At 68.7% G+C, this 55,558-nt stretch carries 50 protein-coding genes (2 of these 50 cut by a window edge); 17 read left to right on the top strand and 33 right to left on the bottom strand.

Annotation, left to right across the window (positions count from 1 at the left end; translation table 11 throughout):
* The 10 genes from glnE to NFU04_RS02555 form a co-directional block, all read right to left on the bottom strand.
* On the bottom strand, nt 1-2,806 hold the 5' portion of the coding sequence (glnE, locus tag NFU04_RS02510; RefSeq protein WP_251307960.1) for a bifunctional [glutamate--ammonia ligase]-adenylyl-L-tyrosine phosphorylase/[glutamate--ammonia-ligase] adenylyltransferase. The gene continues 191 nt to the left of window position 1, outside the view; only the first 2,806 of its 2,997 coding nucleotides appear in the window; its start codon is at nt 2,804-2,806; its stop codon lies off the left edge, out of view.
* A 46-nt stretch (nt 2,807-2,852) separates the two neighbouring features.
* On the bottom strand, nt 2,853-3,224 hold the full coding sequence (locus NFU04_RS02515) for a diacylglycerol kinase (protein ID WP_251307961.1): 372 nt from the start codon (nt 3,222-3,224) through the stop codon (nt 2,853-2,855).
* Between the two features lie 123 nt (nt 3,225-3,347).
* Nucleotides 3,348-4,238, bottom strand: a complete 891-nt coding sequence (locus NFU04_RS02520) for a SphA family protein (protein WP_251307962.1) — start codon at nt 4,236-4,238, stop codon at nt 3,348-3,350.
* A gap of 74 nt (nt 4,239-4,312) precedes the next feature.
* Nucleotides 4,313-5,254 (bottom strand): catechol 1,2-dioxygenase, encoded by a 942-nt coding sequence (gene catA, locus NFU04_RS02525; RefSeq protein ID WP_251307963.1) that lies wholly within the window; start codon nt 5,252-5,254, stop codon nt 4,313-4,315.
* Between the two features lie 49 nt (nt 5,255-5,303).
* Nucleotides 5,304-6,371, bottom strand: coding sequence for an NADH:ubiquinone reductase (Na(+)-transporting) subunit F (locus NFU04_RS02530; protein ID WP_251307964.1), 1,068 nt, complete (start codon nt 6,369-6,371; stop codon nt 5,304-5,306).
* A gap of 14 nt (nt 6,372-6,385) precedes the next feature.
* Nucleotides 6,386-6,748 carry a phenol hydroxylase subunit P4 gene (locus NFU04_RS02535; RefSeq protein ID WP_251307965.1) on the bottom strand — a complete coding sequence of 121 codons (363 nt, stop codon included), beginning with the start codon at nt 6,746-6,748 and terminating at the stop codon, nt 6,386-6,388.
* Between the two features lie 12 nt (nt 6,749-6,760).
* Nucleotides 6,761-8,272: an aromatic/alkene/methane monooxygenase hydroxylase/oxygenase subunit alpha gene (locus NFU04_RS02540; RefSeq protein WP_146803546.1), complete on the bottom strand. Its 1,512-nt coding sequence runs from the start codon at nt 8,270-8,272 to the stop codon at nt 6,761-6,763.
* Between the two features lie 55 nt (nt 8,273-8,327).
* On the bottom strand, nt 8,328-8,597 hold the full coding sequence (locus NFU04_RS02545) for an MmoB/DmpM family protein (protein ID WP_251307966.1): 270 nt from the start codon (nt 8,595-8,597) through the stop codon (nt 8,328-8,330).
* Between the two features lie 28 nt (nt 8,598-8,625).
* Nucleotides 8,626-9,612 carry an aromatic/alkene monooxygenase hydroxylase subunit beta gene (locus NFU04_RS02550; RefSeq protein ID WP_251307967.1) on the bottom strand — a complete coding sequence of 329 codons (987 nt, stop codon included), beginning with the start codon at nt 9,610-9,612 and terminating at the stop codon, nt 8,626-8,628.
* 50 nt (nt 9,613-9,662) lie between these two features.
* Complete coding sequence (locus NFU04_RS02555; protein WP_251307968.1) at nt 9,663-9,902, bottom strand: phenol hydroxylase subunit; 240 nt, start codon at nt 9,900-9,902, stop codon at nt 9,663-9,665.
* Between the two features lie 338 nt (nt 9,903-10,240).
* Between NFU04_RS02555 and NFU04_RS02560 the strand changes: the two genes are divergently transcribed.
* Nucleotides 10,241-11,956, top strand: coding sequence for a sigma-54-dependent Fis family transcriptional regulator (locus tag NFU04_RS02560; RefSeq protein WP_251307969.1), 1,716 nt, complete (start codon nt 10,241-10,243; stop codon nt 11,954-11,956).
* Nucleotides 11,957-12,031: 75 nt separating this feature from the next.
* Here the strand turns inward: NFU04_RS02560 and catC are convergent, their stop codons facing one another.
* Complete coding sequence (gene catC / locus NFU04_RS02565; protein WP_146802965.1) at nt 12,032-12,322, bottom strand: muconolactone Delta-isomerase; 291 nt, start codon at nt 12,320-12,322, stop codon at nt 12,032-12,034.
* Between the two features lie 57 nt (nt 12,323-12,379).
* Nucleotides 12,380-13,498, bottom strand: coding sequence for a muconate/chloromuconate family cycloisomerase (locus NFU04_RS02570; protein WP_251307970.1), 1,119 nt, complete (start codon nt 13,496-13,498; stop codon nt 12,380-12,382).
* 103 nt (nt 13,499-13,601) lie between these two features.
* Between NFU04_RS02570 and NFU04_RS02575 the strand changes: the two genes are divergently transcribed.
* Nucleotides 13,602-14,477, top strand: coding sequence for a LysR family transcriptional regulator (locus NFU04_RS02575; protein ID WP_251307971.1), 876 nt, complete (start codon nt 13,602-13,604; stop codon nt 14,475-14,477).
* Between the two features lie 29 nt (nt 14,478-14,506).
* Here the strand turns inward: NFU04_RS02575 and NFU04_RS02580 are convergent, their stop codons facing one another.
* Genes NFU04_RS02580 through NFU04_RS02590 form a run of 3 tightly spaced genes read right to left on the bottom strand, consistent with a single transcriptional unit; the run spans nt 14,507 to nt 17,478 of the window.
* Complete coding sequence (locus NFU04_RS02580; RefSeq protein WP_251307972.1) at nt 14,507-15,799, bottom strand: amidohydrolase; 1,293 nt, start codon at nt 15,797-15,799, stop codon at nt 14,507-14,509.
* Nucleotides 15,800-15,815: 16 nt separating this feature from the next.
* Nucleotides 15,816-17,273 carry a sodium:solute symporter family protein gene (locus NFU04_RS02585; protein ID WP_251307973.1) on the bottom strand — a complete coding sequence of 486 codons (1,458 nt, stop codon included), beginning with the start codon at nt 17,271-17,273 and terminating at the stop codon, nt 15,816-15,818.
* On the bottom strand, nt 17,266-17,478 hold the full coding sequence (locus NFU04_RS02590; protein ID WP_251307974.1) for a hypothetical protein: 213 nt from the start codon (nt 17,476-17,478) through the stop codon (nt 17,266-17,268). Before NFU04_RS02590 ends, NFU04_RS02585 begins: the two co-directional genes overlap by 8 nt.
* Nucleotides 17,479-17,613: 135 nt before the next feature.
* Between NFU04_RS02590 and NFU04_RS02595 the strand changes: the two genes are divergently transcribed.
* A complete protein-coding gene (locus NFU04_RS02595; protein ID WP_251307975.1) occupies nt 17,614-18,501 on the top strand; it encodes a LysR family transcriptional regulator in 888 nt (295 codons plus the stop codon).
* Here the strand turns inward: NFU04_RS02595 and dacB are convergent.
* The 3 genes from dacB to trmB all read right to left on the bottom strand — a co-directional run bounded on the left by dacB (nt 18,489) and on the right by trmB (nt 21,044).
* A complete protein-coding gene (dacB, locus tag NFU04_RS02600; protein ID WP_251307976.1) occupies nt 18,489-19,925 on the bottom strand; it encodes a D-alanyl-D-alanine carboxypeptidase/D-alanyl-D-alanine endopeptidase in 1,437 nt (478 codons plus the stop codon). The genes NFU04_RS02595 and dacB overlap by 13 nt on opposite strands.
* Before the next feature lie 34 nt (nt 19,926-19,959).
* The gene (locus tag NFU04_RS02605; RefSeq protein ID WP_251307977.1) at nt 19,960-20,289 is read right to left on the bottom strand and encodes a DMT family transporter; all 330 of its coding nucleotides are present in this window, start codon (nt 20,287-20,289) and stop codon (nt 19,960-19,962) included.
* Between the two features lie 65 nt (nt 20,290-20,354).
* The gene (gene trmB, locus NFU04_RS02610; protein WP_251307978.1) at nt 20,355-21,044 is read right to left on the bottom strand and encodes a tRNA (guanine(46)-N(7))-methyltransferase TrmB; all 690 of its coding nucleotides are present in this window, start codon (nt 21,042-21,044) and stop codon (nt 20,355-20,357) included.
* Nucleotides 21,045-21,347: 303 nt separating this feature from the next.
* Between trmB and NFU04_RS02615 the strand changes: the two genes are divergently transcribed.
* The 3 genes from NFU04_RS02615 to NFU04_RS02625 all read left to right on the top strand — a co-directional run bounded on the left by NFU04_RS02615 (nt 21,348) and on the right by NFU04_RS02625 (nt 24,129).
* On the top strand, nt 21,348-23,225 hold the full coding sequence (locus NFU04_RS02615; RefSeq protein WP_285835106.1) for a beta-ketoacyl synthase: 1,878 nt from the start codon (nt 21,348-21,350) through the stop codon (nt 23,223-23,225).
* A gap of 128 nt (nt 23,226-23,353) precedes the next feature.
* Nucleotides 23,354-23,833: a pantetheine-phosphate adenylyltransferase gene (gene coaD, locus NFU04_RS02620; protein WP_251307980.1), complete on the top strand. Its 480-nt coding sequence runs from the start codon at nt 23,354-23,356 to the stop codon at nt 23,831-23,833.
* A 47-nt stretch (nt 23,834-23,880) separates the two neighbouring features.
* Nucleotides 23,881-24,129, top strand: coding sequence for a YfhL family 4Fe-4S dicluster ferredoxin (locus NFU04_RS02625; protein WP_146802976.1), 249 nt, complete (start codon nt 23,881-23,883; stop codon nt 24,127-24,129).
* A 255-nt stretch (nt 24,130-24,384) separates the two neighbouring features.
* Here NFU04_RS02625 and NFU04_RS02630 read toward each other — a convergent pair whose 3' ends face one another.
* Complete coding sequence (locus NFU04_RS02630) at nt 24,385-24,711, bottom strand: hypothetical protein (protein WP_251307981.1); 327 nt, start codon at nt 24,709-24,711, stop codon at nt 24,385-24,387.
* Between the two features lie 101 nt (nt 24,712-24,812).
* Here NFU04_RS02630 and NFU04_RS02635 point away from each other — a divergent pair, with 101 nt between their 5' ends.
* The 3 genes from NFU04_RS02635 to NFU04_RS02645 all read left to right on the top strand — a co-directional run bounded on the left by NFU04_RS02635 (nt 24,813) and on the right by NFU04_RS02645 (nt 28,172).
* Complete coding sequence (locus tag NFU04_RS02635; RefSeq protein WP_251307982.1) at nt 24,813-26,153, top strand: MATE family efflux transporter; 1,341 nt, start codon at nt 24,813-24,815, stop codon at nt 26,151-26,153.
* A gap of 74 nt (nt 26,154-26,227) precedes the next feature.
* Nucleotides 26,228-27,538 (top strand): short-chain fatty acid transporter, encoded by a 1,311-nt coding sequence (locus tag NFU04_RS02640; protein ID WP_251307983.1) that lies wholly within the window; start codon nt 26,228-26,230, stop codon nt 27,536-27,538.
* A gap of 121 nt (nt 27,539-27,659) precedes the next feature.
* Entirely contained in the window at nt 27,660-28,172 is a 513-nt protein-coding gene (locus tag NFU04_RS02645) for an acyl-CoA thioesterase (protein ID WP_146803026.1), read from the top strand.
* A gap of 301 nt (nt 28,173-28,473) precedes the next feature.
* On the opposite strand, the gene NFU04_RS02650 is transcribed toward NFU04_RS02645, so the two are convergent.
* The 5 genes from NFU04_RS02650 to NFU04_RS02670 all read right to left on the bottom strand — a co-directional run bounded on the left by NFU04_RS02650 (nt 28,474) and on the right by NFU04_RS02670 (nt 33,293).
* Nucleotides 28,474-28,818, bottom strand: a complete 345-nt coding sequence (locus NFU04_RS02650) for an I78 family peptidase inhibitor (protein ID WP_251307984.1) — start codon at nt 28,816-28,818, stop codon at nt 28,474-28,476.
* A 97-nt stretch (nt 28,819-28,915) separates the two neighbouring features.
* A complete protein-coding gene (locus tag NFU04_RS02655) occupies nt 28,916-29,047 on the bottom strand; it encodes an entericidin A/B family lipoprotein (protein ID WP_146802979.1) in 132 nt (43 codons plus the stop codon).
* Nucleotides 29,048-29,119: 72 nt separating this feature from the next.
* Entirely contained in the window at nt 29,120-29,866 is a 747-nt protein-coding gene (locus NFU04_RS02660; RefSeq protein ID WP_251307985.1) for a sulfite exporter TauE/SafE family protein, read from the bottom strand.
* Nucleotides 29,863-31,995: a TRAP transporter permease gene (locus tag NFU04_RS02665; RefSeq protein ID WP_251307986.1), complete on the bottom strand. Its 2,133-nt coding sequence runs from the start codon at nt 31,993-31,995 to the stop codon at nt 29,863-29,865. Before NFU04_RS02665 ends, NFU04_RS02660 begins: the two co-directional genes overlap by 4 nt.
* A gap of 278 nt (nt 31,996-32,273) precedes the next feature.
* Nucleotides 32,274-33,293: a TAXI family TRAP transporter solute-binding subunit gene (locus tag NFU04_RS02670; protein ID WP_251307987.1), complete on the bottom strand. Its 1,020-nt coding sequence runs from the start codon at nt 33,291-33,293 to the stop codon at nt 32,274-32,276.
* A 204-nt stretch (nt 33,294-33,497) separates the two neighbouring features.
* Here NFU04_RS02670 and NFU04_RS02675 point away from each other — a divergent pair, with 204 nt between their 5' ends.
* On the top strand, nt 33,498-33,926 hold the full coding sequence (locus tag NFU04_RS02675; protein WP_146802983.1) for an HIT domain-containing protein: 429 nt from the start codon (nt 33,498-33,500) through the stop codon (nt 33,924-33,926).
* Between the two features lie 12 nt (nt 33,927-33,938).
* Here NFU04_RS02675 and NFU04_RS02680 read toward each other — a convergent pair whose 3' ends face one another.
* Genes NFU04_RS02680 through NFU04_RS02695 form a run of 4 tightly spaced genes read right to left on the bottom strand, consistent with a single transcriptional unit; the run spans nt 33,939 to nt 38,889 of the window.
* Nucleotides 33,939-35,018 (bottom strand): nickel/cobalt transporter, encoded by a 1,080-nt coding sequence (locus NFU04_RS02680; RefSeq protein ID WP_251307988.1) that lies wholly within the window; start codon nt 35,016-35,018, stop codon nt 33,939-33,941.
* A 34-nt stretch (nt 35,019-35,052) separates the two neighbouring features.
* Nucleotides 35,053-35,721 carry a DUF1007 family protein gene (locus NFU04_RS02685; protein WP_251307989.1) on the bottom strand — a complete coding sequence of 223 codons (669 nt, stop codon included), beginning with the start codon at nt 35,719-35,721 and terminating at the stop codon, nt 35,053-35,055.
* Nucleotides 35,722-35,753: 32 nt separating this feature from the next.
* Nucleotides 35,754-37,124 carry a sigma-54-dependent transcriptional regulator gene (locus tag NFU04_RS02690; protein ID WP_251307990.1) on the bottom strand — a complete coding sequence of 457 codons (1,371 nt, stop codon included), beginning with the start codon at nt 37,122-37,124 and terminating at the stop codon, nt 35,754-35,756.
* Nucleotides 37,117-38,889, bottom strand: a complete 1,773-nt coding sequence (locus NFU04_RS02695) for a sensor histidine kinase (protein ID WP_251307991.1) — start codon at nt 38,887-38,889, stop codon at nt 37,117-37,119. Before NFU04_RS02695 ends, NFU04_RS02690 begins: the two co-directional genes overlap by 8 nt.
* Before the next feature lie 329 nt (nt 38,890-39,218).
* Here NFU04_RS02695 and NFU04_RS02700 point away from each other — a divergent pair, with 329 nt between their 5' ends.
* The gene (locus tag NFU04_RS02700) at nt 39,219-40,370 is read left to right on the top strand and encodes a glycerate kinase (RefSeq protein WP_251307992.1); all 1,152 of its coding nucleotides are present in this window, start codon (nt 39,219-39,221) and stop codon (nt 40,368-40,370) included.
* 100 nt (nt 40,371-40,470) lie between these two features.
* Complete coding sequence (locus NFU04_RS02705; RefSeq protein ID WP_251307993.1) at nt 40,471-40,944, top strand: Dps family protein; 474 nt, start codon at nt 40,471-40,473, stop codon at nt 40,942-40,944.
* Between the two features lie 143 nt (nt 40,945-41,087).
* Here the strand turns inward: NFU04_RS02705 and NFU04_RS02710 are convergent, their stop codons facing one another.
* Together NFU04_RS02710 and NFU04_RS02715 are read right to left on the bottom strand one after the other, a co-directional pair.
* The gene (locus NFU04_RS02710; protein ID WP_251307994.1) at nt 41,088-42,548 is read right to left on the bottom strand and encodes an aminoacyl-histidine dipeptidase; all 1,461 of its coding nucleotides are present in this window, start codon (nt 42,546-42,548) and stop codon (nt 41,088-41,090) included.
* 137 nt (nt 42,549-42,685) lie between these two features.
* Nucleotides 42,686-44,908: a tRNA(Met) cytidine acetyltransferase TmcA gene (locus tag NFU04_RS02715; protein WP_251308019.1), complete on the bottom strand. Its 2,223-nt coding sequence runs from the start codon at nt 44,906-44,908 to the stop codon at nt 42,686-42,688.
* A gap of 224 nt (nt 44,909-45,132) precedes the next feature.
* Here NFU04_RS02715 and NFU04_RS02720 point away from each other — a divergent pair, with 224 nt between their 5' ends.
* Nucleotides 45,133-46,788: an ABC transporter permease gene (locus NFU04_RS02720; protein WP_459382061.1), complete on the top strand. Its 1,656-nt coding sequence runs from the start codon at nt 45,133-45,135 to the stop codon at nt 46,786-46,788.
* On the opposite strand, the gene NFU04_RS02725 is transcribed toward NFU04_RS02720, so the two are convergent.
* A complete protein-coding gene (locus tag NFU04_RS02725) occupies nt 46,747-47,865 on the bottom strand; it encodes an ABC transporter ATP-binding protein (protein ID WP_251307996.1) in 1,119 nt (372 codons plus the stop codon). The two genes, NFU04_RS02720 and NFU04_RS02725, sit on opposite strands and share 42 nt — an antisense overlap.
* A 213-nt stretch (nt 47,866-48,078) precedes the next feature.
* Between NFU04_RS02725 and NFU04_RS02730 the strand changes: the two genes are divergently transcribed.
* On the top strand, nt 48,079-49,107 hold the full coding sequence (locus NFU04_RS02730) for a Fe(3+) ABC transporter substrate-binding protein (protein WP_251307997.1): 1,029 nt from the start codon (nt 48,079-48,081) through the stop codon (nt 49,105-49,107).
* 119 nt (nt 49,108-49,226) lie between these two features.
* On the opposite strand, the gene polA is transcribed toward NFU04_RS02730, so the two are convergent.
* Complete coding sequence (polA, locus tag NFU04_RS02735; RefSeq protein WP_251307998.1) at nt 49,227-51,989, bottom strand: DNA polymerase I; 2,763 nt, start codon at nt 51,987-51,989, stop codon at nt 49,227-49,229.
* Nucleotides 51,990-52,142: 153 nt separating this feature from the next.
* Here polA and NFU04_RS02740 point away from each other — a divergent pair, with 153 nt between their 5' ends.
* The 3 genes from NFU04_RS02740 to speA all read left to right on the top strand — a co-directional run bounded on the left by NFU04_RS02740 (nt 52,143) and on the right by speA (nt 55,345).
* On the top strand, nt 52,143-52,409 hold the full coding sequence (locus NFU04_RS02740) for a DUF2782 domain-containing protein (protein WP_251307999.1): 267 nt from the start codon (nt 52,143-52,145) through the stop codon (nt 52,407-52,409).
* A 75-nt stretch (nt 52,410-52,484) separates the two neighbouring features.
* Nucleotides 52,485-53,447, top strand: a complete 963-nt coding sequence (locus NFU04_RS02745; RefSeq protein WP_251308000.1) for a homoserine kinase — start codon at nt 52,485-52,487, stop codon at nt 53,445-53,447.
* The gene (gene speA / locus NFU04_RS02750; protein ID WP_251308001.1) at nt 53,444-55,345 is read left to right on the top strand and encodes a biosynthetic arginine decarboxylase; all 1,902 of its coding nucleotides are present in this window, start codon (nt 53,444-53,446) and stop codon (nt 55,343-55,345) included. Before NFU04_RS02745 ends, speA begins: the two co-directional genes overlap by 4 nt.
* Before the next feature lie 85 nt (nt 55,346-55,430).
* On the opposite strand, the gene NFU04_RS02755 is transcribed toward speA, so the two are convergent.
* Nucleotides 55,431-55,558: the final stretch of a fumarylacetoacetate hydrolase family protein gene (locus tag NFU04_RS02755; RefSeq protein ID WP_251308002.1), read on the bottom strand. It continues 538 nt past the right edge of the window; 128 of the gene's 666 nt are visible here — the last part of the coding sequence; the start codon falls outside the window, past its right edge; it ends in the stop codon at nt 55,431-55,433.

Here is a 55,558-nt window from a genome sequence, read left to right on the forward strand (position 1 = left end):
TGCCGGCCTCCAGGGTCTCGAGCAGGCGCATGTTGTCGCTCCACTCCAGCAACCGGGGGGCGTAATGGGCCATGGAGAGCACCGCGTACTGGCAGAGGAACTCGATATCCACCATGCCGCCGGGGTCCTGCTTGAGATCGAACTGGTCGTCGCCGGGGCGGCTGGCCAGGTGATCGCGCATCTTGTGGCGCATCTTCACCACCTCCTCGCGCAGCACCGCGAGGTCGCGCTTCTCGCCCAGCACCTCGTGGCGCACCGCCGCGAAGCGCTCGCCCAGGGCCGGGTCGCCGGCCACCACCCGGGCCCGCACCAGGGCCTGGTGCTCCCAGGTCCAGGCCTCGCGGCGCTGGTAGTCGGCGAAGGCCTCCAGGGTGGTGACCAAGAGCCCCGAGTTGCCGGAGGGGCGCAGGCGCATGTCCACCTCATAGAGGGCGCCGGCGGGGGTCACCGCGGTGAGCAGGTGGATGATGCGCTGACCCAGGCGGGTGAAGAAGACCGGATTGTCGAGGGGCCTGGGGCCATCGGTGCTGCCCTGGGAGGCGGCGTCGTGGATAAACACCAGGTCGAGGTCCGAGCCGTAGCCCAGTTCGATGCCGCCCAGCTTGCCGTAGCCGACGATGATGAAGTCGCTCTCCCCGTCCACGCCGTCACGGCGCTGGGGGCGGCCATGCTTGCGCACCAAGTGCTTCCAGGCCATGGCCAGCACCTGCTCCAGCACCACCTCGGCGATAAAGGTGAGGTAGTCGCTGACCTTCATCAGCGCCCGGGTGCCGGCGATATCCGAGGCCGCCACGTGCAGCACCTGGGCGTGCTTGAAGATGCGCAGCGCCTCCAGCTGGGCCTCCTCGTCCTCCTCGGGAATCCGCGCCAGGGTCTGGCGCAGCTCGTCGGCGAGGCGTTCCTTGTCCGCCGGGGTATAGAGGGTGCCGGGGGTGAGCAGCTCGTCGAGCAGAATGGGGTGACGGGCCAGCTGGTCGGCCACCCAGGGGCTGGCCCCCACCAGGCGCATCAGGTGATCCAGGGCCTCGGGATTCTCGCGCAGCAGCGCCAGATAGGCGGTGCGCCGCAGCACCGATTCGATCAGCGGCAAAGTGCGCTCCAGGGCGCGATCCGGCAGCTCGCTGCCGGCGGCGGCATCCAGCATCAGCGGCATCAGGGCATCCAGGCGCTCGAAACCGATGCGCTGCATGCCCTTGACCGCCCGGGAGTGGCGCAGGCCCTCCAGGCGCCGGGCGGCGGTAGCGGCCTCGACGAAGCCGGCCCGTCCCAGCAGCTCAGAGGCCTCCTCGGCGTTCAGCTCGCCGCGCCACAGGGCGCGCCATTCGTCCAGGCCCACCTCGGCGCCCTCCCGATGGGGGGTGGCGATCTCCTCGCGTTCCTCCTCCGGGTCGGCGATCACCGCATCGAAATGCTGGCGCACCCGGCCGCGCACCTCGTCGAGGCGCGCCATCAGCGCCGGCCAGTCGGCCATGTCGAGGGCCAGGGCGACACGCTCCCGGTCCGTGTCGTTGTCGGGCAGGGCCTGGGTCTGGCGATCCTCCAGCCCCTGGAGGGCGTGCTCCAGGTCGCGGAGGAAGACGTAGTCCGGGAGCAGCTCATCGACCACCGCCTGGGGCAGCAGTCCCAGGTCCGGCAGCCGCGCCAGGGCGCTCTTCAGCGAGGTCACCTGGAGCTCGGTGTCGCGGCCGCCGCGAATCAGCTGGAAGGCCTGGACCACGAACTCCACCTCGCGGATGCCGCCGCTGCCCAGCTTGATGTTGTCGTCCATGCCGCGGCGCTTGACCTCGCGGTTGATCATCGCCTTCATCTCGCGCAGCGACTCGATGGCGCCGAAGTCCAGGTACTTGCGGTAGACGAAGGGACGCAGGCCGGCCAGCAGCTCGTCGCCGGCCTCCCGGTCGCCGGCCACCGGGCGCGCCTTGAGCATGGCGTAGCGCTCCCATTCGCGGCCCTGGTCCTGGTAGTAGCTGGCCAGCATGGCGAAGCTGCCCACCAGGGGGCCCCCGTCGCCCAGGGGGCGCAGGCGCATATCGACGCGGAAGGCGAAGCCGTCGCCGGTCACCGCGTCCAGGGCGCCGATCAGCTTCTGGCCCAGCTTGGTGAAGTACTCCTGATGGTCCAGCTCCCGGCGCCCGCCCCGGGTGACGCCCTTCTCCGGGAAGGCGAAGATCAGGTCGATATCCGAGGAGAGGTTGAGCTCGCCGGCACCCAGCTTGCCCATGCCCAGCACCACCAGGCGCTGGGGAGATTCCTCACCGGGACGCGGCGCCGGGTGCCCCCAGCGCGGCGCATAGTGGGCCTCCAGCCAGCCCAGGGCGCCCTCCAGGCAGACCTCCGCCAGCCGCGACACCGCCGCCGCCGTGGCCCACATGTCGGTGCCCGGGGGGCGGGTCAGGTCGCGCCAGACGATGCCCAGCATGCGCGCCCGGCGAAAGCGCCGCAGCGCCCCCTGCATGGCCGACTCGTCCTCGGCGGCCTCCAGGGCCTCGTCCAGCCAGGCCTCCAGCAGGGCCGGCTCCGGGGCGTTCTCCAGCTCGCCGTTGGCCTCCAGGTGCAGCAACCACTGGGGGTAACGCACCAGGGTCTCCAGGGCGAAGTCGGAGATCGCCACCACCCGAGCCAGTTGCTGGCGGCACGCCTCGGGCAGCGCCAGCCAATCCTCCAGGGGCGAGTCGCGGCCGGTCATCTCGGCCAGGCTATCGGCCTGGGCCAGGGCCTCGTCCAGGCGCTGCTGGGCCTGGCCCAGGGGGCCACGCAGGGGCTCGGGAATCTCGGTCAGGGGCAGGAAACCAGTCGGCAGCGCCATGGGCCTCTCCTCGGGGTCATTGGCTTCAGCATAGCGAAGGGAGCACTCAGGCGAAGAAGCGCTGCCAGGCGATCAGCGCCCAGGTCAGGCCGGCCAGCAGCAGCGCCAGCATCACCGCCGCCGAGCCGATGTCCTTGGCGCGCCCGGAGAGCTCATGACGCTCGGGCCCGATGCGGTCCACCACGCTCTCGATGGCGCTGTTGAGCAGCTCGACGATCAGCACCAGCAGGCAGCTGCCCACCAGCAGGACCCACTCCACCGGGCCCTGGCCGAGCCACAGCGCCAGCGGCAGCAGCACCAGGCAGAGCCCCAGCTCCTGGCGGAAGGCCGCCTCGTTGCGAAAGGCGGCCCTGAGGCCCTTGAGGGAGTAGTGGGTGGAGTGGATCAGGTGGCGCCAGCCGCGGTGTCCCGGTTTCATCTGCCGTCTTCCATCGATGAGCGATCGCTGTTTGAGGCCGATGGTAGCAGAGCGGGGGCGCGGCCGCGCCCCGGGGGTGACGCCGGGTCATCCCGGGGCGAGGCAGGCGGAGAGAATGGCAGGTTAAAAGGCCTGGGTCAGGGTCAGGCGCAGCAGATCCCCCTGGGGCGCCGCCCGGTTGTCATACTCGTGGTAGAGGGCGGCGTTGAGGCCCAGCCCCAGGGCCGGCCAGAAAACCCCCGCCTCGACGCCGATGGCGTGCTGCTCGGCCTTGTCGCCGGGAGCCACCCCGCTGTCATCTTCCAGTTGCCAGGCGTCGTAGCCGACCAGCCCCAGGGTCAGGCCGCTGTCGAGGCGATGGCCCAGTCCCCACTCCACCACCAGGCTATCGCCGGGGGTGACGCCGGTGTCGTCCTGGCGGCCGTGGGTCTCGTAACGACTCAGCGCCGAGACCGTCCAGCGCCGTGCCTCATCGAAGTGCCAGGCGCCGCCTAGAGTCAGCATGGTGCTGTCGAAGCCCTTGCCCGGCGAAGCCGGACGATCGGCGGCGTGGTCGCCGGTATCCAGCCACTGGCCGGCGGCGAAGACCGCATCCCAGCGTTCGCCGTGCCAGCCCAGCACCAGCGGGCTGAGGAAGAGATCGCCCAGGCCGCTGTCGCCGTCGTTCAGGCCCACCCCGCCGAAGCGTAGCGAGGTATCCACCACCGGCAAGATCGCCTCGACGCCATAGTCGGCGCCGAGGACCTGCCGATCGGTGATCCACACCAGGCGATTGACCAGGGCGGTGACCTCGCCGCGGTTGCGCCCCGGGGCGGCGTCGCCGCCGCCATCGCGCAGGCTATCGATCTCGTAGCGGGCCAGGTAGCCCCGATAGTAGAGCCCGGGGGGCGGCACCACCGGGCCATTGAGGCCCTCGACGCCGGGCACATAGTGACCGTTGGCCGCCGAGGCCGGGGACGCGAGGGCGGCGCCCCCCAGGGCAAGGCCCAGGGCCAGCCAGTTGAGATGTCGCATGGGGAATTCCTTATTGTCGTTATCGGAGGAAGGGCCGGCGCCCGGGAGCGCCGGCGAGCGATCGCGGCGGCGCCTTAGTCGGAGGCCTCTTCCAGGGCACGGGGGCGCTTGTGGCGGCTCTGCAGCTCCGGGGCCTCGGTCCGGCTCAGCTCGATATCGAAGACCACCTCGGTGAAGGGGCCCTCCAGGCCACGCGCCTCGGCCTCGGCGGCATCATCGATTAGCCGTCCCTCGACCAGGAGTTCCTCGCGAGTGGCGAAGGCGAAATCGTCCCAGGTGTAGGGGTCGCCGGCCAGGTTGATCTGGGTGGTCAGATGCTTGTGGCCCGGCGCCGAGATGAAGTAGTGGATATGCGCCGGGCGCTGGCCGTGGCGCCCCAGGGCCTTGAGCACCTGGTCGGTGGGGCTGCCTTCCGGCACCCCGTAGCCTGAAGGTATGATGCTGCGCGCGGCGTAGCGCCCCTCGTCATCGGTGACGATGGTGCGGCGCAGGTTGTACTCGGACTGGGACGGGTCGAAGTGGGAGTAGCCGCCCTTGGCGTTGGCGTGCCAGATTTCGACCCGGGCGCCGGCGACCGGCCGGCCGTCGGTGTCGCGCACCTGGCCGGTCAGCCACATAGTCTCGCCATCCGGGTCCCGGCCATCGTCCATACGGGCGACGCCTTCGGCCTGCGGGGCACCGGCCACGTAGAGGGGCCCCTCGATGGTGCGCGGGGTGCCGCCGGCCAGGCCGCGCGCCTCGTCCTCGGCATCCATGCGCATATCCAGGTAGTGATCGAAGCCCAGACCGGGGGCCAACAGGCCGAACTGGCTGCCCTTGCCGAGCTCGTTCATCAGGCCGATCGTCGCCCAAAACTCCTCCGGGGTGATGTCGAAGTCATCGATCAGCCGGTAGAGGTCGGCGAGCAGGCGATGGACGATCCGCTTGGCGCGGTCGCTGCCGCCGGCCTGCTCGAAGCCGGCGACGGTGTTGAGGAAATCCTGCACCTCGGGGGTATCGAAAATCTTCACGGTCATGGCGTCTTGCTCCTTGTGGTTCTTGTCGTGAAACGGCCAATGGGTGGCATTAGATCCGCTTGAAGAGGGCCGAGCGCTGGCCGCCCTCAGCACCGTCGGCGGCGGTCAGGAAGCGCTCCATATGGATATCGCGCTCAAACAGTCGCCCCCGCATTAGGGCGGTGATGGCCGCATCGATCATCGGCGGCGGTCCGCACAGGTAGGCCTTGTGCTCGCTGAAGCGGCCCTCGAAGTGGGCGTTAGCGGCGTCGTGCACGAAGCCCACGAAGCCGTCCCAAGCGTCGTCGTCCAGGGGCGCGCTGAGCGCCGGCACATAGCTGAAGCGCTCGTGCTCGGCGGCGAGCCGCTCGAAGCGCTCCCGGTGGTAGAGCTCGGCGAGGTTGCGCGCGCCCTGGAACAGGGTGATGCGCCGGGTATCCTCGGGGTCGGCCAGCAGGTCGAGAATCATCGACTCGGGACTGGATAGCCCGGAGCCGCCGGCGATGAAGATCACGTCCTTGGGGTCGGACTTGCGCACGAAGAACTGGCCATAGGGCCCGCTCAGTTCCAGACGCTGCCCCACCTCCAGCGCCTCGTGGAGCCAGGTGGTGGCCGCGCCGCCCTCGACCTTGCGCACATGCAGCGCGATCTCGTTGGGCTCGCCCGGCACCGTGGCGATGGAGAAGGCCCGGGTGCCCTCCACGCCGGGCACCTGGAGGTTGATGTACTGGCCGGCCTGGAAGGCCATGCCCTCGCCGTCCAGGCGCAGGCGGATCTCGCGAATGGTCGGTGTCAGGTCCTCGATGGCGCCGACGGTGGCGCACCAGTCCTGCACCGGATGGCCGGCGAAGTCGGGGTCCTCGTCGACGTCCGCCTCGATCACCAGATCGCTCTCCGGATGACAGCAGCAGGCCAAGCGGTAGCCTTCGTCACGCTCCATGTCGAGCAGGGCGAAGGGCGAAGCGTCGCCCACCTCGGCCTCGCCCTCCAGCACCTGCACCTTGCAGGTGCCGCAGGTGCCGTGGCCGCAGGCGAAGGGCAGCCAGACGCCCTGGCGCAGGGCCGCGTCCAACAGGGTCTGGCCCTCTTCCACCTCGACGACCTCGCCGGTGGGTTCGATGGTCACTTCATAGCTCATGACGCGTCCTCCCCTCAGATGGCGGCGTCGGCCAGGTCCGACAGCCGTGGGGTGGTCAGGCGCAGCTGTGACTTGTGGCCGATGCCGTTGTCGGCCAGCGAGGCCTCGCCGCGCGGAGCGAAGTCCTCGCCGTCGAGGCGCCACTGAGCCTCGGCGAAGTCGAGTGCCTCGCTCTCGGGATGCGGCGCCAGCGCCGGCGTGAGTACATCGGCGAGGAAGGCATCGAAGGTCATCGCCGGGTCGGCGAGGAAGGTCAGGGGGGCGCAGAACAGCAGGTGGCGCTCCCACATCACGTACACCAGCTGGTTGCCGTGGAAGTTCTCGACGCGGTCGCGCACCGGGCCCCGGTAGTTGGCATAGTTGGCTCTAACGCTCATGGTCTCTCCTCCTCAGACGGCCTGTTTCCACGCCGCCCAGCGGCGCTGTTCGGCGGAGCCCTCGAAGTCGAGGTTGTCTTCGCCCATTTCGATGCGGTAGTAGTCGCCGATCACCTTCTCCATGTCGGCGCCGCCGCAGTTGCCCTGCAAGATCTGGTGCACCGGCAGCCAGGCCTGGACGTACTTCTCCGGCTCGTGGTGGAAGATGTCGCGGCAGCCGTCGGAGCAGAAGTGATAGCGCTCGCCGTCGTGCACGGTGTCCCGGTGGCTGAGCAGGGTGTCGTCGTCCGGCTCGGTGATCGCCAGCGGGATCTGGCAGACCTGGCAGAGCTGCGGCAGGGCGTCGTTGTAGAAGCGCTCGCCGCGGGCGGCCTTCTCGGCCAGCAGCTCGAAGCGCGGTCGGTAGAGGCGATCGAAGGTGTCCGGGTACTTCTCGGAGAGCCAGTCCATCTCCTGGGCGGTGGGCACCCAGGTGTTGAAGGCGGTGGCGTGACCGTACTGGTAGAAGATGAACCAGGCCTGGTGGCTGACGTGATCCTTGCCGATCACGGTCTGGTCGGCGTACTTGGGCGGGCGAATGCCGTAACGCTCGAGCTCCTTGAACAGGGCGCCGCCGGCCTCCTCGTAGTACATCGTCCAGGCCTCGGCCCAGGACATCACCTTGTTGGGCAGCATGTAGTCCATCATCATGCCGACGATGGAGAGCAGCCGGTAACCACGCCACAGCCACTTGTCGAGCCACTGCTGGACGATCGGCACGTTGTCCTCGTGCTGCTCGAGGATGAACTTGATGATCTCGAGCCCCAGGGTCATGTGCCGCGCCTCGTCGGACTGGGCCGAGAAGCCGAAGGTCACGGTGTTCATGTCGCCGTTGTAGGCGGCGCCGGACATGAACGGCAGGAACAGCAGGTTGGTCAGCACGTACTCGAAGGAGAAGGAGATCGCGGTCAGGAACTCGAAGGGGCCCGCGGTGGAGGCGTCCTCGAAGAACGACTTGGGCACCGACAGGTACCAGACCCGATCGAACATGTGCGGGAAGTCATGCATGCCACCGAAGTACTTGTTGTAGTGGCTCATGGCATGGATCTGGGTCTGGGTATGGCGCAGCTCGTCGATCGACTGCATCTGGCAGGCGATGCGCGCCCCCACCCCGCCGAACTGGCGACCGACCCGGGCATAGCCCTTGTAGGCGTTGTACTCGAGCGGCGTGACTGCGGTGATGAACAGCTTGACCGCGTTCAGGTAGCGCGGGTCGGAGATCTTCATCTGGCCGTTGTTCTGAGACACCGCATCGAAGATCGCGTAGAGCTTGCGCTCCTTCTCCGCCTGGAATTTCCAGTAGTTGTCCATGGTCAGGCGGAAGGGATCTTCCCACTGATCCCAGTCGGTGATCTTGATGCCCTCGAAGCCCTCCTGGGGGAAGATGTCCTCGTAGCGCTGATAGCTGGGCTCCCAGCCCAGGTCCCGGGTCATGATCCGGTAGCGCTCCTTCATATTGAGTCGCTTGCTGGTCTTGGCATTCATGGCTAACTCTCCTGCGCCATTATTGTTGGCTGGCGTGTGATGGCGTCGTCGGGACTCAGCTGTTCCAGTAGAGGGTGAAGCTGTCGTCGTCCTCATCGACATTGCCGCCGATGCTGATCATGTCCACCTGGAGCTCCTGGGTATCCCAGTCGCGGCCCAGCTTCTCCTCCACCGTCTCGCGGCGAATGACCAGGCGGTCGTCGGCCTCGACGCGGATCATGGCCGGGCTGTGCTTGACCTCGGCGTCGGGGTTGTCCTCGCCGATGGCCTCGACGATAAAGCGGGCGTTCTCGTTGTCCTGCAGGGCGATAAAGACGCGTGACATGGGGCTAACTCCGTAATCAGGGAAAGGCTCAGTGGGTCTCGAGCAGGCCGAGCTTGGCGAGGCGCTTATCCAGCACCGCCAGGGCGGCGTCGAGCTCGATGTCGGCGTCGATGGCCACCGGGGTCAGCGCCTCGATGGCACGGCTGCGCCAGTGGGCGACCCAGCGGGTCAACTGCGCCCGATTGGCCTCGCTCTCGCCGGCCAGGGTCTTGAACAGTGCATCGATAAAGCGGCTGCCATCCTTGAACCAGTCGCCCATGAAGTCGGTGAGGATGGCGATATCGCCGCCACCGATCTCCATCAGGCGCGCGTCCAGGGACTCCAGCAGAAAGGGGTAGAGCAGGCCGTCGAAGATCAGGTTCTGGGCCAGGGAGAGCTCGGCCCAGTCCTCCACCACCAGGCTGTCTTCGACGTAGCGGCGCACGCCCTGCCATGCGGCCTCCTCCATCCACAGGGTCTTGGCCTCGGCCAGCAGGGCGCCGGGCGACTCGTCGAGCAGCAGGCCGATGCGCGACAGGTACTGGGCCACGGCGAGGCGGTCCATGCCATGGTACATATGCGCCTGGCTCAGGGTGGTACCGTAGGCATTGGCGGCGATGCCCACGTTATTCATGTTGGCGCCCATCTCGGCATGCCGCAGCGGCAGCAGACAGCGGGTCAACAGGCGGCGCACGTCGTCGTTCAGGCGAGCGCCCAGGCCGCGCTTCTCGAAGAAGGCGAAGCTGGACTCGGTGTTCTCCTGGAGCTTGGCGCGGGCCGCCACCCAGGCGCCATAATAGAACTGGCGGGGGTCGCTAAAGGCGTACCAGTCTTCCATCACCAGCGCCGTGTAGCCGGTGTCGTAAAGTTCGTGGTGCTCATCGAACATCGGCCGATAATGGAAGTTGGTGGTCGGCTGAATATCGAAGCTGGCTTCCTGATAACGGGTCGCCGGCTTGTCGCCGAAGCGCCGCTTGGTATGGCCATAGGTCTGACGAATCGGCGTAATCTCCGCCGTCTTGATCTCGACACTCATAGGGGACTCCTCGTTTCTTATTGTGCGATGGTGGCCGTTGTTTTCTGGCGTTATTGGCTGACGCTGTAGCGCCACTTTTCCATCTGGGCATCGACGGCCTCGGCCTGCTCATCGCTCATAAATGTCACATTATTTCGAGCACAGAACGCTTCGAAGGCCACGGGCGGCATGATCAGCTCGACGAACAGCTCCGGGTTCTCGATGGCGAAATCGAATTCGACGAAGCGTGCGCTTCTCTCCCTCACTCGGACATAGCGTTTCAGGGTGCGGGGGATGGCCGATTGGGACATGGGTTCACCTCCGGGTGAGTTTCCTCCATACCTTTACAAGGCACATGCCAGCTCGGCCAAAAAACAAAAAACTCAAGAAAAAACAGTGATATAAAAATTCACCCCACCGCTTAACGAGCTCCTAAGGAGCACCGCTAATCGTGAAAATCATCAATTGCTGCGCAGCAGCTTGTCTAAATGATGAAAACCACCGGCCGGCGACAGGGAGTGCAATGAAAGGAGACTGGAAGGGGCGACCTCGAGCGGCTTATGCTGTCGGAGTCGATAATCGATAGTCGTGTTGAAAAAAACCGACAAAAGTCCAATACACAAGACCAAAATAACGACCCTATGACGCCATGAAAACGAGCACGCCTAGCGATGGGGTGACGCCGCGTTACCCGGATAGCCGAGATATTCTCGAGAAATTGCGCTTCCTCCCCGAAGAGGGTCAGATATGGCTGGGTGAGCAACGCATGCTGCTGATGCAGCTACAGACCATGGCCACCTTCCGTCATGAGATCATCCGTACCCTGGGGCTGAAGCGTGCCAAGAGCTTCTTCCTGCGCCTGGGCTACCACTCGGGCCTGAAGGATGCCGAGCTGGCCCAGGCCGTACGTGGCCAGGAGATGTCGATAGAGGATGGCTTCCTGACCGGCCCCCAGCTCCACTCCCTGAGGGGACTGGTCAAGGTGATCCCCCTGGCGCTGGAGATCGACCCGAGCCGAGGGCACTTCTACGGCGAGTTCGAATGGCAGGACTCCTATGAGGTGGCGATCAACGAGCAGCTGGACTCCTCCCTGGACGAGCCGGTGTGCTGGATGCAGCTGGGTTACGCCTGCGCCTACTCCAGCCAGTTCCTCGGCCAGGAGATCCAGTATCGAGAGGTGGAGTGTCGCGGCCGCGGCGACGAGCGCTGCCGCATCATCGGCCGTCCCGCCGCCGAGTGGGAAGATCATGGCGCCTTCGCCGAGCATTTCCGCGAAGACCCGCTGATCGACGAACTCTACGAGCTGCAGTCACGCATCGCCTACCTGGAAGACGATATCGCCCGCCACAAGGGCGACGAGCACTACCGCCCCATCGGCAAGGCCCCGGCCTTCCTCGGGGCGCTGGACCTGATCGACCGCGCCGCGCGCTCGGAGGTGCCGATCCTGCTGCTGGGCGAGACCGGCACCGGCAAGGAGATCATGGCCCACCGGGCCCATCAGCAGAGCGGGCGGGCCGCAGGGCCCTTCGTGGCGGTCAACTGTGCGGCCATTCCCCCGGACCTGATCGAGTCGGAGCTTTTCGGCGTCGAGAAAGGTGCCTATACCGGCGCCGTCCAGTCCCGGGCCGGGCGATTCGAGCGCGCCCACGGCGGCACCCTCTTCCTGGACGAGCTGGCCGAGCTCTCACCGCGGGCCCAGGCCTCACTACTACGGGTGCTGCAGGAAAAACAGATCGAGCGGGTCGGTGGCCAGCAGAGCTATGCCATCGATGTGCGTATCGTCGCCGCCACCCATGGCGACCTGATGGAGCGGGTACAGGACGGTCGCTTCCGCGCCGACCTCTTCTACCGGCTCAATGCCTACCCGGTGGTCATCCCGCCCCTGCGCGATCGCCGCGACGATATTCGGCTACTGGCCGAGCACTTCCTGGAACGTTTCGAGTGCCACTACCACGTCAAGACGCTGGGCTTCACCGATCAGGCCATGGTGCTGCTGCGGGCCCATGCCTGGCCGGGCAATATCCGCGAACTGCAGAATATTATCGAGCGGGGGGTGATCCTCGCCGGCGACGGCACCTCCATCGATGAGCAGGCGCTGTTTGGCCAGCATCCCGGCCAGAAGCCGGGGCAGACCCTGAGCCAAAGCGGCCATATCGCGCAGGCCACGGAGGCCGAGTGCGGGGATGCTCTGGAGTCACTCTGTAACCGGGTGCTCGAGGCGGGGGTATCGCTGGAGGCCCTGGAGACGGCCCTGCTGGAGAAAGCCTATCGGGAGTCGGGCAAGAATGTCTCGGCGGCAGCCCGGCGTCTGGGCATGAGCCGGGCGGCGCTGGACTATCGCCTTAAGAAGGGGGGAATGCTGTAGTACGGGCATCCAGACAGAACGCGGCCCGCCGATTGGCGGGCCGCGTCATATGGAGCATCGTCCGTCAGCCGGCGATCAGCTATCGTCGTCGCGGATCGAGGACGGATGGCGGCACAGCGGCTTGACGCTGATTTCCATATAGGGGAAGAGCGGCAGGTTGGAGATGATCTCCTGGAGCTCGGCGTTGTCCTCCACGTCGAAGATGCTGACGTTGGCGTAGCTGCCGGCCACCCGCCACAGGTGACGCCACTTGCCGCGGCGCTGCAGCTCCTGGGCGTAGGCCTTCTCGGTGGCCTTGATCTCGGCGGCCCGCTCGGCGGGCATCTCGGGGGGCAGCTTGACGGTCATTTCCACCTGAAACAGCATGGCGCTCTCCTGATTGAGTGTGTGTTGCGAAACGCTGATGGGTCGCCCACGGGCGCCTTACTGGCGCGAATAGTGGGCCAGCTTGTCTTCGTCGAGGGTGACGCCGAGGCCGGGGCCGGACGGCAGCTCGACCCCGAAGTCGTGGAAGTCGAGCGGTTCGGCGACGATATCGTCCTTGAGCAGCAGCGGGCCGAACATCTCGGTGCCCCAGGCCATCTCGCCCAGGGTCGCCCAGGCGTGCAGGGAGGCCGCGGTGCCGATGGTGCCCTCCAGCAGGGTGCCGCCGTAGAGGCCGATACCGGCGGTCTGGGCCAGTCGGCCCAGCTCGATGGCCCCCAATGGGCCGCCGGCCTTGGCGATCTTCAGGGCGAAGGCGCCACCGAAGCCGGCGCCGATCAGGTCGAGGCCGTCCCGGGCATCCTGCACCGCCTCGTCGGCCAGCATGGGCACCCGGAAACGGTTGGCCAGGCGCACCAGGCCGGCATGCTCCCGGGCCGGGATGGGCTGCTCGATCAGTTCGATCCCGGCCTCCTGCAGGGCATGGATGCCGCGCACTGCGCTGGTCTCGTCCCAGGCCTGGTTGACGTCGACCCGCACGCTGGCGCGATCGCCGAGGGCCGCCTTGATGGCCGCCACATGGGCCACGTCCTCGGCGACGCTACGGGCGCCGATCTTGAGCTTGAAGTCGCAGTGGCGGCGCTGCTCCAGGCGCAGCTCGGCCTCGTCGATATCCTTCTGGGTATCGCCGCTGGCCAGGGTCCAGAGCACCGGCAGGTGGGTCTGGCGGGCGCCGCCCAGCAGCTCGGCCACCGACAGCCCCAGGCGCTTGCCCTGGGCGTCCAGCAGCGCCGTCTCCAGCGCCGACTTGGCGATCATATTGCCCCGGGCATGACGCGCCAGACGGGCACGCAGGGCATTGATATTGTCGGCTTCCTGCCCGATCAACAGGGGTGCCAGGTAGGTGTCGATATTGCGCTTGATGCTCTCCGGGCTCTCCGGCCCATAGGCCAGGCCGCCGATGGTGGTGCCTTCCCCCAGGCCCTCGATGCCATCGCTGTCGCGCAGGCGCACGATGACCAGGGTCTGGCAGGCCATGGTGGTCATGGAGAGCTGATGGGGGCGAATGGTCGGCAGATCGACCAGCAGGGTGTCGATGGACTGGATAACGGCGGACATGGCGGGGAGCACCTCAGGGAAGCAGTGAACGCCTCCAGTGTGATTGCCTTTCGGGCCTCGGACCAATATCGTTTGGAAACCCTGCCATACCTCAGGAAGTATGATGGAACTGCGTCATCTGCGTCTCTTCTGCCTGGTGGCCGAAGAGCTCAACCTCACCCGGGCGGCCCAGCGGCTGCATATGACCCAGCCGCCGCTCTCCCGGCAGATCAAGGCCCTGGAGGAGGAGCTGGGCAGCCGACTGTTCCGGCGCGGCCCCCAGGGGCTGGCCCTGACCGCCACCGGTCAGGTCTTCTACGAGCATGCCCGGCAGATCCTCGACAAGGTGGAGACCAGCACCGCCACCATCCGCCGCATGGAGCGCAGCCAGCGGCCGCTGTTCAGCATCGGCTTCGTGCCCTCGGTGTTCTATGGTCAACTGCCCCTGCTGGCCCGGGAACTACGACAAAAGGATAAGGCGGAGCTGAGCCTGGTGGAGCTGACCACGGTGCAGCAGATCCAGGCCCTCAAGGCGGGACGCATCGATATCGGCTTCGGCCGCCTGCGGGTGGACGACCCGGACGTGGAGCAGCGGGTGCTGTTCGACGAGCCGCTGCTGGCGGCGCTGCCCACGGGCCACCCCCTGGAGGGCACCCGGCCCAGCCTGGAGGAGCTGGCCCGCTACCCCTTGATCCTCTTCCCGGCGCGGCCCCGCCCCAGCCTGGCGGACATGGTGCAGGGGCTCTTCCACCGCCGCGGCCTCAAGATCCAGGTGGTGCAGGAGACCAACGAGCTGCAGACGGCCCTGGGGCTGGTGGCCTCCAACCTGGGCATCACCCTGGTGCCGGAGCAGGTGCGCAACGTGCAGCGCCAGGGCATCGACTATGTGCCCCTGGCCGATACCAGCCTGACCACGCCGGTGATCTGCAGCCGCCGCCGGGGCGAGGCGGACACCCCGCTGATGCGCGAGGTGGACGCCATCCTGGCGCGGGTGCAATAGGCCCGCCGCGATACTGAGGAAGTCGTCCCTTAGGTGCCCAGATAGGCCAGAGCGCCGCTGGCCAGGGCCGCCATCCCGGTCTTGAGGGTCGCCGCCTGCCCCGGGGCATAGTAGGGGGAGTGAGGCATCTCCAGGTGGCGCATCTTCTCGGCCACACCCTCCCCCGGAGTCTCGTGCCAGCGCGCCTCGGGGGTGGCGCCGATAAACCAGTAGACACAGGGGATCGCCTCGCCACTGAAGCCCCCCGCCTCGGCATCGCCGAAGTAGGGGAAATCCTCGCTGCCGTTGAGCCGCGGCATGGGAAAGAGACGGTCCTCGCCGAACTGCTCGGCGTGGGCCCGGCGCACCCGAGCCACCGCCTCCGGGTCGTTATGCAGGGCGATGGTCTCGGAGAGCACCCGGAACTCCGGGGCCCGGGGGGCGCGCCCCGCCTCGCACTCGCAGCGCACGATACGGCGGATCGACTCCAGCACCCGGGCGTGCAGGGCATTGTCGAAGCCACGCACATTGATCTCCAGCTCCGCCGTATGCGGGATGATATTGCCCTGGGTACCGGCGTGAAGCTTGCCCACGGTGACCACCACCGTCTCCTCCGGCGGCACCTCACGGGCGACGATGCTCTGCAGCCGGGTCACCACATGGGCGGCGATCACCACCGGGTCGATGGCCTGAGCCGGCATGGAGCCATGGCCTCCGGCGCCGTGGATGGTCACCCCCAGGGTGGTGGCGGCGGCCATGGCACTGCCGGCGATATGCCCGACGGTGCCCTCCCGGGCGGGCATATTATGCTGGCCCAGCACCACATCGGGCCGGGCGAAGCGCGTATAAAGGCCATCCTCGAGCATCGCCCGGGCGCCGCCGAAGACCTCCTCGGCGGGCTGGCAGACCAGCATCAGGGTGCCCCACCAACGCTGGCGCAGGCCGGCCAGCACCGCCCCGGCGCCCACCAGGCAACTGCTGTGCAGGTCATGACCACAGGCGTGCATCACCGGCACCGTCCCGCCCTCCGTCTCCGCGGTGCTTGTGCTGGCGAAATCGAGACCGGTCTGCTCCGCGATGGGCAAGGCGTCCATATCGCCGCGCAGCATCACCGTGGGTCCCTCGCCGTTGCGCAACAGAGCCACTACCCCGGTGCCCCCCACCCCGCGGGTCACCTCGAAGCCCAGACCCTCCAGGGACTCGGCGAGCCGGGCGGCGGTCTCGTGCTCCTGGAAGGGCAGCTCCGGATGCTGATGAAGCTGGCGGTAGAGGGCCTGGACCTGGGCGAAGGCGTCTTCTACCCGAGCCTCCAGGGCCTCCTTGAGATCGGTTGGCGTGGTCATTATGGCCTCCATGGGGTCAAGAGTGTTGGGTACGAGAGAGGGCGGCATCACCGGCGCGGGTCGCCCCCTGCCAGACGGCCACCACCAGCACATTGAGCAGCATGGCCCAGACGCCGGCGTGCCAGCCCAGCGGCGAACTCCAGACGAAGTCCATCAGCAGGTAGGCCAGGCTGCCGACCAGGGCACCGGCCATCACGCTGGCGCGGCGCAGCCGCGGCATAAAGAGCGCGCCGATGACCATCGGGAAGAGCTGGACGATCAGTCCGTAGGCACCGAGCAGCAGCAATACCAGAGAGGCGGGATTGGCCAGGGCGAACAGGTAGGCGATCAGCGACAACCCCAACACGCTCCAGCGGGTGGCGCTGACCACGGTCTGCTCGCTGGCCCCTTTCATCAGAGTGGGGCCGGCCACGTCGCGCACCAGCACGATGGCCGCGGTATGCGCCAGGTTGGCGCCGGTGGACATGGCCGCGGCCAGGGCCCCCGAGAGCATCAGGCCGATCACCCAGGGCGAGAAGTCGGCCACCTCCATGACCATGCGCAGCAGCACGGTATCGGCGCGTTCCAGGGGGGTGTCGGCGAAGACCAGGATGCCGGCGAAGCCGATAAACAGCAGCGGCACCAGCAGGTAGGCATAGAGTGGATAGAAGACGCTGACCTTGCGCAGGGTCTTGCCGCTGTCGGCGGAGTAGAACTTCATGAACAGGTGCGGCCACATGGCGCCACCGAAGGCGCTGACCAGTACCGCGGTGCTGAAGTAGCCCCAGTTCATGCCGGTGGCCCCGGGCAGGGTCAGGTACTCCGGCGCCGCCTGCTGGATCTGGACGAACATCTCGCCGACGCCGCCATAGAGGCGCTCGGAGATGGATAGTCCCAGGAACCAGGCGATGGCGATCATCATGATGCCCTGCACCAGGTTGGTCCAGCCGATGCCGCTCAGGCCACTGCAGAACACGTAGGCGGCCACCACCAGGAAGGCCAGCAGGGCGCCCAGCCAGAAGGGCACCAGGCCATCGGTGGCGGCCTGGAAGAGCAGGCCGGCGCCGGCGATCTGGATGGTCAGGTAGGGCACCAGGGCCAGCACGCCGATCACTCCGGCGAGGAACCCCAGCGGCTTGCTGCGGTAGTGATCGGCGATCATGTCGCCCTGGGTCAGGTAGCCCCGTTCGCGGCCCAGGGCCGCCACCCGCGGCCCCAGGGACCAGATGGTGATCGGCACTAGCGACAGATAGGCGAGAATATAGAAGGCCGGCGCGCCGTGCTGATAGGCCCAGCCCGGGGCCCCCAGGAAGGCGAAGGCGGAGAAGATCTCGGCGCCGAGGATAAAGAACAGGATCACCACGCCCACGTGACGGCCGCCGGCCACATAGCCCTCCAGGCTGGAATTCTGCTGGCCGCGGGCGCGCAGCCCCACCCAGAGCACGCCGGCGAGATAGGTCAGGGTGATGCCGACGATGATCAGCGAATCAATCATGGCGGCGCCCTCCGTGACGGACCACGAAGGCCACCCACATGCCGGCGAAGAGCACCAGCATCCACAGGATGTACCAGAAGAACAGGAAGGGCAGGCCGAGCAGCATGGGCTCGATACGGTTGGCGATCAGCGCGCCTGGCCAGATCATCGCCAGGGTGCACAGGGTGAAGTGCAGCCCCACCAGCCAGTGATAGGTCTTGTTCATCGAGGGTCGTCCCGCTCGCCGTGGCGAGTCTTGTTATGGATTGTCCCTTGACTATGACGCAGGCCGAGAGATAGAAAAAATATCTATATTGGATACCACCCATGCCAATTGGATATGGGTTTCTCGAGGGGGCTCATGGAGTTTCGCCAATTGCACTACTTTGTCGCCGTGGTAGAGGCCGGCTCGGTCTCGGCGGCCGGCCGCCGAGTCCACGTGGCCCAGCCGGCGCTGACCCGGCAGATTCGCCTGCTGGAGGAGGACCTGGAGACACGGCTCTTCGAACGCCATGCCCGCGGCATGCGACTGACGGTGGCGGGCCAGGCGCTCTTCGAGGAAGCCCAGGCGCTGCTCGATCGGCGTACCCGGCTCAGGGCGCGACTCACGGCCCTGGGTCAGGGGCTGGAGGGCAAGGTCAGCCTGGGGGTGACGGTGACCCACCTCTGGATGCCGGAGGTGGCGGGACTGCTGCGGCGCTATCGGGATCGCTATCCGCGGGTCGCCTTCGAGGTCTTCCCGCTGCTCTCGGGACCGCAGCTGGAACGCCTCGGGGAGGGTCGCCTGGATGCCGGTATCCTCTACTTGGACGATGGCGACCACCCTGGGTTGGAGGCCCGGCGACTGGAGGAGGATCACCTGATCCTGGCGGTGCCGGAGGGCTCTTCCTGGGCCGAGGTGCCACCGACGCGCCTGAGCGATCTCGCCGAGGCGGACTTCGTGTGGGGCTTCCGCAGCGCCTCGCCGGTCTACTACGACCGCATGCAGGCCCACTTCCAGCGCCTCGACTTTCATCCCCGGGTGGTGCAGTACGGCGCCGACAATATCGCCATCCTCAGCATGGTGGCGGCGGGGCTGGGCATCGCCATCCTGCCCGCCGCCAGCCGCTGTCACCCCATGCCTGGCATCCGCTTCGTGGAGCTCCCCGAGTTACGCGCCTGCGAGATGCCGCTGTGGTTCGTCTGGCGCGCCGACAACGACGCCCCGGCCCTGCGCAACCTGGTGGAACTGGTGGCTCAGCGCGACTGAATCATCGCCTCGAGATCCCGGGCCAGCGGGTCGAGCACCTCGGGCCAGCTCAGGTAGGGGGTGGTGCCGTTGCCGTTGACCAGCACCGAGAAGACGCCCCAGCGGCCGCTGGCGGTGCGGAAGTAGCCGGCGGCGGCGCGCACCGCGAAGGGCTGATTGAGGGTCCCGGTCTTGAGCATCACATGGTGCTGGAAGGTGTCGCCGCCGCGGCGAATAAAGCGCATCACCCCGGTGGCCGGCGACTGCAGGCCGGCGACGAAGGCGGGAAAGAGTGCCGGCCGACGGTACATGTGCTCGAGCAGCACATTGACCCCGGCGGCCGTGGTGCGGTTGGTGGTGGTCAGGCCGCTGCCGCTGTCCAGGGTCAGGGGGCCGTGGTTGGGCAGTGCCTCGGCGAAGCCGGCCAGGGCGCCGCCGGCCGCCGGCAGGTCCTGGCTGCCCTCGGCGAGCCCCAGGGTCAGCACATCGGCCATGTAGTTATTGGAGTAGTGCATCACCCCCAGCAGCAGCTCCTGCAGGGAGCGCCCCTCCACCGCGCTCAGGGTAGCGACCTCGACCGGCGGGGGCTCCCGGGTCACCCGCGGCGCGCCGTCGACGGTGATGCCCGCCTGGGCCAGCAGGGCGCCCAGGGTCTGGGCGGTCTGCCAGGCGGGGTCGGCGCTGGCCCGATGCACGTTGCGGGGCGCGGCATCGGCGGCGATGCGCCCGCGCAGGATCAGTTGCTCGCTGCCCGCCTCCCCGGCCCGCTCGACGCTGAACTCGGTGCCGCCACCGGCGGCCACGGTGTCGATGCGATTATCCAGGGGCAGCAGGGGCTCGGCGGTATCACAGCTCAGCGCCCGGGCCGGCTCGCCCACCGCCCCCGGGCGAATCGACAGACACCAGCTGCCGTGATTGACCCCCGCCGCGGAGAGCTGCGCACTGTAGGCATTGGCGGCACGCCGGCGGGACTGGCAGCGGTCGGTGGTGACGCACGCCACGGGGCCGAAGCGCCACTGGCTGACGAGGAGATCGCCGCGGATCGCGGTGACGCCACGTTGACGCAGGCCCTGCACCAGCTTCCACAGGTCCTCGGCCACCAGGCCCGGGTCGCCGCTGCCCTCGAGGATCAGATCGCCGTCGAGCACGCCCTCTCGATCCACGCGGCCGGGCGTCACCAGGCGCGTCGTGAAGCGGTGCTGGGGGCCCCATTCGCTGAGTGCCGCCGCCGCGAGGTAGGCCTTGGAGACCGAGGCCGGCGATAGCTGGCGACGCGGCTCGATCGCCCCGAGCGACTCGCCGGGGGCGGCGCCATCGCCCAGCAGCCGTGCCTCGGCGCCCACGGCGAAGCCCCGCTCCACCAGGCCGGCCAGATGGGTAAAGCCGTCCGCCAGGGCCGGCAGGGGCAGCAACAGGGCACAAAACAGCACGAGAGAACGCAACATGGGGAATTCCGAGGGGCTCGACGTAGGGAAGGGCTCAGTGGGGCGACATCTGCGAGAAGGCCTGGATCACCACCACCCCGGCGACGATCAGCAGGATCCCCAGGATGGCGGGCAGGTCGGGCTTCTGGCCGTAGACCAGCATGGCCACCAGGGTGACCAGGACGATGCCCAGGCCGGCCCAGAAGGCATAGGCGATGCCCACCGGCAGGGTGCGCAGCACCAGGGTCAGCAGATAGAAGGCGGTGGCATAGCCGCCCATCACGATCAGGCTCGGCCCCAGGCGAGTGAACTCCTGGGACGACTTGAGGGCGCTGGTGGCGGCCACTTCGGCGATGATCGCCAGGGCCAGGTAGAGGTAGGCCATGAAATGCTCCTTGTCACGGCGGTGCCCGGATCGGCGAGCCATTCTAGCCGGCTTGGGCGGCGGCGTCAGGGGCGGGGCATCAGGTCGGGAGCATGCGGCAGCCGGGCCACCAGCCGCCACAGGGCCTGGCCGCTCAGGTGGTACTTGCGCTCGAAGGGCGTCAGATAGGCCTCCCCCTCGGGCCGGTAGGCCTCGACCTCGGCGGTGATGCCGGTGGCCTGGGTCAGGGCCAGGGCAAACTCCTCCACGTAGAGCCGCCAGTTGGAGCGCAATTCCAGGCGCCCCCCCAGCCCCAGCAGGGCCGGCAGCACCGGATGCCCCTGCCAGCGCAGCTTGAGGTGGGCCGCCTTGGGATAGGGGTTGGGGTAGAGCAGGTAGTGGCGCTCGGGGCGCCAGCCCGCGTCCAGGGCCAGGCGCCAGAAATCCACCAGGTCGGCGCGCACCAGCCGGGCATTGGCGGGAAGCTCGCCATGCTCCCGGGTCAGCCGGCTCTCGCTGCGGTCGACGCCGATCAGTGCATGGTCGGGGAAGCGTCGCGCCAGCTCGCGGGTGGAGAGCCCCACGCCGCAGCCCGAGTCGAGGATCAGCGGCTTGTGCTGGTCGGCGAGCCAGGCCTGGGCCGCGGCGAAGGCGGCCCGGGTATGCTCGGCCACCGGCTTGCGCAGCGGGTGCGTCAGGGCCCGCGCCACCCGGCGTGCCAGGTCGTCGTGGGGACCCGTCTGATTGGAGAGGATCACGCGGGAGTTGGCATCCATGACAGCAGGCCAGAGCAAGAGTGAACGCCTATTCTAGCAATGCGGGCCGATAAAAAAATGGCGCATCCGCAGGAAGGGACGCGCCAACACCAACTCGTATGACTCAAACAGCCGTTTCATGATAGCCCGAAGAAGAGGAGGGTTCAAACATTCGTTTCAACCTTTTTCCGGTGCCGGCCCATGAGCCCCGCATGACGGGGGCGAAGCCGGGGTGCTATCATCCGGCTCCTACTCGAATATGACTCCACGATCAATCAGCACAACGAGGAATCCGGCTTGTCACACTTACCGGTGATCGTCGGCATGGGGGGCGTCAATGCCGCCGGCAGAACCTCGGGGCATCAGGCCTATCGCCGCTCCATCCTCGAGGCCCTGCCCGAATCCGCCCAAGCCGAGACGCTGCTCGGCCTGGCCGCCCTGATGCGCCTGGCCGGCGCCGCCGATGGCCAGTGGCACGACGCGGGCGACCAGCCCCTCGCCGCCGCCGAGGTCGTCGAGCGGTACCGTCAGCGCATTCTCGACCACACCCTGATCCGGCGCATCGAGGATCCCCGCTTCGGCGCCGACGGCCTTCCCGCCAATCGCCAGGCGCGTCTCGATATCGAGGCGCCGCTGGTGTTTCGGCTGCGCCGCCGTCAGCTTCCCGAGGCACTTCCGGAGACCTGGCAGGTGCGCGAGCTCGACCGTCGCCAGGTGGAGGTCACCGTCCCCGCCGGCCATCTCGATGTGCTGCTGCCGGAACGCCGCGCCGCCCAGGTACGGGCCGCCGGCCAGTTGCCCAGCGGCTTCGAGCCGGAGCGTCTCTACCGCAGCGTGCACCACCCCCGGGGCCTCTCCATGGCGGTGTTCGGCGCCTCCGACTGCCTGGGCGACAGCGGCCTGGCCTGGGAAGAACTGCGCGACCGCCTCGACCCGGATGCCATCGCCGTCTATGCCGGCAACTCCATCGGCCAACTGGATGACGCCGGCTGGGGCGGCCTGCTGAAGAGCTTCGTCTCCGGCAATCGCGCCACCTCCAAGCAGATGCCCCTGGGTTACGGGCAGATGCCCGCCGACTTCCTCAATGCCTATGTGCTGGGCAGCGTGGGGGCCACCGGCGCCATCCAGGGCGCCTGCGCCAGCTTCCTCTACAACCTGCGCCTGGGGGTGGAGGACATCCGCAGCGGTCGCCGCCGGGTGGTGATGGTGGGCACCTCGGACGCGCCCATCACCCCGGAGATCATCGAGGGCTTCCGCGCCATGGGCGCCCTGGCCGACGACGACAGCCTCAAGGCCCTGGACGCCCTGGAGCTGCTCACCGACGAGGATTACCAGCGCGCCTGCCGCCCCTTCGCCCGCAACTGCGGCTTCACCATCGCCGAGGCCAGCCAGTTCGTGCTGCTGATGGATGACGCCCTGGCCCTGGAGGTGGGGGCGCGGATCCTCGGCTCCGTGCCCGGCGTCTTCGCCAATGCCGACGGCTGGAAGCGCTCCATCTCGGCCCCCGGCATCGGCAACTACATCACCCTGGGCAAGGCCGCCGCCCTGGCCCGGGAGATCCTCGGCGAGGAGGGGCTGCGCCATCGCACCTTCCTGCATGCCCATGGCACCAGCACGCCGAAGAACCGGATCACCGAGTCGCATGTCTTCGATCGCATCGCCGACGCCTACGGCATCGAGGCCTGGCCGGTGGTGGCGGTGAAGGCCTTCGTGGGGCACTCCCAGGGCAGCGCCGCCGGCGACCAGATCGCCAGCGCCCTGGGCAGCTTCGCCCATGGCCTGCTGCCGGGCATCCCCACCCTGGACGCGGTGGCCGACGACGTGCACGCCGAGCGCCTGACCTTCTCGCGCACGCCCCGGGCCTTCGACGCCGACGCCAGCCTGATCAACGCCAAGGGCTTCGGCGGCAACAACGCCACCGGCCTGGTGCTCTCGCCGCGGGTCACCGAGCGGCTGCTGGAGCAGCGCCACGGCGCCGCCGCCATGGCCGCCTGGCGCGCCAAGCGCGACGCCACCCAAGCCACCGCCGAGGCCTACTGGGCGCAGGCCGACCAGGGCCAGTTCCGGGTTCAGTACCGCTTCGGCGAAGGGGTGCTGGAGGGACCGGAGCTGGAGATCGACGACCAGGAGCTGCGCATCCCCGGTTATGCCCAGCCGGTCTCCCTGGCCGTGGACAACCCCTTCGGCCGCCTCGACGACTGACGGCAGGCGCCGCCTCGGCCGGGCCAAGTGCCGGGGACGAGGCGGCGCCCCCGGCGATAACATTGTCGCCGCGGGGCGCCTTCGCTACCCTGAGGCCCGCCCCCGATGATCGGTACAGGACACCGCCCATGAACACCGTGGTCTATCCCGGCACCTTCGACCCCATCACCAATGGCCATACCGACCTGATCGAGCGCGCCGCGCGCATGTTCGACCGGGTGATCGTGGCCATCGCCGCCAGTCCCGGCAAGCGCCCGACCCTCGACCTGGATGCCCGGGTCGCCCTGGCCCGCGAGGTGGTCGCCGACATCACTAACGTCGAGGTGATGGGCTTCTCGGGGCTGCTCACCGAATTTCTCGAGACCCAGCAGGCCCGCATCATCCTGCGCGGCCTGCGCGCCGTCTCGGACTTCGAGTACGAGCTGCAGCTGGCCAACATGAATCGCGCCCAGGCGCCGGACGTGGAGAGCCTCTTCCTGACCCCCGAGGTGCAGAACTCCTATATCTCCTCGACCATCGTGCGGGAGATCGCCAACCTGGGCGGCGACGTCTCCAAGCTGGTCCACCCCAGGGTCGTCGAGGCCTTGAAAGCGCATTACAATACCTGAGTTAGCCGCTCGGAAAAGCGGCTCAGGCAATTCTCTGAGGTAGCCCCATGGCCTTGATGATCACCGACGAGTGCATCAACTGCGACGTCTGCGAACCCGAATGCCCCAATGGCGCCATCTCGCCGGGGGAAGAAATCTACGTGATCGACCCGGCGCTGTGCACCGAGTGCGTCGGCCACTTCGACGAGCCCCAGTGCCAGCAGGTCTGTCCGGTGGACTGCATCCCCCTGGATCCCCAACGCGAGGAGACCCGGGAGCAGCTGATGGAGAAGTATCAGCGCATCACCGCGGCCTGACGCCAGCCCGTCTCACGACGACGCCGGTGCCCTCGAGGGAGGGCACCGGCGTTCGTTTTTGCGCCGAGCCGCTATAACTCGTCGGCGCGTGGCTAATCTGAGGACAGGGCTCGCAAAGACGCTGTAAATCCTTCCCTGGAAGCTCGGCTTTATCGTCCATGATAAAGACGCTTTGCTCTGCCCTGCCCCCAGCGCCCCTTAGCCACTCCCACGGCGATAGCCCTAGGTACCAGCGGCGTCATTTTACGGTGAAGGCTATAACTCGTCGGCGCGGCGGCTGACGCTGCACCCCAGGCAGCGCCGGAAGGTGGCCTCCGCCGGGGTCTTGATCAGGGTCTCCGCCGCCGCCTCCACGTTCCCTCCCAGGGCGCTGAAGGGCAGCGAGACCAGGAAGAGCGCCGTGCCTCCCAGGGTCGCCGCGGCCAGCAGCGGGCGCCCGATCAGCGCATCCGCGATCATCGCACCGCCGCTGGGTTGCGCCGCCAGGCGCTGCTCCATGACGCCCTCCCGGGCCCCCGCGGCGCCGCTGACCAGCGCCAGGGCGACACCCAAGGCGATTACCCCTCGCTTGATTCCTCGCATCGCTATTCTCCCCTTGATGATGATCCTGACGCGGCGCGATTTGTGCTGGCCCCATGCCGGGGCTATCCTGCCCGCCCGTCGCTACCTCTCAGGAAAGTCTAGTGCCCATCGCCCCACACCGCCGCATCTGGCTGCTGGCCTGGCCGATCATTCTGTCGAATATCACCGTGCCCCTGCTGGGCCTGGTGGATACCGCCGTGGTGGGGCACCTGCCCGACTCCCGCTACCTGGCCGGGGTGACCCTGGGGGCCACCCTGTTCGGCTTCCTCTACTGGGGCTTCGGCTTCCTGCGCATGGGCACCACCGGCCTGACCGCCCAGGCCCTGGGGCGCGGCGACGATAGCCAGGTGCGCACCCTGCTGGGCCAGTCCCTGGTGCTGGCGGTGGCCATTGGCGTGGCGTTGATCCTCTTCTCGCGACCGCTGATCGAGCTGGGCCTGTGGCTGCTGGATGGCAGCGAGGCGGCCACCGGGCTGGCCCGGGAGTATGCCCGGATCCGCATCGTCTCGGCCCCGGCGGTGCTGGCCAACTACGCCATCCTGGGCTGGTTTCTGGGCCAGCAGAACTCCCGGGTCACGCTGATGATCCTGGTGCTGACCAACACCATCAATATTCTCCTCGACCTGTGGTTCGTGATCGGCCTGGGCATGACCAGCAAGGGCGTGGCCCTGGCCTCGGCCATCGCCGACTACAGTGCCCTGGCCTTCGGCCTGTGGCTGGTCGGGCGCCAGTTGCGCGGCCTGGGCGGACGGCTCGATCGCCAGGCACTGCGCCACCCCGCCGCCTATGGCGAACTGATCCGGGTCAATGGTCACCTCTTCGTGCGCACCCTGGGGATACTCTTCGCCATGGCCTTCTTCACCGCCCAGGGCGCCAGCCAGGGCGATACCATCCTCGCCGCCAATGCGGTGCTGCTGCAGTTCATCATGCTGACCAGCTACGGCCTGGACGGCTTCGCCCATGCCGCCGAGGCCCTGACCGGGCGCGCCGTGGGCCGCGGGCGCTGGGACGAGTTCCGCGCCGCCGTGGCCGGCGCCACCCGCTTCTCGCTGGTGACCGCGGCCCTGGCCAGCCTGGCCTTCTGGCTGGGCGGCCCGACGCTGATCGCCCTGCTCACCGACCTGCCGGAGGTACGCGCCAACGCGACCCACTACCTGCCCTGGGTGATCCTGATGCCGCTGCTGGCGGTATGGAGCTACCTGCTGGATGGGGTCTTTATCGGCGCTACCGCCAGCCGCGAGATGCGCAACAGCATCTTCGTCGCCCTGGCCGTCTACCTGCCCGGCTGGTGGTTGACCCAGGGGCTCGGCAACCACGGCCTGTGGCTCGCCTTTACGCTCTTCACCCTGGTGCGCTCGGCGACCCTCGGTGCCTATTACCTGCATTACCGGCGCCACCGCTGGCGAGACGCGCCGATTCGTCCCCAGGACAGCCCAAGCTAGCCTTAGGTCGATAGCGTGCCGTGGGATGTTTCGGGTATGTTGCGATAGTCCATATCACAACAAGCGAATATGCCATGCTCAAGTTCCTGTCACGGCCGGCGGTGAAGCTGGTCGAACGCTACCTCCCCGACCCCTATGTCTTCGTCCTGCTGCTGACCCTGGTGGCCGCCGCCGCGGCCATCGCCGTGGAGCGCCAAACGCCGCTGGCGGTGATGCGCATGTGGGGCGACGGCTTCTGGAACCTGCTGACCTTCTCCATGCAGATGCTGCTGGTGCTGGTGACCGGGTTCATGCTGGCCAATACCCCGCCGGTGAAGCGCCTGCTGCAACGCCTGGCGGCCAAGGCCGGCAATGCCGCGGGCGCCATCGTCCTGGTGACCCTGGTCTCGCTGGCCGCCAGCTGGATCAACTGGGGCTTCGGCCTGGTGGTCGGGGCGCTGTTCGCCAAGGAGCTGGCCCGCCAGATCCGCGTCGATTACCGGCTGCTGATCGCCAGTGCCTACTCCGGCTTCGTGGTCTGGCACGGCGGCCTGGCCGGCTCCATCCCCCTGACCATCGCCACCGAGGGGCACTTCACCGTCGACCGCATCGGCGTGGTGGGTACCTCCGAGACCATCTTCGCCTGGTTCAACCTGGCCATCGTGGCGGCGCTCTTCGTCGTCGTGCCCCTGGTCAACCGGCTGATGCTCCCCGACGACGAGGAGAGCGTCTATGTCGATCCGGCCCTGCTGGAGGAACCCGATCAGGAGGGCATGACGCGCCATCGTCCGGCGGATCGCCTGGAGAACAGCCGCAGCCTGGCCTGGCTGGTGGGTATCCCCGGCCTGCTCTTCCTGGTCGATCACTTCCTGCTGCGCGGCGGCGGCCTCAACCTCAATATCGTCAACTTCCTGTTCCTGTTCCTGGCCATCGTTCTCCACCGCACCCCGCGCAACCTGCTGATCAGCCTGCAGGAGGCGGTCAAGGGCGGCGCCGGCATCGTGATCCAGTTCCCCTTCTATGCCGGCATCATGGCGATCATGGTGCAGTCGGGGCTGGCCCAGAGCCTCTCCGAGGGCTTCGTGGCCTTCGCCAGCGCCCAGACCCTGCCCTTCTGGTCCTTCCTCAGCGCCGGGGTGGTCAACCTCTTCGTGCCCTCCGGGGGCGGCCAGTGGGCGGTCCAGGCCCCGGTGATGCTGCCCGCCGCCGAGGCCCTGGGGGCGGATATCTCCCGGGTGGCCATGGCGGTGGCCTGGGGCGACGCCTGGACCAACCTGCTGCAGCCCTTCTGGGCGCTGCCGGTACTGGCCATCGCCGGCCTCAAGGCCAAGGACATCATGGGCTTCTGCCTGGTGCAGCTGCTGGTCACCGGGGTCATCATTAGCCTGCTGCTGACCTATCTATGATCTGCTGTGCCAGAAGTGGCGCCGACATGCCTGTCGGCGCCACCCCTTATGCAGTCGCCGCGGGAAGCGGGTATCCTCATGGGCACGCTTATTGCCTCTGGAGCTTCCCGTGACCGACGATATGCCCCGCCAGCACGAGCTGGCCATGACCGTGCTGATGACCCCCGATATGGCCAATTTCAGCGGCAAGGTGCATGGTGGCGCCATTCTCAAGAAGCTCGACGAGGTGGCCTATGCCTGCGCCAGCCGCTATTCCGGCAGCTATGTGGTGACCCTCTCGGTGGACCAGGTGCTGTTCAAGCAGCCCATCCATGTGGGCGAGCTGGTGACCTTCCTGGCCTCGGTGAACCACGTGGGGCGCTCCTCCATGGAGGTGGGCGTCAAGGTGGTGGCGGAGAATATCCGCGACAAGGTGATCCGCCACACCAACAGCTGCTACCTGACCATGGTGGCGGTGGACGAGGCGGGTGCCCCGGTGGAGGTGCCGCCCCTCAACCTGGAAACCCCGATGCAGAAGCTGCGTTTCGAGAAGGCGGCGCTGCGCAAGAAGCTGCGCAAGCAGGCCGAGGAAGAGGCGCGGCGCACCCACGAGAACCACTATGCGGAGCAGCACTACGGCGCCGAGACTCACTGAGCCCTGCCCTCCCCTGCCATCGAAAAGCGGCGCCCTGTAAGGCGCCGCTTTTTTAGTGGTTCATCGCACTCTGGCGTGAATACCATTGCGGGACCTCGGTTAAAGCCAGTTCCTGTCTTGGCACAAGGTCGCCGGGGTGGTAGGAGCCTGCTTCAGCAGGCGATGGGGAAGCAGATGTAAATCGGCCGAGCCGGCCAACATCGCCGAGACGTCGGACCGCGGCTAAAGCCATCTCCCACAACAGCAAGCTGGAGGTCTGCCATGCCGTGGCTTCACGCTGATCTGCGAAAAACCCTTTTAGTTAGCCGCAGAAGAGGTCGGTGATCCGCTCATCTTCGTCCAGGCGAATATTCAGCCGGTCGTGGAGGTACTCCAGGGTATGGGCCTGGCCGGGGCGCATCACTCGCACCTGGCGGGCCCCGCTGGTGGTGGCGAGCTCCTGATGCAATGCCTCGCCGTAGGCCTGGCCCAGCCGTGACTGGACCCGCTCGGCGCCGCAGGCATCCTCGCCACCGCCCGGGTGGCCGGCATCGCCCTGGCCGACCCGGGGCGGACGAGGGGCCGGCTCGTTGGCCGGGGGCGGCGCCCCCATCGTACAGGCCGCCAGCGCCAGGGGCAGCAGCAGGGTCAGGGAAGACTTGAACATGGGGACTCCTTGTCGAACGGCACGATCGCATGAAAAAGGGGCGAGCCCCAGCTCACCCCCTCAGACCCGGCAACAGGATAACGCCGACGGCGCCCCCTCAATAGGTGGAGCGCTCCAGGGCCTCACCGCCCTCCTGGATATCCTGCCCCGCACCACGCACGGTATTGCAGCCGCTCAGCAGGCCCAAGCTGAATACCGCCACCAGCATCAATGCCATCAGTCGTCGCATCGCGATTCCCTCCTGGTATGTTACCGACCCGAAGATATCTATCGACTTTACTTTAGCAGCTTCCGAGACACGTCAAGCGAATAGCAGGCGCAGGATGATGGCGACGATCACCGTCAGGGTCAGCCATTTCACCCAGAGGGCGCCCCGGGGGCTCATATTGACCTTCACCGCGAGCCAGGCGCCCAGCATGCTGCCCAGGGCCAGCAGCAGGCCGAAGCCCCAGCGCACCTGGCCGAAGGCGATAAAGACCCCCAGGGCCGGCAGGGTGTAGACCAGGATGATCAGCACCTTGAAGACGTTGACCTGGGCCAGGTCGATGCGCAGCAGGCGATAGAGCACGACGATAAAGAGGATCCCCACCCCCACCTGGATAAAGCCGCCGTAGAGGCCGATGGCAAACATCGCCAGGTAGACCACCGGCGTCAGCCGCTCCACGGTGAGCGGCCGGGTGTCGAGGCGCGGCTGGGGCAACAGCATCAGCAGCGCCGAACCGGCCATCACCGCGATCAGCACCGCCTCGAAGAGGGCGTCGCTGACCCGCAGGGCCAACCAGGCACCGAGCAGCGAGCCCATCACCGCCGGCACCGCCAGGCGCAGGCCGAGGCCGATATGGGAGGCCCCGGCGCGCAGGAAGCTGGTCACCGCCGAGAGGCTCTGCAACACGATGGAGACCCGGTTGGTGCCGTTGGCCACCTGGGGCGGCAGCCCCAGAAACATCAACAGCGGGAGGGTCAGCATCGACCCGCCCGCCGAGAGCACATTGATGAAACCGGCCACGACCCCGATGCCAACCAGGGCCAGGCCTTCGAATAGCGTCATGCCAATGCCTGTTGCGACGCGCGTCCTGCGCGGGAACTCCAGGTCAGGATACCCAGGAAGAGCGCCAGGCCCAAGAGGTCGAGCACGAGCTCACCATGGGGCCAGAGCATCAGGGCACCGATGGGGAACATGGCCAGACGCAGCCACCAGGACAGCTCGCTCTCCAGGTACCCCTCGAGGCCGGCGATAATGGCGTAGATGCCGAACAGGGCGAAGGCGAAGACGGTAAGCATCTCCAGCGGCGAGCCGGTGATCAGCGGCGACCAGACGAACAGCAACGGCACGATATACAGCCCCTTGGCGATCTTCCAAGCGGTGAAGCCGGTGCGCATCTGCGGCGTCTGGGCGATGGCCGCCGCGGCGAAGGCGGTGAGGCAGACCGGCGGCGTGACGTTGGAGTCCTGGGAGAGCCAGAAGATCACCATATGCGCCGCCACCAGCAGCATGGTCAGGGTATGCGGCGACAGGGCCTGCTCATAGAGCTGACCGCGGAAGTCGTCCGGCACCAGGGCCAGCAGCTCCCGGGCCGCCGCGGCATCCATGGGCGCATTCAGGGCCTCCAGGTGCTCCGGGGCGGCGAGCATGAAGATCGCCCTGGCCTGCTCCGGCAGGTCGCCGGCCATGATCAGCTCCAGCAACTGGTCGTGGGCCATCAGGTTATACAGCGCCGGCGCCGAGAGGGTGCCGAGGACGATATAGGCGGCGGTCACCGGCAGGCCCATGCCCAGCACCAGGGAGGCGACGGCGATCAGCACGATGGTGATCAAGAGGCTGCCGCCGGCCCAGTCGGTGATCATCAGCGAGAAGGTATTGCCGATGCCGGTGGTGGAGACCACGTTGACGATCAGCCCCACGGTGAGCAGCAGGATCGCCGTGGTCACCATGTTGCGGCTGCCCAGCGCCAGGGCCTCGAGGATCGCCCTGGGGGTCATCGGGGACGTCGACAGCCAGGAGGCCACCACCACCGAGAGGATGGCGATCCCCGCCGCATAGGTGGGGGTGAAGCCATAGATCAGGGAGGCCACCAGCACCACCAGGGGCAGCAGGAAGTGCCAGCCGCCCTTGAGCACCTCGAGCAGGCGCGGCGCCTCTTCCACGGCCACCTCCTCGGTATGGCTGCGCTTGGCCTCGATGCGCACGAACATCGCCACCGAGAGGAAGTAGAGCAGCGCCGGCAGGGCCGCCACGCCGATGATGGTCAGGTAGGAGACCTGGGTATAGGAGGCCATGATAAAGGCCCCGGCGCCCATCACCGGCGGCATCAGCTGCCCGCCGGTGGAGGCCGCCGCCTCGACGCCGGCGGCGAAACGCGCCGGGAAGCCGGCCTTGCGCATCAGCGGGATGGTGATCACCCCGGTGGAGACGGTATTGGCCACGCTGGACCCGGATACCGAGCCCATCAGGCCGGAGGAGAACACCGCCACGAAGCCGGGCCCACCGACGAAGCGCCCGGCGGCGCAGCGGGCCAGCTCGATGATGAAGTCGCCGGCACCGGAGCGTACCAGGAAGGCGCCGAAGAGGATAAACATAAACACATAGGACCAGGAGATGCGGGCGATGGAGCCCAGCATGCCCTCACCGCCCATATAGCTGCGGTAGAGCACCGTCTCCCAGTTGAGACCGGGGAAACCGAAGACGCCGCTCACGTGGCGTCCCCACCAGGCCACATAGGTCAGCGCCACCAGGCACAGCACCGGAATAAACCAGCCGGTGGTGCGCCGGGCGAACTCCAGCACCAGCGCCAGGGCGAGGATCGAGACCACCCAATCGGCGGTGGAGAAGCGCACCCCGCGGGCGTAGAGGGCGTCCTCGAAGCCGATCAGGTAGAAGGCACAGCCGAGGGCAGCCAGGCCGAGCAACACATCCACCGCCAGCACCAGTCGCTGACCGGTGGCGGAACGCGCCTTGAGCATGGGTACCGAGAGCGCACAGAGCAGGCCGAACATGCCGAAGTGCAGGGCGCTGGTCCACACCTCGGAGAGGGTACCCAGGGTATTGAAGTAGAGATGCGACAGGGACACGACGATGGTCAGGGCGAAGAGCCCTCGACCGAGCCAGGAATGCGCGAGGCGCTCGGGAGCCTCGCTGACGTCTTCGTCGCGTACCTCGGGGGCAGGCATGGTATTCATGGGCAGTCTCGTGGGGCAGGCGTGGATGGGAGTCGGAGCAGGTCTCGCTGAGGCCGCGGCGCGGTGACATCGGCGCAGTGGCAATCGCCGAGGGGCGCTGGGGGCAGGTCGAAGCGAAGCGTCTTTTTCAGGGATGAAAAAGCCGAGCGCCCAGGGATGGGTCTACAGCGTCTTCGCGGAGTGCCTGCCCCCAGAGTAGCCCCGGGCCTCGAGGTACCGAGGTCACGAGCCCGTGGTCTTCAGGAATGGTTTGATGCTCCGGGGGCGATAAGGGGGCTTCAGCCCTCCAGCAGGTGCTCGGGGATCTCCAGCCCCTGCTCCTGGAAGTAACGGGCCGCCCCGGGATGCAGCGGCATGGGCAGGCCATCCAGGGCCTTCTCCAGGGCCATATCTCGGGTCGCCGGGTGGATATTGTTGAGGAACGGCAGGTTCTCGAACATCGCCTTGGTGATCTGGTAGACGTGCTCTTCCGGCACATCGGCATTGACCACCAGGATATTGGGCTGAGCGATGGTCTGGACCGGCGCGTCCTGCTCCGGGTAGGTGCCGGCGGCGATCTCGTAGGGGCTCCACACCGGATAGGCGCTATTGATGCGTGCCAACTGCTCGTCGGTGATATCGAGAATGGCGATATCGTCACCCATATTGGCGAAGGCGCGGGTGACCGCGGAGGCGGGGACCCCGGCGGGGATATTCATGCCGTCGATATTGCCGTTCTGCATGGCATCGGCGCTGGGCCCATAGCCCAGGTAGGCCAGGTCCATCTGCTCCGGGTCGATCTCGAGACCGGCAAGAATCTGCCGACCGGATCCCTCGGTGCCGGAGTTGCGGGCGCCGATGGAGAAGCCGCGATCATAGAGGCGAGTCAGATCGTCGATGGTGCCCGTCTCGGCCAGCTCGCTGCGCATCACGAAGTGCTCGACGTTCTGCCATAGCATGGAGACGGAGCGCACGTTCTCGTAGGCCTGGGGCACCGGGCCCTCGCCGGTCCAGGCCCAGGCACCATAGAGGGCCTGGAGGATGCCGAACTGGGCCTGGCCGTCTTCCATCAGGCGCAGGTTCTCGGCGGAGCCGGCGGAGCTGATGGCGGAGACGGCGATATTATGGGTCGGCTCCAGCTTGACCCTGACCAGGGTCGAGAGGGCCACGCCCACCGGATAGAAGGTCCCGCCGGTGGTGGCGGTGCCCATGATGTACTGACCGCCCTCGTCGCTGGCGCCGGCGCCGGCGGCACCCAGGCCCAGGGCGGCGGCGGTGGCGAGGCTAAGGGCGGACTTGAGGAACTGGCGCTTGTGCATGCTATCTCTCCTGTCGATGATGGCTTGTTATGGTTATGCCACTCGACTAGAGCGATATCCCTGCCAGCTTACCCAATAATCTTTAGAATCAGCATATTAGCAACGGCGCCGAGTCGACGACTGGTCAAGGCGCCCCGGCGATCGGCAAACTGTTGCCGATAACGCCCCCCGCCCCGGCCACTTCTTGCCACCCAGGAGCCTCCCATGAGCGACCTCACCCTCGACCCGCGGCTGGAAGCCGATACTCTCCCCGTCACCGAGCTGGGCCTCTGTCAGGTCCGGCTGATGAACGACGCCCGCTTCCCCTGGCTGGTGCTGGTGCCGCGGCGCCCCGGGGTCACCGAGGTCTATCAGCTGTCGAGGGAGGACCAGGCGACGCTCTGGCGCGAGGCCACGGCCCTGGGCGAAGGGCTGATGAAGACCCTGGACGGCGACAAGCTCAACCTGGCCACCCTGGGCAATATGGTGCCCCAGCTGCACCTGCATGTGATCGTGCGATTCGAGGAGGACGCCGCCTGGCCCGCCCCGGTATGGGGCCAGGGCCGGGCCGAGCCCTACGACGCGGACGGCCAGGCCCGGCGCCGCGACGAGATCCTGGCGATTATCGAGGGACTCGACTTGGGGGAGGCGTAATCAAGCGGCGGCCTACTGGCCGCCGAAGGGGAGGCGAGGCGCCCTCGGTTCGCCGTCCTGGACGGCCGGCGGCGCCCCCAGCAGCGGCGCCGAGGCGGGGTTCTTGACCCCGGTGACGAAGAGGGTGAGGCCCAGCAAGGCGATGGCCAGGCCACCGCCCAGGGCGGCCCAGCCCAGCAGGGGGCCGGCGAGGGCGGCACGGGACTGGCGGGCCAGGCGCCGCTGTGCCCAGTCCCGAGCCAGGACGCTGGCCAGGGCCAGGGCCGAGACCGTCAGGGCCGTGCCCAGGGCCATCACCAGCACCGCCGCCACCCCGGCCCAGAAGAACCCCAGCAGGGAGGCGGCCCCCAGCAAGAGGACGCCGCCGCTGCAGGGGCGCAGCCCGATGGCCACCACCGTGGCCAGGGCGGTGCGCCAGTCGCCGGCCTGCGCCGGGCTCAGGTGGTGACTCCCGCCGCAACCGCAGTCGTGGTCGTGGTCGTGGTCGTGGTCGTGGTCGTGGTCGTGGTCGTGCGGATGGTCATAAGGGGGAGGCCGGTGAGGGCGCGCCTCGCCCGGCGACGAGACGCGCCCGGCCCTGAGGCGGCGAAGGGCCCGCCCGCAGAGCCAGAGCCCCAGCAGGGTCACCATCAGGAAGCTGGCCTGCTCCACCCAGACCACCGAGCCCATGGCCTGGCGGGTCAGCCAGCCCAAGCCGTGAATCAGCACGGTGACCAGGGCGATGGCCACCAGCGCCTGCAGCAGGGAGGCGGCGCAGGAGAGCGCCAGGGCGCGCTTGAGGGCGCCGCCCTGGGTCAGCAGGTAGGTGCTGAGCACCGCCTTGCCGTGTCCGGGCCCGGCGGCATGGAAGACCCCGTAGCCGAAGCTGATGCCCAGCAGTCCCGTCCAGGCCGCCGCCGAGGGCGTGCCGGAGAGCTCGGTGATCGCCAGGGTCAGGGCCCGGTGCAGGTCGCGCTGCCAGGCCACCAGTTGCAGGCCGAGGCCCTGGGCCCCGCCCTGCGCCAGCCATAGCACGCCGGCCAGCAGCAATACGCCCAGGGCGGCGACGCCCCAGCCCCGGGGAGAGCGCAGGAAACCGATTACCGCCGGCATAAGTGATCTCCGCGGCGCTCATGGGCGACGCCGGTTAGATACGACATTGCACCTCTCCCGTCTCGGCGAAGTAGCGGCCCAGGCCCTCCGGGGCCTGATCGTCGGTGTCCAGGCGCGCCGCCTCGGCCACCTGGGCCGGGTCCGGGTCGGCGGCCAGGACGCGGGTCTCGCAGTCGTGATCACCGCTCACCACCAGGGCCTGCTCCCGGGGGACTCGCTCGTCCGCCTCGTGAACCACCTCGATATAGTAGGTGGGATCGTAGACCCGGTAGCGCAGGGTCGCCTCGCCCAGGGGGCGAGGCTCGTCCAGGGGCAGCAGGAAGATGAACTCGACCCGGCCGCCCCGCTCCATCACCGTGTATTCGCTGACCTCGCCCAGGGCCAGGGCCTCCCCATCCAGGCTCAGCTCGGTAAAGTAGCCTTGGGGGGCCAGGGTGTCGCGAATCTCCAGGCCCAGTTGATCCAGGCGCGCCTCCATGGACTCGCCGCCCTCGGCGCGACCCAGCTCCTCCAGCAGCACCAGGCTGTAGAAGGGATCCATCCGCCAGCGCTGATGCAGCGCCTCGACCCGCCCCTGATCATCGAGGATCACCCGCACGCTGAGGTCGATCCAGCCGTGGGGGTGGGCCTGGGCGGCCGCGGGCAGCAGCACGGCGCCCAGCAGCAACAGGCCGCGCCGTATCAGGTGTCTCGGGCTGGGCATGAGGGGCCCCCAGAAAAAGCAACAAGATAACATTATCCACGCTCCTCCTGCGACAGGAAGGCCTCGCGGCGCAGGCCATGGCGCTGCATCTTCTGATTGAGGGTGCGCCGGGGCAGGTCCAGGGCCTCCATCACCGCCTGGATATTGCCCCCGTGGCGGCTCAGCGCCTCGCGCAGCAGGGTCGCCTCGAAGGCCTCCATCTGCGCGGCCAGGGAGGCCGTCTCGGCGGGCGCCGCCGATGCCGACGCCTCCCAGGGCAGCGCCAGGTCGAGGATATAGCGGGTGGCCATGTTGCGCAGCTCGCGCAGGTTGCCCGGCCAGGCGTGACGACTCAGGGCGGCGAGCAGCGTCGCATCCGGCTCCTTCGGCGGACGCTGATGCACCTCCGCCGCCTGGCGACAAAAGTGATAGAAGAGCCGGGGGATATCCTCGCGGCGCTCGCGCAGGGGCGGCAGCGCGAGCTCGGCGATGGCCAGGCGATAGTAGAGGTCCTCGCGGAACCCGCCCCGGGCCGCCAGCGCCAGCAGCTCCTCCTTGGTGGCCGCCACCACCCGCAGGTCCACACGGATCAGCGCATTGCTGCCCAGGCGAGTGAGCTCCCCCTCCTGCAGGGCGCGCAACAGCTTGACCTGGGCCGCCAACGGCAGGGATTCCACCTCGTCGAGGAAGAGGGTGCCGCCACTGGCGTGCTCCAGGGTGCCGATGCGCCGCTCGATGGCCCCGGTAAAGGCGCCCTTCTCGTGGCCGAAGAGCTCCGACTCGATCAGTTCGGCGGCGATGGCGCCACAATTGAGGGCCACGAAGGGCCCCTCGGCGCCGCTCGCCTCGTGGAGGCAGCGGGCCACCACTTCCTTGCCGCTGCCGGTCTCCCCCAGCACCAGCACATTGGCCCGGGTCGGGGCCAGGTTGGCCAGTTGCCGGCGCAGCGCCACCATGGCCGGGGCCTCCCCCAGCAGCCGCGCGGCCAGGTCCCCCTCGCGCAGCGCCTCGCGCAACCGCCGGTTCTCCTGAGCAAGCCGCCGCCGCTCCAGGGCCCGGCGCACGCAGGCCTCCAGGCGTTCCGGCGCGAAGGGCTTCTCGACGAAGTCCCAGGCGCCGGCGCGCATCGCCTCGACCGCCATGGGCACATCGCCATGGCCGGTGATCAGCACCACCGGCGGCGGCTCCTCCAGGGCCTGGACAGCGTCGAGCAGCGCCAGGCCATCGAGGCCCGGCATCTTGACGTCGCTGACCAGCACGCCGCAGGGCTCCCCCGCCGCCAGGGCATCGAGGGCAGCCTGGCCACGCTCGAAGGTACGCACCGCGAGCTCGGAGAGCTCCAGCCATTGACTCAGGGACGCCCGGACGTCCGGATCGTCGTCCACCAACCAGATGGGTAGCGACGCGGGGTCTCTCTCATTCATGCGTTTTCTCGTCTGTCGCCGGGGCGACGGCCCGGGGCAGCTCGACCCGGAACCAGGCCCCTCCCGTCGCGTTGTTGCCGGCCTGGAGGCGGCCGTCCAGGTCCTGAACGATACCGAAGCTGATAAAGAGCCCCAAGCCCAGGCCGTCGCCCACCGCCTTGGTGGTAAAGAAGGGGTCGAAGAGCTTGTCGAGCAGCGCCTCGGGAATGCCCGGCCCATTATCGGCGATACGCACTACCCAGCACGAGGGGGCCGCCTCGATGCTCACCTCCAGTCGCGGCGTCTCGACGCCGCGCAGGGCATCCAGGGCATTGCGCAAGAGGTTGGTCAGCAGCTGCTCGAGGCGCACCTCGTCCCCCAGCACCCAGGCCGGCTCGGCCTCGGGGCGTCGCACCAGCGCCTCGATACCCTGCTTATCGAGACGCTCGGCCAGCAGCTCCAGCACGAAATCGAGGCGCGCCGAGAGGTCGACCGGCTCCCGGGCACCGCCCTTGCGGGCGTACAGCTTGAGCTGGCGGATCAGGGTGGCCAGGCGCTCGCAGAGCCCTTGGATGCGCCGGAAGTTCTCCTCCGCGGCCTCCGAACGCCCACGCTGAATCAGCCGCTCGCCGTTGGCCGCATAGGTGCGAATCCCCGACAGGGGCTGGTTGAGCTCGTGGGCGATGCCCGCCGCCATGGTGCCCAGGGCCGCCAGCTTGCCGGCCTGCACCAGCTCCGCCTGGGCCTCGTGCAGGGCACGGGTGCGCTCCACCACCCGCGCCTCCAGCTGTTCGTTGGCCTCGCGATAGATCCGTGCCTCCCGCTCGCGCAGGCGCTGGCGCTTCTGTCGCTCGCGCAGCCACAGCCCCAGCAGCAGCAGCGCCACCCACACCGCCGCGCCCCCCATCAGCGCATTGCGGGCGCTGACGTAGAGGGGACGCACCGGGGTCAGGTAGTGCATCCGCCAGCCCAGGGTCGCCAGCGGCAAGGCACTGGCCAGATAACGCTCGCCGAGCCCCTGATCGCCGATGCGCAGGGTACCGTCGCCCAAGCGTTCACCCAGGGGCGCCAGGGGCCGTCCCATGAATTGGCGCTGGGCACGGATCTCCGCCCGGGCCTCCGGCGAGAGCTCGCCGAGCCGTCGATAGCGCCACTCGGGACGACTGGATAGGATCACCACGCCATTGGCATCGATCAACAGGACCCGCTCGCCGGCCCGACGCCAGTCGGTCTGCAGCGCCTCCAGGGAGACCTTGACCACCAGCACCCCGGTGGGCGACGCCCGCTCCTGGCCCACCGCCGCGGCGATAAAGTAGCCCGGCCGCCCGGAGGTGCTGCCCACGGCGAAGAACTCCCCCCACCCCTCGGCCAGGGCATCGTGCACATAGGGACGGAAGCGGTAATCGTGGCCGACGAAGCTGTCGGGGCCGGCATGGTTGCTGCTGGCCAGGGTGATGCCCTCGGCGTCCACCAGGAAGATCGCCTCGGCGCCGGAGCGTTCCGCGACCCGCGCCAGGTAGGCATTGACCTGGGGCAGGAAGACGCCGGCGGGGTCGAGCAGGGCGGCCTGCACCAGGGGCTGGCGCGCCAGCAGGTCCGGCAGGTAGGTGAAGCGCTCCTGGGCCCCCTCCAGGCTGCTGCCATAGAGGGCCAGGCGTGCCTCGGCATGGCGCCGGGCCTCCGCCTGGGCCTGGGCATACTGCCAGTGCCAGAGCCACCACAGGCTCAGCAGGGCGATGGCGGCCGGGACCAGCCAGGCCAGCCGACGCAGCCCTGGCCGAGTCAAGGCAGCAGCCCCGACTCGGCCCCAAGCTCGACCAGCAAGGGGGCGAGCTCATGGGGGGCCAGGACGCCAAACCAGACGCGTTTCATATCGTTGTCTCCTCGATGGTGGCCCTCAGGCCGCGGCAGAAGCCGGCGCTGATCGGGCCCAGTGCCATGTCGCTGTCGTGCCCCCCGCCGGGCCCCGGGAAATCTACAAGAGCCCGCGGGACGTGCAAGGGGCCCGGTCAGCTCTTATGCTCAGCGTAACCCCGGCACCGCCCCCGGCACATGCGGACGAATGAGACGCCGCTTGACCGCCGGCCCACGGCTCGAGTCCCAGGAGACCCCGAGATGAAGATCCTGATCGCCCCCGACAGCTACAAGGATGCCCTGGCGGCCAGCGATGCCGCCGCCGCCATCGCCCAGGGTATCCGCCGCGCCGCCCCCGAGGCCAGCTGCGTGCTCTGCCCCCTGGGCGACGGCGGCGAAGGGACCCTGGACGCCCTGCTCGCCGCCACCGGCGCCGAACGCCGCCTGGCTCGGGTGCAGGATGCCCTGGGGCGCCCCATCGAGGCGGCCTGGGGCTGGCTGGCGGAGTCGCGCACCGCCTTCGTCGAGCTGGCCCAGGCCAGCGGCCTGGAGGCGCTGCACCGGGACGAGCGGGACGCCCTGAACGCCTCCACCTTCGGCACCGGCGAGCTGATCCGCGCGGCCCTGGACGCCGGTGCCCGCCGGCTGCTGCTGACCCTCGGCGGCAGCGCCACCAACGACGCCGGGGCGGGAATGCTCCAGGCCCTGGGCGCCCGCCTGCTGAATGCCCGCGGCGAGGCCCTGCCTCCCGGTGGCGCGGCCCTGGCCGAGCTGGATCGCCTCGAGCTCGATGATCTGGACCCGCGCCTGGCCGGGCTGGAGGTGCAGGCCGCCGTCGACGTGGACAACCCCCTGCTCGGGGAACGCGGCGCCAGCGCCGTCTTCGGTCCCCAGAAGGGCGCCGACGCGACGCAGGTGGCCCGCCTGGATGCCGCCCTGGCGAACTTCGCCGAGCGGGTCGCCGCCATCCTCGGCGAGGAGCATCGCGACCTGGCCGGGGCCGGGGCCGCCGGGGGCATGGGCTTCGCCGCCCGCGCCTTCCTCGGCGCCGACCTGCGCCCCGGTATCGAGCTGGTGATGGAGCAGGTCGACTTCGCCGCCCTGCTCGAGGGCAGCGACCTGGTGATCACCGGCGAGGGGCAGCTGGATGGGCAGAGCCTGGCCGGCAAGACGCCGGTGGGCGTGGCGCGCCGCGCCCGGGCCGCCGAGATCCCCTGCGTGGTGCTGGCGGGGCGCCTGGGGCCCCAGTGGCAGGCCGCCCATGACGAGGGCGTCACCGCCGCCTTCGCCCTGGCCGACGGCCCCATGGACCTGGACAGTGCCCTGACGCGCTGCAACGAGCTGCTGGCGGATCGCGCCGAGAGCCTGATCCGGCTGATCCGCGCCTGGCGCCTTGCGCCGGTGCGCGATTAAGGCCGACTATGGGAGCGATGATAAGAAACGTCTTATCATCGCCCCCCTCGGGGCCTAGACTGGACTCAGCATTCACCCAAGGATCAAGGAGGCATCCCAGATGTCCGATATCAATGCCATCGGCCTGCACGAATCCAGCGCCAGCCAGCTCGCCGAGAAGCTCAACGAGCTGCTGGCCAATTACCAGGTCTTCTACATGAACGTGCGGGGCTACCACTGGAACGTCAAGGGCCCGCAATTCTTCGAGCTGCACACCAAGTTCGAGGAGTTCTATACCGACCTGCTGACCAAGGTGGACGAGGTGGCGGAGCGCATCCTGACCCTAGGCCATCAGCCGGTGCACGCCTACAGCGATTACACCCAGCTGTCGCGCATCGCCGAGGAGAAGAACGTTCATGATGGCGAGGCCTGCGTGCGCGGCGTGCTCAAGGGCTACCAGACCCTGATCGAGCTGCAGCGGGAGATCCTCTCCCTGGCCTCGGACGCCGACGACGAGGGCACCGCCGCCCAGGCCGGCGACTATATCCGCGAGCAGGAGAAGACCGTCTGGATGCTGAACGCCTATCTGGGCTAAGCCGGACGCCAATCCGAGAAACCCACCAGAACGCCGCCCATGTCGGGCGGCGTTCTGCGTTAGGGGCGGCGTAGGTCGGATAAGCCGAAGGCGCATCCGACGCCCCATGTCGGATGCCCTCGCCCGAGGCTCGTTTATCCGACCTACGAGTCGGCCAGTTCCTCCACCAGGGCCCGCAGCAGCCCCCAGAACTCCTCGACGGAGTCCAGCTCGACTCTTTCGTCCGGCGAATGGGCCCCGCGAATCAGCGGCCCGAAGGAGATCATCTCGAGGTCCGGGTACTTGCCCCCCAGGATGCCGCACTCCAGCCCCGCATGGATCACCTTGACCTCCGGGTCGCGGCCCAGGCGGCGTCGATGCAGGTCGCAAAAACGCGCCAGCAGCCGGCTGTCGGGGTCGGGGGTCCAGCCGGGATAGGCGTTCTCCACCCGGGTGCGGGCACCGATCAGCCCGAACAGGGCGCGGAAGCGATCCGCCAGGTCCCGGGTGGCGCTATCGCGCAGGGAGCGCACCAGGGCACAGAGATGGAAGCGCCCCGCCGCCAGGCTCACCACCCCCAGGTTATTGGAGGTCTCCACCACCCCGGGCAGCTCGGCACTCATCCTCTCGACCCCGCAGGGGGCGGCGTGCAGGGCGTCCACCAGCAGATGGCTGGCGGTGGGGGTCAGGGCCTCCTCGACCTCGTCGCCCCAGGGGCTTAGCGTCAGGCGCAGCCCCTCGTCGACGCCCTTGAGCTCGGCGCGCAGCTCCGCCGCCAGGGCCTCGAGCCTTGCCTGGGCCGCAGTCACTTCGTCCTCCGGCAGGGCCAGGGTGGCGAAGGCCTCCCGGGGCAGGGCATTGCGCAGGGTGCCCCCCTGGTAGTCGATCAACCGCACCTCGCAGGGCGCCAGGGCGCGCAGGACCCGCATCAGTAAACGGTTGGCGTTGCCGCGCCCCTTGTGGATATCGATGCCGGAGTGGCCGCCCATCAGGCCGGTCAGGGCCAGGCGATAGGGACGCTCCTCCTCGCTCAGGGGACTGGTGGGTAGCTGCGCCTCCACCACCACGTCGGCGCCACCGGCGCAGCCCACATAGACCTGGCCACGATCCTCGGAGTCCAGGTTGAGCAGCAGTTGCCCCTGAAGCCAGCCCTCGGCGAGGTTGAGGGCGCCGCCCATGGAGGACTCCTCCTCCAGGGTAAAGAGCGCTTCCAGGGGGCCATGCACCAGGCTCTCGTCCTCGAGGATCGCCAGGGCCGCGGCCACCCCCAGGCCGTTGTCGGCGCCCAGGGTGGTGTGCCGGGCGTGCAGCCAGCCCTCCGCCGCATAGGTGTCGATGGGGTCGCGGGTGAAGTCGTGGGGATGATCGGCGTTGGCCTGGGCCACCATGTCCAGGTGACCCTGGAGGATCACCCCGGGGGCCGCCTCACACCCGGGGCTGGCCGCCTTGCGGATACGCAGGTTGCCATAGGCGTCGCGATCATGGGCCAGGCCCCGGGCCTCGGCCCAGGCCTCGAGGGCCGCCACCAGGGCCGCCTCATGGCCGGAGGGGCGCGGGGTATTGCACAGGGTACGGAAGTGGCGCCACAGCAGGCGCGGCTCGAGCTGTTCGAGATGTGCGTTCATAGCGGCTCTGTTCGGTCGATAACCGGCCTACCTTACCGGCCGGTCACGACCAGGAAAAGTCGTTTACCGCGCCAAGGCAGTCAGCCCCTCCCCGCCCCCGACACCCGGCCACCGCCTACGAGAGGGCGAAAGCGGCTTTAGTCCGGGTCATCCAGAAAGGGCACCAGCGCCGCCAGGGCCCGGCGCAGCCGGGCCTCCACCTCGCGCCGACCGCTAAGTCCGAGGGACCGGGCCAGCCAGGTGGTGTCGCGGCCCTGGAAGAGCGCCGCCACCAGCAGCCAGGCGTGGTCATCCCGGGGCGCGCCGCGGGCCAGCGCCCGGCGCAGGGCGGCCTGCAGGGCCGGGCGCGCCAGGGCCGGGGCGCGCTTGGCGAAGGCCACGTCCTCCAGGTCGCGGCGCTGCACCGGGGTCAGGGGCCCCGCCGCTCCCTCCGCCAGCAGCGCCAGGGCCAGCTCGGGGTCCAGCGCCTCGAGCTCGAAGGCCAGCAGGCTGGGCAGCAGGGCCTGGAAGCCCTCGGCCAGCGTCGCCGCCAGGGCTTCGCCGGCGGGGCTGGTGGGGCAGACCACCATCACCGCATGCTCGCCGCTGGCGGCCTCCCGGGTCAGCCCCAGGCGCACCGCGCGGAACCCCGCGGCGCGCCAGAAGGCCAGCAACCCCGGCTCGGCGCCGAAGCTGGCGCCCAACAGGTCGATGCCGTCGTGGCGGGCCTGGGCCAGCTCGCCGGCCAGCAGTGCCTCGCCGAGGCCCTGGCGGCGGCAGTCACCGTGCACGGCGATACGCATCACCCGGCGCAGCCGCGCCCGCAGCGCCGCCCGGGAGCCGGCATGGGCGGCCAGGGACTGGGCCAGCAAGTGCCCCCGGGGGCGACGCTCTCCCCGGGCCACCCGTTCCGCCAGCTCGGCGGAAAAGCCCCCCTCCTCCACGCAGAGGGTCACCCCCAGGGGCGCCCCACTCGCTTCCAGGCTGGTGATATGCACCCCGGGCCCGTCGAGCAGCTGGCGCAGGTCGCTGGGCTGGGTACGGTAGTGGGCCTGTACCAGCAGGCCGAACAGGGCCCGCAGGCGTGGCTCGTCGGCGGCCAGTTCGGCGCGCCGCAATCGCCGACGACTCAGGGCCGCCGGCGGCGGGTCAGCGGGTTCGGCGTCCAGCAACGGCAGGCGCCGACGACTCGGGGCCGAGACAGGCGGCAGCGCCGCCGGTGGATCGGCGGGTTCGGCGTCCAGCAGCAGCAGGCGATCGGTCAGCGCCTCCAGGGGGTCTCCCGGGGCCCAGCGCACCGGGGTGATCAACCGCAGCCCTTGCCACTGGGGGGCCTGGCGCTCCAGGTGCTCGCGAAAGCGCAGCGCGAAGCCGCGCCCCGAGCCCTCGTAGCCGTGTACCGTGGTGGCGAAGACCAGCCGCGGGAAGTGCCCCAGCCAGCGCCCCAGCAGGGGAGCGGGAATGGCCGCCGCCTCGTCCACCAGCAGCAGCCCCCCCTTGGCATCGATCTCGCCGGCCTCCAGGGCCGCCAGCAGGGCGTCCGGGGCCAGGAAGGTCACCGCCTGGCCGCTGGCCTCGAGACGGAAATCGTTGCCCTGGCGACGCCCCTCGGGGCACAGCGCGGCGAGGCGCTCGAATAGCGCCTCCAGGGCGGCGGGACGCGGGGCGGTGAGGAAGATCCGCGGCTCGCCGGCGGCCAGCCAGCGGGCGCAGGCGATGCCCAGGGCGGCGCTCTTGCCGCGACCGCGGTCGGCGGTGAGCACCAGGGGACGCCGACGCCGCAGCTTGACCAACCGCGCCACCGCCTCGGCCTGATCCCGGGTCAGGCAGTCGCCATCGGGGCTCGGTGCCACGGGCACCGCCTCGCCCGGCCGGGGGGGCTGCGGCGCAGTGCCGGGGCGCCAGCTCAGGACCTCCGGGGCGTCCGCCAGCAGCCGCGCCAGCCGTGCCAGGTAGCGGGCGCTAAGCTGCTCTACCCGATAGGGGTGCTCGGCCAGGCGCCGGTAGTCGGCATCGGGCGCCGCCCCCCAGTCGGCGGGAGTCAGCAGCACCAGCAGGCCGCCGGCACGCAGGGTACCGGCCAGGGCGCCGAAGGCCTCCGGGTCGAAGCCTTCGCCTGCGCCCTGGGCGGCGAAGACGATCAGGTCATGTTCGCCGCCCAGGCGGGTGCGCGCCTTGCCGGGCGGCAGGTCATGCTCCGCGACCCCGGCGGGCGGATGGTCGGCGACCCATAGCGGCCGGGCCCAGGCGGCGGCATTCCAGAGCGCCAGGGCCCGTGCCCGGCACGCCTCGGCATCGCCGGCCAGCCACACCAGGCCACGCCACTGGCGCTCGGCCAGGGCACCGCGCCAGGCCAGCAGGGGAGCGAGTTCTTCGGTCATCGACAAGGGGGACACCTCCTGAGGGCCGCAGTGTAGCAGCGGCGCGACGCGATACCAGGCGCCAGCCAGGCCGGCGGGGCGCCCCACGGCTGCCAAGCCGGTGGCTAACTGCTATGATTCGTCGCTGAGATTTCGTCCCATTTCACTCTATATCGTGCTCCGGCAGGAGGCCCCGCGTGACCCACCCCCCCAGCCAGACCGCGGCTCCACCCGCTCGCCGCTTCCTGCCCCATATCAGCCCCTGGACCCTGCTCACCCTGGTGATCGCCGCCGTGGTGGCCCTGCCGGTGATCACGGTGCTGGCCCATGTCCTGATGCCCACCGAGGGCGTCTGGCAGCACCTGGCCGCGACCGTGCTGCCCCGCTACCTGACCAACACCCTGATCCTGGCGCTGTGCGTGGGCCTGGGCACGGCGCTGATCGGCACCGCCACCGCCTGGCTGGTGGTGATGTGCCGCTTCCCGGGGCGGCGGATCTTCGAATGGGCGCTGCTGTTGCCCCTGGCGGTGCCCACCTACGTGATCGCCTACGCCTACACCGACTTCCTACAGTATGCGGGGCCCCTGCAGAGCGGGCTACGCGAGCTCTTCGACTGGGGTCGCGGCGACTACTACTTCCCCAATATCCGCTCCCTGGGGGGCGCCGCCACCCTGATCACCCTGGTGCTCTACCCCTATGTCTATATGCTGGCCCGAGCCGCCTTCCTGGAGCAGTCGGTGTGCGTGCTGGACGTGGGCCGCACCCTGGGGCGCGGGCCCTGGCGACTCTTCTCGAGCATCGCCGTGCCCCTGGCGCGGCCGGCCATCGTCGGCGGGGTGTCGCTGGCGCTGATGGAGACCCTCAACGAGTTCGGCGCGGTGCAGTTCTTCGGCGTCGACACCTTCACCACCGGCATCTACCGCACCTGGTTCGGCATGGGCGAACCGGTGGCCGCGGCCCAGCTGGCCGCCTGCCTGCTGCTGTTCGTGATGACCCTGGTGCTGCTGGAGCGCTGGTCCCGGGGCAAGCGCCGCTACTTCCATACCTCGAGCCGCTATCAGCAGCTTCCGGAGTATCGCCTGGGCGGCCTGCGCGGCCTGGGGGCCTTCCTGGCCTGCGCCCTGCCGGTGCTGGTCGGCTTCCTGATTCCCAGCCTGCTGCTGCTCGATATGGCCATCGCCGAGGGCGATTCCCTGTTCGGCCGACGCTTTATCGACTTCGCCCGCAACAGCCTGATCCTCGCCGCCCTGGCGGCGCTGATGGCGGTGGGCCTGGCGGTGGTGCTCAGCTACGGGGCGCGCCTGAGCCGCACCTCCGTGACCCGCACCGCCACGCGCATCGCCGCCATGGGTTACGCCATCCCCGGCTCGGTGGTGGCGGTGGGCATCCTGATCCCCTTCGCCTGGCTCGACAGCCGCCTCAACGAGTACCTGCAGACGCACTACGGCATGCTCGTCGGGCTGGTCTTCAGCGGCTCCGCCTTTATCCTCGTCTACGCCTATGTGGTGCGCTTCCTGGCGGTCTCCTTCAACACCATCGAGGCGAGCCTGGGCAAGGTCACCCCCTCCATGGACGCCGCCTCCCGCACCCTGGGCCAGACCGCCGGCGGCACCCTGCGCCGGGTGCATACGCCGCTGATGCGCGGCAGCCTGCTGGCGGCGGGCATCCTGGTCTTCGTCGACGTGATGAAGGAGCTGCCCGCCACCATTATCCTGCGGCCCTTCAACTTCGACACCCTGGCGGTGCGGGCCCACAACCTGGCCTCGGACGAGCGCCTCGCCGAGGCCTCGACCTCCTCCCTGGCCATCGTGGTGGTGGGGATCATCCCGGTGATCCTGCTGAGCCTGGCGATGCGCCGCTCACGCCCCGGCAGCGGCGTCCGCAAAGACGAAGACCTGTGACGGATCCAGGGCCAGACCGACCGGCTGGCCCTCCTCGGGCAGGAAGACCCCCGGCACCCGGGCATGCAGGTGATGCTCGCCGTCCGGCCAGTGGGCACAGATATGCAGCAGGCTGGAGCGCCCCAGCAGCCGCGCCATGATCACATGGCTGACGCCGTGCTCGGCGGGCCCCTCCAGTGACGTGACACTCAGCGCCTCGGGGCGGATCAGCACCCGGGCGGCCGCGCCCTCGGCCAGCCCCGCGGCACGCACCGGCCCCACCGGGGTCTGCACCACGCCGTTGCGCACCTCCCCCCGCCACTCGTTGACCTCGCCGAAGAAGGTCACCACGAAGGGATCCTTGGGCTCGCAGTAGAGCTCCTGGGGGGTGCCCATCTGCACGATGCGCCCGTCGCGCATCAGGGCGATGCGGTCGGCCATGAACATCGCCTCCTCCGGGTCATGGGTCACCAGCAGGGTGGCCGCACCGACCCGCTTGAGCACATGCAGGGTATCGTCGCGGATGCGATCGCGCAGCCGCGCGTCCAGGCTGGAGAAGGGCTCGTCCAGCAGCATCAGCTGCGGCGCCGGAGCCAAGGCCCGGGCCAGGGCCACGCGCTGCTGCTGCCCCCCGGAGAGCATATGCGGGTAGCTCTTGGCGTAGCCGCCCATGCCCAACTGGTCGAGCAGCGCCAGGGCGCGCTGCTGGCGCAGCTTGGCGGGCTGCCCCTCGAGGCCGAAGGTGACATTGTCGAGCACCGTCAGGTGCGGGAAGAGCGCCGAGTCCTGGAAGGCCAGGCCGACGTTGCGCTTCTCCGGCGGCAGGTGACGCAGCCCGGGGCCGGCGATGCGTTCGCCGCCGAGGAAGAGCTCGCCCTCCTGCAACGGCTCCAGGCCCGCGGCGATGCGCAGCAGGGTGGTCTTGCCGCAGCCGGAGGGGCCGAGCAGGCAGACCACCTCCCCCGGCGCCATCTCCAGGCTGACGTCATGGACCACGGCATGGCCATCGTAGGCATGGCGGACACCTTGCAGGGAGAGGGCGCCGGCGGGGTGTGGCGCGACCTGGGCGATATCGGCGAGAGTCTCGGTGCTGGTCATAGGCTCGAACGATCGGATTCAACGACGAATGAGTGTCCGCCCATCTTACGCGAGAATGCGCCAACCGCGGTTACCTTTTACTCGCATTCTCATCCCGGTGTCGCCAGGGAGTATTGACGGAACCGATGGGAAACGGTTCAATGATAGTGAAACTAATACGAAGCATTATCATTCTAGCGACAATCAATAAACTGCCACTCTTAGAGGTGCTCGATGCTCAACCGTCACCGTCTCGCCGCCACCATCGCCATGGTCATGGCCGGTTCGGCCTTCGCGTCCCAGGTCGCCGCCGACGAGGTGAATGTCTACTCCGCGCGGCACTATGACTCCGATCAGGCGCTCTTCGATGCCTTCACCGCCGAGACCGGCATCGACGTCAATGTGCTGGAAGGCGATTCCGACCAGTTGATCCAGCGCATCCAGCGCGAAGGCGCCGCCAGCCCCGCCGATGTGATGATCACCGTGGACGCCGGCCGCCTGTGGCGCGCCGAGCAGGAAGGCATCTTCCAGGGCATCGAGTCCGAGGTGCTCAATGAGCGCCTGCCGGAAGCCATGCGCCATCCGGAAGGCCTGTGGTTCGGCTTCAGCCAGCGGGTGCGGGCGATCTTCTACGATCGCGAGAGCATCGATCCCAGCGAGATCGGCAGCTACGAGAACCTCGCCGATCCGCGCTTCGAGGGCGAGGTCTGCATTCGCTCCTCCAACAACATCTATAACCAGTCCCTGCTGGCCTCGATGATCGCCCATCACGGCGAAGAGGAAGCCGAGGCCTGGGCCCAGGGCGTGGTCAACAACATGGCCCGCGACCCCGAGGGCGGCGACACCGACCAGATCCGTGGCGTGGCCAGCGGCGAGTGCGATATCGCCGTGGCCAACCACTACTACTATGTGCGCCTGCTCAACTCCGACGAGGAAGCGGATCGCGAGGCGGCACGCCGCGTCGGTATCTTCTTCCCCAACCAGGAAGGCCGCGGCGCCCACGTCAATGTCGGCGGCGCCGGCGTGGTGGAAGGCGCACCGAACCGCGACAACGCCGTCCGCCTGCTGGAGTTCCTGGCCTCCGACACCGCCCAGGAGCTGTTCGCCGCCGGCAACTACGAGTTCCCGGTCGTCGAGGGCGTGAAGAAGGACGCCGTGCTGGAGTCCTGGGGCAACTTCGCCACCGACGACCTGAATATCAGCGTCCTCGGCGAGAACAACCCGGAAGCGATCCGTACCTTCGATCGCGTCGGCTGGCGCTAAGCGTTACGCCTTAACCGGTGCACCCCGAGACCCGCGGCCCAGGCCGCGGGTCTTTGCATTGGGCGCCATGCCTGCGCATCGCCGCGTTCAGGGTGGCACTCCCTTCCGTCAGGCGCCTCCTAGTGGGCCTGGTCCCAGTTGGCGCCGCTCTCGGCCTCGACGATCAGCGGCACGCGCAGCTCGGCGGCATCGGTCATGCGCGCCTTCACCGCCTCGATAAAGTCGTCCACCTGGGCCTCGGCCACCTCGAAGACCAGTTCGTCGTGGACCTGCATCACCATCCAGGCGTCGACGTCCTCGGCCTGCCGCAGCCAGGCGTCGACCTCGATCATGGCGCGCTTGATGATATCCGCGGCGGTGCCCTGCATGGGGGCATTGATGGCGGTGCGCTCGGCGCCCTGGCGACGGGCGCGGTTCTGGGCATGGATCTCCGGCAGGTAGAGGCGCCGGCCGAAGACGGTCTCCACATAGCCGTCCTCGGCGGCCTGGGCGCGGATGCGCTCCATATAGCGGGCCACCCCGGGGTAGCGATCGAAGTAGCGGTCGATATAGGTCTGCGCCTGATTGCGCTCCAGGTGCAGCTGCCGCGACAGCCCCCAGGCGCTCATGCCGTAGATCAGCCCGAAGTTGATCGCCTTGGCGCTGCGCCGCTGGTCCGGGGAGACCTTGTCCAGGGGCACCCCGAAGACCTCGGCGGCGGTGGCGGCGTGGATATCGCGCCCCTCGGCGAAGGCACTCAGCAGCCCCGGGTCCTCGGAGAGATGGGCCATGATGCGCAGCTCGATCTGCGAGTAGTCGGCGGCGACGATGCGGTAGCCGGGGCGCGCCACGAAGGCCTGGCGGATCTTGCGCCCCTGTTCCGTGCGGATGGGGATGTTCTGCAGGTTGGGGTCGGAGGAGGAGAGTCGCCCGGTGGCGGTGACCGCCTGGTGATAGCTGGTATGCAGCCGCCCGGAGGCCTTGTTGACCAGCCGCGGCAGCTTGTCGGTGTAGGTGGAGCGTAGCTTGGCCAGGCCACGGTGCTCCATGATCACCTTGGGCAGCGGGTAGTCCAGCGCCAGCTCCTCGAGCACCGCCTCGGCGGTGGAGGGGGCCCCCTTGGGGGTCTTCTTGAGCACCGGGATCTTCTGCTCCTCGAAGAGGATCTGGCCCAACTGCTTGGGCGAGCTCAGGTTGAACTCGCGGCCGGCGAGCTCATAGGCCTCGGCCTCCAGGGCCTGGATGCGCGTGGCCAGCTCCTGGCTCTGCTCGTGCAGGCGCTGGGCGTCCAGGGCCACGCCATGGCGCTCCATGCGTGACAGCACCGGGATCAAGGGCCGCTCCAGCGTATCGAGCACCTCGGCCAGGCGCCCCTCTCCTTCCAGGCGCGGGCGCAGGGTCTGGTGCAGGCGCAGGGTGATGTCCACGTCCTCGCAGGCATAGGGCGCCGCCTGCTCCAGGGCGATCTGGTTGAAGGTGAGCTGCTTGGTGCCCTTGCCGGCGATCTCCTCGAAGGAGGTGGTCTTCTCGCCTAGGTACTTCAGGGCCAGGGAGTCCATGTCGTGGCGGGTGGCGGTGGAGTCCAGCACATAGGACTCCAGCATGGTGTCGGTCAGCGGCCCCACCACACGGATCTCGTAGTTGGCCAGCACCGAGATATCGTACTTGAGGTTCTGGCCGATCTTGCCCTTGGCGGGGTCTTCCCAGAGCGGCTTGAGGGCCTCGAGCACCGCCTGGCGGTCGAGCTGGGCCGGGGCGTCCAGGTAGTCGTGGGCCAGGGGAATATAGGCCGCCTCGCCGGCCTCGAGCGCCAGCCCCACGCCGACGATCTCCGCCTGCATATAGTCGAGGCTGGTGGTCTCCAGGTCGAAACAGAAGGCCTCGGCGGCCTCGAGGCGCGCCAGCCAGGCGTCGAAATCGGCCTGCTCGAGGATCACGCTGTCCCGGCGCTCGGGGCTCGCCGGGGCGACCTCGCCCTCCGCCGCGGCCGAGCTGCCCGTGGCCACGTCATCGATGCCCTCGTCCTTGCCCTCGAGCAGCTCCGCCAGCCAGGTCTTGAACTCCAGCTCCCGGTAGAGCTCCACCAGGCGCTCCCGATCCGGGTGGGCGATATCCAGGTCGTCGAGCCCCACCGGCAGCTCGCAGTCGGTCTTGATGGTGGCCAGCTGGTAGGAGAGGAAGGCCTGGTCGCGATTCGCCTCGAGCTTCTTGGGCAGGGTCTTGGCGCCGCGAAAGCCCAGGCCGGTGACCCGATCGAGATCGGCGTAGATCGCCTCCAGGCCGCCCCCCATGCCCTGCAGGAGGCCGAGAGCGGTCTTCTCGCCGACCCCGGGCACGCCGGGGATGTTATCCACCTTGTCGCCCATCAGGGCCAGGAAGTCGATGATCAGCGACGGCGGCAGGCCGAACTTCTCCTCCACCCCGGCCTCGTCGAGGGTCTCGCCCTTCATGGTATTGACCAGGGTGATATGCCGATTGACCAGTTGGGCCATGTCCTTGTCGCCGGTGGAGATCACCGCGTCGCGGCCGGCCTCGGTGGCATGGCGGGCCAGGGTGCCGATGACGTCATCCGCCTCGACCCCCTCGATGCACAGCAGCGGCAGCCCCAGGGCGCGAATGCAGTCGTGAAGCGGCGCCACCTGGGCGCGCAGGTCGTCGGGCATGGGCGGGCGCTGGGCCTTGTACTCGGCGTAGAGGTCGTCGCGGAAGGTCTTGCCCTTGGCATCGAAGACCACCGCCATGGGGCTGTCCGGGTACTCCTTGATCAGGCTCTTGAGCATATTGAGCACGCCCTTTACCGCGCCGCTGGGCTGCCCCTTGGAGGTGGTCAGGGGCGGCAGGGCATGGAAGGCACGGTAGAGGTAGGAGGAACCGTCGACGAGAACGATGGGGGGCTTGGCCATGATCGGAGTATCCAGTTGCGGCGGCAATATCGTGGGCCCATGATACGCAGCGGCGGCGGCCGCGTCAGGCCGTGACGCCATCGCCTGGGGAATTCCCCCGGCCGGACCGGGGTCCTATACTACGAACGGCGTTTCTTAACCTCGGAGGTCGTTATGCCATCGCTCCGCCCACTCCTCGCCCTGGGACTCGCCGCCTTTCTCGCCTCGGGCGGCGTCGCGGCCCAGACGCCGCAGGTCACCGAACGCCAGGAGGCCCAGCGCACGGTTCGCGAATACCGCCTCGACGGCCAGCTCTACGCCATCGAGGTGCGCCCCGCCCAGGGCGAGCGCTACTTCCTGGTGGACCGCAACGGCGACGGCAATTTCCAGCGTCAGGCCGGCAACGGCGTGGAGATCCCCGCCTGGGTACAGGAGCGTTAAGGGCCGCTCAAGCGGGGATGCATCACCCGGGCAAGCGAGTACAATAGGCGGCCTGATAATCCGGGCGAGAGACTCATGGCCGTATTCACCCCGCTGAGCGAGACTCAGGTCGCAGACTTTCTGGAACGCTTCGATGCCGGCACCCTGACCCGACTCGAGGGCGTGGCCGGCGGCACCGAGAACACCACCTACTTCGTCACCACGGATCGCCGTGAGCTGGTGCTGACCCTCTTCGAGCAGGGCGAGCACGAGGAACTGCCCTTCTTCGTCGAGCTGCTCGACTACCTGGACGAGCACCGCCTGCCGGTGCCCGGCCCCCTGCACGATCGCGACGGCACGGCCCTGCAGAGCCTGGCCGGCAAGCCGGCGCTGCTCTTCCCGCGCCTGCCCGGCAAGCACCCCGAGGCCCCCAACCTGACCCAGTGCCGGGCCCTGGGCGATGCCCTGGGGCGCCTGCACGCGGTCTCCCGCCACTTCCCGGGGCACCGTCCCAATCCCCGCGACCTGAACTGGCTGGTGGCCATGCACCACCGGGTGCTGGTCTACCTGTCGCCGGAAGACCAGGCGTTGATGAAGGACGAGGTGGAGACCTACCAGGGCATCTTCGGCGACGCCTCGCGCCTGCCCCAGGGCGCCCTCCACGGCGACCTCTTCCGCGACAACACCCTCTTCGAGGGGGATCGCCTGGGCGGGCTGATCGACTTCTACAACGGCTGTACCGGCGACCTGCTCTTCGACCTGGCCATCGTCATCAACGACTGGGCCTGCGACGCCCAGGGACGCCTGGACGCGGACCGCTACGAGGCACTGCTCGGCGCCTACCAGGCCCGTCGCCCGCTCAGCGACGAGGAGCGCAAGGTGTGGCCGATGATGCTGCGCCTCACCGCCCTGCGCTACTGGCTGTCGCGGCTGCTGGTGGTCTATGTGGATCCGCCGGCCCACGACCTGACGCCCCATGATCCGCAACAGTTCCGTAGCATCCTGCTGGAGCGTATCCAGCACGGCGCCCTACCCTTGCCCGAACGGAGCCAGCCATGACCTCACCCGCCGCCAAGGCGCGCCGCACCTACAATATCGACCAGTGGGGCAGCGGCTATTTCGATGTGGACGATAGCGGCCAGGCCCTGGTCCGCCCCCTGGGCACCGAGATCGAGGGCCCGGCCCTGCCGCTGCGCGGCCTGGTGAGCCAGCTGCGCGAGGCCGGCCTGCGCCTGCCGGTGCTGGTACGCTTCACCGATATCCTGCATGACCGGGTCGAGCAGCTCTGCGCCGCCTTCGATCTGGCCATGCGCGAGGAGCAGTACGACGGCGGCTATACCGCCGTCTACCCGATCAAGGTCAACCAGCAGCGCCGGGTGGTGGAGGAGATCCTCGCCACCCAGGAACGCGGCCACGGCCGGGTCGGCCTGGAGGCGGGCAGCAAGCCGGAGCTGCTGGCGGTGCTGGCGCTGTCCGGCGACGGCTCCTCGCTGATCGTCTGCAACGGCTACAAGGATCGCGAGTACGTGCGCCTGGCGCTGATGGGCGAGAAGCTCGGCCATCGGGTCTACCTGGTGGTGGAGAAGTTCTCCGAGCTGGATATCATCCTCGAGGAGGCCGAGCGCCTGAAGGTCAAGCCGCGCATCGGCCTGCGCGCCCGCCTCGCCTCGGTGGGGCGCGGCAAGTGGCAGGACACCGGCGGCGAGAAGTCCAAATTCGGCCTCACCGCCAGTCAGGTGCTGGGCGTGGTGGAGCGCCTGGAGCGGAGCGACGCCCTGGCCAGCCTGCAGCTGGTGCACTTCCACCTGGGCTCGCAGATCGCCAATATTCGCGATATCCAGCGCGGCCTGCGCGAATGCGCGCGCTTCTACCAGAGCCTGCGGGAGCTGGGCGCCCCGGTGGATACCGTGGACGTGGGCGGCGGCCTGGGCATCGACTACGAGGGCACCCGCTCGCGCAGCGAGTTCTCCATCAACTACTCGATGCGCGAGTACGCCAGCAACGTGGTCTGGGCCTTCCGCCAGGCCTGCGAGGATCAGGGGCTGCCCCACCCCCACCTGATCAGCGAATCGGGGCGCGCCCTGACCGCCCACCACGCGGTGCTGATCGCCGACGTGATCGGCGAGGAGCGCACCCCCACCCGGGCGCCGGAGGCGAGGGTCGAGGGCGACCCCCAGGTGGACGAGCTGCGCCGGGTGCATGATCGCCTGGAGGCGATGCGCGAGCCCCGCGGCCTGGTCGAGGCCTACCATGACCTGGTCCAGGCCATCGGCGAGCTGCAGGACCGCTTCGTGATGGGCCTGGCCGGCATCGAGGCCCGGGCCGAGGGCGAGGCGGTCTACTTCGCCGCCTGCGAGCGCCTGCGCGAGCGCCTCAACACCCGCAACCGCGCCCACCGGGAGATCCTCGACGAGCTGGCCGAGAAGCTCGCCGACAAGCTGTTCGTCAACTTCTCGCTGTTCCAGTCGGTGCCCGACGTCTGGGGCATCCGCCAGATCTTCCCGGTGCTGCCGCTGAGCGGCCTGGATCGGGAGCCGACCCGCCGCGCCGTGGTCCAGGACATCACCTGCGACAGCGACGGCCGCATCGACAACTACGTCGACGGCGAGGGGGTAGAGACCACCCTGCCGCTGCCGGAGTGGGCCGACGACGAGGAGAAGCTGCTGGGCTTCTTCCTGGTGGGGGCCTACCAGGAGATCCTCGGCGACCTGCACAACCTCTTCGGCGACACCGACTCGGTGGACGCCGCCCTGGACGCCGATGGTAACTGGGTGCTCTCCGAGGCGATCCACGGCGATACCGTGGCCCAGGTGCTGCGCCACGTGAACTTCGATACCGAGGTGCTGCGCCGTCACCTGGCCGGCCAACTGGCGGCCAGCGGCCTGGAGGCCGGCGAACGGGAGGCCTTCCTGGAGGACCTCTCGGCGGGACTGGAGGGCTATACCTACCTGGAGTAGGCCCTTCACCCAGCCCGAACGACGGAGGCCCCGCAGCGCTGCTGCGGGGCCTCCTGCGTTTGCTGGGCCTTGCCGGCGTCGGGCCCTAGTCGACGACCCGGGTCACCACTTCCAGGCCACCGGTCAGGGTAAAGTGCAGCTCGCTGCCACGGGGCAGCTCGCCGACCCCGGCGGGGGTGCCGGTGATCACCACGTCTCCCGGCTCCAGGGTGA

Source organism: Halomonas sp. NCCP-2165 (genome assembly GCF_023708045.1).
GTDB classification, from domain to species: domain Bacteria; phylum Pseudomonadota; class Gammaproteobacteria; order Pseudomonadales; family Halomonadaceae; genus Bisbaumannia; species Bisbaumannia pacifica.

What these genes read in the sequence shown, in the direction of transcription:
- NFU04_RS02515 (WP_251307961.1), bottom strand. Translation starts at nt 3,224, where the DNA reads ATGAAACCGGGACACCGCGGCTGGCGCCACCTGATCCACTCCACCCAC.
- NFU04_RS02520 (WP_251307962.1), bottom strand. Translation starts at nt 4,238, where the DNA reads ATGCGACATCTCAACTGGCTGGCCCTGGGCCTTGCCCTGGGGGGCGCC.
- catA (WP_251307963.1), bottom strand. Translation starts at nt 5,254, where the DNA reads ATGACCGTGAAGATTTTCGATACCCCCGAGGTGCAGGATTTCCTCAAC.
- NFU04_RS02530 (WP_251307964.1), bottom strand. Translation starts at nt 6,371, where the DNA reads ATGAGCTATGAAGTGACCATCGAACCCACCGGCGAGGTCGTCGAGGTG.
- NFU04_RS02535 (WP_251307965.1), bottom strand. Translation starts at nt 6,748, where the DNA reads ATGAGCGTTAGAGCCAACTATGCCAACTACCGGGGCCCGGTGCGCGAC.
- NFU04_RS02540 (WP_146803546.1), bottom strand. Translation starts at nt 8,272, where the DNA reads ATGAATGCCAAGACCAGCAAGCGACTCAATATGAAGGAGCGCTACCGG.
- NFU04_RS02545 (WP_251307966.1), bottom strand. Translation starts at nt 8,597, where the DNA reads ATGTCACGCGTCTTTATCGCCCTGCAGGACAACGAGAACGCCCGCTTT.
- NFU04_RS02550 (WP_251307967.1), bottom strand. Translation starts at nt 9,612, where the DNA reads ATGAGTGTCGAGATCAAGACGGCGGAGATTACGCCGATTCGTCAGACC.
- NFU04_RS02555 (WP_251307968.1), bottom strand. Translation starts at nt 9,902, where the DNA reads ATGTCCCAATCGGCCATCCCCCGCACCCTGAAACGCTATGTCCGAGTG.
- NFU04_RS02560 (WP_251307969.1), top strand. Translation starts at nt 10,241, where the DNA reads ATGAAAACGAGCACGCCTAGCGATGGGGTGACGCCGCGTTACCCGGAT.
- catC (WP_146802965.1), bottom strand. Translation starts at nt 12,322, where the DNA reads ATGCTGTTTCAGGTGGAAATGACCGTCAAGCTGCCCCCCGAGATGCCC.
- NFU04_RS02570 (WP_251307970.1), bottom strand. Translation starts at nt 13,498, where the DNA reads ATGTCCGCCGTTATCCAGTCCATCGACACCCTGCTGGTCGATCTGCCG.
- NFU04_RS02575 (WP_251307971.1), top strand. Translation starts at nt 13,602, where the DNA reads ATGGAACTGCGTCATCTGCGTCTCTTCTGCCTGGTGGCCGAAGAGCTC.
- NFU04_RS02580 (WP_251307972.1), bottom strand. Translation starts at nt 15,799, where the DNA reads ATGACCACGCCAACCGATCTCAAGGAGGCCCTGGAGGCTCGGGTAGAA.
- NFU04_RS02585 (WP_251307973.1), bottom strand. Translation starts at nt 17,273, where the DNA reads ATGATTGATTCGCTGATCATCGTCGGCATCACCCTGACCTATCTCGCC.
- NFU04_RS02590 (WP_251307974.1), bottom strand. Translation starts at nt 17,478, where the DNA reads ATGAACAAGACCTATCACTGGCTGGTGGGGCTGCACTTCACCCTGTGC.
- NFU04_RS02595 (WP_251307975.1), top strand. Translation starts at nt 17,614, where the DNA reads ATGGAGTTTCGCCAATTGCACTACTTTGTCGCCGTGGTAGAGGCCGGC.
- dacB (WP_251307976.1), bottom strand. Translation starts at nt 19,925, where the DNA reads ATGTTGCGTTCTCTCGTGCTGTTTTGTGCCCTGTTGCTGCCCCTGCCG.
- NFU04_RS02605 (WP_251307977.1), bottom strand. Translation starts at nt 20,289, where the DNA reads ATGGCCTACCTCTACCTGGCCCTGGCGATCATCGCCGAAGTGGCCGCC.
- trmB (WP_251307978.1), bottom strand. Translation starts at nt 21,044, where the DNA reads ATGGATGCCAACTCCCGCGTGATCCTCTCCAATCAGACGGGTCCCCAC.
- NFU04_RS02615 (WP_285835106.1), top strand. Translation starts at nt 21,348, where the DNA reads ATGGGGGGCGTCAATGCCGCCGGCAGAACCTCGGGGCATCAGGCCTAT.
- coaD (WP_251307980.1), top strand. Translation starts at nt 23,354, where the DNA reads ATGAACACCGTGGTCTATCCCGGCACCTTCGACCCCATCACCAATGGC.
- NFU04_RS02625 (WP_146802976.1), top strand. Translation starts at nt 23,881, where the DNA reads ATGGCCTTGATGATCACCGACGAGTGCATCAACTGCGACGTCTGCGAA.
- NFU04_RS02630 (WP_251307981.1), bottom strand. Translation starts at nt 24,711, where the DNA reads ATGCGAGGAATCAAGCGAGGGGTAATCGCCTTGGGTGTCGCCCTGGCG.
- NFU04_RS02640 (WP_251307983.1), top strand. Translation starts at nt 26,228, where the DNA reads ATGCTCAAGTTCCTGTCACGGCCGGCGGTGAAGCTGGTCGAACGCTAC.
- NFU04_RS02645 (WP_146803026.1), top strand. Translation starts at nt 27,660, where the DNA reads ATGCCCCGCCAGCACGAGCTGGCCATGACCGTGCTGATGACCCCCGAT.
- NFU04_RS02650 (WP_251307984.1), bottom strand. Translation starts at nt 28,818, where the DNA reads ATGTTCAAGTCTTCCCTGACCCTGCTGCTGCCCCTGGCGCTGGCGGCC.
- NFU04_RS02655 (WP_146802979.1), bottom strand. Translation starts at nt 29,047, where the DNA reads ATGCGACGACTGATGGCATTGATGCTGGTGGCGGTATTCAGCTTGGGC.
- NFU04_RS02660 (WP_251307985.1), bottom strand. Translation starts at nt 29,866, where the DNA reads ATGACGCTATTCGAAGGCCTGGCCCTGGTTGGCATCGGGGTCGTGGCC.
- NFU04_RS02665 (WP_251307986.1), bottom strand. Translation starts at nt 31,995, where the DNA reads ATGAATACCATGCCTGCCCCCGAGGTACGCGACGAAGACGTCAGCGAG.
- NFU04_RS02670 (WP_251307987.1), bottom strand. Translation starts at nt 33,293, where the DNA reads ATGCACAAGCGCCAGTTCCTCAAGTCCGCCCTTAGCCTCGCCACCGCC.
- NFU04_RS02675 (WP_146802983.1), top strand. Translation starts at nt 33,498, where the DNA reads ATGAGCGACCTCACCCTCGACCCGCGGCTGGAAGCCGATACTCTCCCC.
- NFU04_RS02680 (WP_251307988.1), bottom strand. Translation starts at nt 35,018, where the DNA reads ATGCCGGCGGTAATCGGTTTCCTGCGCTCTCCCCGGGGCTGGGGCGTC.
- NFU04_RS02685 (WP_251307989.1), bottom strand. Translation starts at nt 35,721, where the DNA reads ATGCCCAGCCCGAGACACCTGATACGGCGCGGCCTGTTGCTGCTGGGC.
- NFU04_RS02690 (WP_251307990.1), bottom strand. Translation starts at nt 37,124, where the DNA reads ATGAATGAGAGAGACCCCGCGTCGCTACCCATCTGGTTGGTGGACGAC.
- NFU04_RS02700 (WP_251307992.1), top strand. Translation starts at nt 39,219, where the DNA reads ATGAAGATCCTGATCGCCCCCGACAGCTACAAGGATGCCCTGGCGGCC.
- NFU04_RS02705 (WP_251307993.1), top strand. Translation starts at nt 40,471, where the DNA reads ATGTCCGATATCAATGCCATCGGCCTGCACGAATCCAGCGCCAGCCAG.
- NFU04_RS02710 (WP_251307994.1), bottom strand. Translation starts at nt 42,548, where the DNA reads ATGAACGCACATCTCGAACAGCTCGAGCCGCGCCTGCTGTGGCGCCAC.
- NFU04_RS02715 (WP_251308019.1), bottom strand. Translation starts at nt 44,908, where the DNA reads ATGACCGAAGAACTCGCTCCCCTGCTGGCCTGGCGCGGTGCCCTGGCC.
- NFU04_RS02725 (WP_251307996.1), bottom strand. Translation starts at nt 47,865, where the DNA reads ATGACCAGCACCGAGACTCTCGCCGATATCGCCCAGGTCGCGCCACAC.
- NFU04_RS02730 (WP_251307997.1), top strand. Translation starts at nt 48,079, where the DNA reads ATGCTCAACCGTCACCGTCTCGCCGCCACCATCGCCATGGTCATGGCC.
- polA (WP_251307998.1), bottom strand. Translation starts at nt 51,989, where the DNA reads ATGGCCAAGCCCCCCATCGTTCTCGTCGACGGTTCCTCCTACCTCTAC.
- NFU04_RS02740 (WP_251307999.1), top strand. Translation starts at nt 52,143, where the DNA reads ATGCCATCGCTCCGCCCACTCCTCGCCCTGGGACTCGCCGCCTTTCTC.
- NFU04_RS02745 (WP_251308000.1), top strand. Translation starts at nt 52,485, where the DNA reads ATGGCCGTATTCACCCCGCTGAGCGAGACTCAGGTCGCAGACTTTCTG.
- speA (WP_251308001.1), top strand. Translation starts at nt 53,444, where the DNA reads ATGACCTCACCCGCCGCCAAGGCGCGCCGCACCTACAATATCGACCAG.